The sequence below is a fragment of the Streptomyces sp. NPDC057445 genome (genome assembly GCF_042802855.1).
Classification (GTDB): Bacteria; Actinomycetota; Actinomycetes; order Streptomycetales; family Streptomycetaceae; genus Streptomyces.
The window spans coordinates 57,672-114,719 of record NZ_JBHVDH010000013.1 but is presented as its reverse complement, the minus strand read 5'-3'; the positions used below and the strand labels follow the sequence as shown (position 1 = coordinate 114,719).

Genomic DNA, 57,048 nt, shown 5'->3' with positions numbered 1-57,048 from the left:
TCACCTGAGCCGGCAACGGCACCGGTCCACTCCCCCACCGACCCCTCACAGGAGCATTCGATGCCCGGAGCACTTCAGCGCCCCGCCGTGGTCTCCCGCGTGTCCGACCTCATCGGCTACACCCCTCTGCTGGAACTCGCCGGCACCGAGACCGGCAGCCGTCTGCTGCTGAAACTGGAGATGTTCAATCCCACCGGCACGGCCAAGATCCGCATGGCCCGCCAGATGATCGTTGATGCCGAACAGCGGGGCGAGCTGCGGCCCGGCGGCCGCATCATCGAGTCCACGTCCGGCAACACCGGGCTCGGACTCGCCGTCATCGCCGCCGAACGGGGCTACACCTTCACCGCCGTCGTCGACAACCACGCCTGCAGCGACAAGCTGCGCGGGATGAAGGCTCTGGGGACCGAGCTCGTCCATGTCGTCGACGACGGCACGGACGAACTCGCCACGGCCGCCCGCGAAGAGCTCGCCGAGGCCATGGCCCGCGGCCAGGACAACACGATCTTCACCGAGCAGCACAACAACCCCAGCAACGGCGTGGGCTACTTCCCCGTCGCCCACGAACTCAACGAGGCGCTCGACGGCCGGATCGACGTCCTCATCGGCGCGGTCGGCACCGGCGGAGCCCTGTGCGGCACCGCACGCGAACTGCGTAAGCTCCTGTCGGGCTTCTCGACCATCGGGGTCGAGCCCAAGGGATCGATCGCGTTCGGCGGCCCCGCCCACGACTACTACCAGTCGGGTACCGGCACGCCCGAGGGAGCCGAGATCGGTGCGCTCGTCGACTTCGACCTCATCGACGAAGGGGTCAAGGTCGGCGACATCGAGGCGTTCGCGACCTGCCGCGCCGTCGCCCGCACCGGCCTGCTCATCGGCGGCTCCGCAGGCGGCGTCGTGCACGAGGCCCTGACCCGGCTGCCCACGCTTCCCCCCGGCACGACCATGGTCGCCCTCGTCAACGACGGCGGGGAGAAGTACATGGACACCGTCTTCGACGACGACTGGATGCGGGCCCGTGGCCTCCTCAGCCCCGAGGCCGAGCGGGAAATGGACGAACTCCTCGACAAGCTCCGCAGGAACGGATGACCCCATGCTCACCACCCTTCTCCGCGACAGCCGCGCACTGGCGGTACTCGCCGTCCCGCTCGTCCTCACCCAGCTGGCCCAGGTCGCCCTGACCACGACGGACACCGTGATGATGGGCATGCTCGGCACCCAGGAGCTGGCAGCCGGCGGGCTGGCCATCGTCATCTTCAACCAGCTGCGCACCATGGGCGTCGGCCTGGTCACCTCCGTGGGCAATCAGATCGCCGCAGCCGCGGCGCGCGCCGAGAAGGAGAAGGAGGACACGGGAGGGGAAGCGCACGACGAGGTCCGGGGAATCGTCCGCGCGAGCGTGGCCGTCGCCACGCTCGCCGGCGTCGCCGGAGGCGTCCTGATGATCCTCATCGGCCAGGCGCTGACCTGGTTCGGACAGGACGCCGCCGTCGTCGAACGCACCCGGCCCATGCTGCTCGCGCTGGCTCCCGGCCTGCTGCCGTGCCTCTGGTTCCAGGTCGTCCGCCAGTTCACCGTCGGCATGCGGCGTCCTCAGGCCCTGCTGCAGATCACCATCGCGTCCGTAGCCGTCAACGCGGGCCTGAACTGGGTCCTCATCCACGGCACGTGGGGACTGCCCCGCCTCGGCCTGACCGGCATCGGCGTCGCCACCTCCAGCGTCTACCTGCTGTCCTTCCTCGCCCTGTACCTCTCGGCGAAGAAGGACAGCGAACTGGCCCCGCTGCTCACCCTGAACCCCGCCAAGGCCGACCCGGCCACCGTCAGGCGGCTCGTCGGCCTCGGTGTGCCGATCGCGGCCACCTACGGCTCGGAAGCCGGGTTCTTCTCCCTCACCGCGCTGATGGCCGGGTCCTTCGGCCCTGCGGCCCTCGCCGCACACACGGCCGTCAACCAGCTCGTCTACATCGTCTTCCAGGTGGCGGTCGGGCTCTCCCACGCGGCGTCCATCAACGTCAGCCGCGAACTCGCCCTCGGCCGCACCGACGGCGCACGCCGCATCAGGAACACCGCACTCGCCTGCGCCGCTGCCGTCATGACCGTCGTCGGCATCACCTACCTCACGCTGCCCCGGCTGGTCCTGGCCCCGTTCCTGGACTCCGGCTCCGCCCAGGCCCTCGCCATCGCGACGCAGCTCCTCGTCGTCACCGCCTTCCTCCAGTTCTTCGACTGCGCGCAGAACATCGGCGTCGGACTCCTGCGCGGCCTCGACGACACCGGGAGCGGCTTCCGCATCACGCTCATCGGCTACTGGGCCGTGGGACTTCCCGCCTCCTGGCTCCTCGCCTACCCTCTGGGCCTCGACACCCTCGGCATCTGGCTCGGCCTGCTCACCGGCCTGGCCACCACCGCGGTACTCCTTCTTCGGCGCTACTCCGACTCCCTGGCCGTCCGAACGGACAGTCGGCAAGCCACGGCGTCGCCGGCCTAGTCCCTTTGGGAACTCGTCGTGGCCGCGGGACGAGGGCCCGGCACCGATGAGAGGACCGGTGGGGAACCGCCCGCCGACGAAAGCGCGTTCACGGGGCATGGCTGTCATTCACCACACCACGATGAAGCCCGGCAAGCTGGAGCTTCTCGCATCCTGGCTGCCCGCGCAGCCGTGGTACATCGGCTCGGGTCGCGAGCCGCAACTGTCCAAGGCCGGCGGGTTTCGGCTCGATGACCCGCAAGGCGAGGTGGGGATCGAGTTCATGGTCGTCACGGACGAGTCGGGCGATCGACCGGTCTCGTACCATGTGCCGCTCAGTTACCGCGGGGCACCGCTCGCCGGGGCCGATCACGCCCTTGTCGGCACGTCCGACCACGGGGTGCTGGGAAAGCGGTGGATCTACGACGGGACGCGCGACCCTGTTCTCGTCGCCCAGTTGCTCGCGCTGCTCCAGGGCCGCGCCGAGCCGCAGGCACAGAGCGTGACCGACAGGCCCGACCCCTCCGTCGTCACCTGCTTCGCCGGAGCCGGCTTCCCGGCCACGGCCAGGACGACGGCCGTCGACGACGGGCCGCGGGGCACCCGCCTCTTCGTGGAACCGGAGGCAGATGCCGCGCCGGACACCGAGTCGGCCGGGCGTCCGACCATCGAGGTCACGCGTGTCCTCCAACAGGGCCGACAGGTCCCCCGCACCGACACGACCGAGGCCCGGGGACACGTCACGGCCGGCTGGCGTATGCCGGACGGCGGCGAGAGCCGTGGCCTGTTCGTCGTCCTTCGCGACGCGACGCCCTGATCCGCGCCCCGGGCCCCGGTCGAAGCCGGCCCGGCCCCGGTCGAAGCCGGTGATGACCCCGGCGCTCGCCGGGACGGCGGTGCGCCGTCCCGGCGAGCGTCCCACCCGGGCCGGCTCCGGAGCGGGAGCCAGGTGGCCTCTGCGCCAACGGCGGGTCCCCAAAAGGCAGGCGGAGCAAGAAAACCGCCCGGTCGAAATCCGGCCATGCCCGTCAGGCCGATTGTGCACAATCGCGTGTCCCCGAAGCCGATTTCCCGCCTTCGATCTCAGGGCCAAGGCGGCACCGGCATTGCAGCTCCATCGCGATTCGGCCATATCGAGCCGCAACTCCCCGGGAGTTGCCGCATTCCGGGGTGACGCCTCCTCCACATCTCCATGACATCGCGCCGTCACGGAAGGCCCCCGAATCTTCGCCGTCACGCACAGCGACTCCTCGCCGACGACGAGTGGTGATCATCACAGGCTCGCAGCGTGAGACCCCAGGGACCGGTGCGATAACGTCATCGTGCAGCGCACCGATGTCCGGGATTCCATGACGCCGGACCATGTCCGGCCGACGGTGAAACCAGAATGTATCGATGGCTTCACCGCACGAGAACACGACGCGCATAGAGATTCTCTGACGTCTGTTCACCTTTCATCGCGACAGTGCGCCGCGTGAACGAGAAACCATCGGGAGAGGTTTGTGTACAACAGTCGCTTAGAGTCCATCGGGGCGTATCTGCCCTCGGCGGTCATGAGTACTCCGGAACTCCTCACTCGCATCGAGAAAGCGCCTGAGTTCGACCTCTTCAAAATTACGGGAATGGCCGAGCGACGTGTCGCGGACGACAGCGCCGACCTTCCGGAGGACTGCCTCACCATGGCCGTCACGGCGGCCCGTGACTGCCTCGGCCACTCGCGCTACACCGCCGACGAGATCGACATCGTGATCTCGTGTTCCATCAGTCGTACGACCGACGGCCGACGCCACCAGTTCGAGCCGTCGTTCGCCCATCGCATCGCCAAGGAACTCGGCGCGAGCAGCGCCGTTCACTTCGATGTGTCCAACGCCTGCGCGGGCATGATGACGGGTGTCTATCTGCTGGACCGGATGATCCGGTCGGGTGAGGTGCGCAACGGCCTGGTGCTCAGCGGGGAGCACATCACACCCATCGCCTTCACCGCCGCGCGCGAGATGGAGGACAGCCGGGGCCCCCAGTTCGCCTCCCTCTCCGTCGGTGACTCCGCCGTCGCCGTGATCGTCGACCGCGCCACCGACGACGCCGATGTCATTCACGACATCGAGCTGATGACCTGCTCGGAGTACTCGCATCTGTGCCTCGGCATGCCCAGTGACGAGACCGGCGATCTGGCCATGTACACCAACAACAAAGAGATGCACGCCGAGGACCGCCTCTCCTTGTGGCCGACCTTCCACCGCGACAAACTCGCCGACGACAGCCGCCGGTTCGCCGACGAAGGGTACGACTTCATCGTCCAGCACCAGGTCGGCAGCCGCTTCATCGACTTCATGAACCACGTGGGCGAGAGCATCTTCGGGACGCCGATGCCCCAGTCGCTCTCGGTCGTCGAGAAGTTCGCCAACACCGCGACCACATCCCACTACCTGGTCCTGCACCAGGCACTCATGGAACGCCGCATACCCAAGGGATCGAAGATCCTCCTGGTGCCCGCCGCCTCGGGCGTGGTGACCGGCTTCCTGTCCGCGACCGTCTCCTCCCTGGAGGTATGACATGGCCACCGTCATCACCTCCACCGCGCTCAGCCCGGCCGATGAGGCCGGCAGCGCGATCGGGTACGCGGCATCCGCCGGCAGTGCCTGTCTCCGACAGGCGGGCCTCACACCCTCGGACGTCGACGTTCTGATCAACGTCGGTGTCTACCGTGACTCCAACGTCTCCGAGCCGTCCGTCGCCGCACTCATCCAGAAGCGCATCGGCATCAACCTGGACTACCTTCATGCCACCGACAGGCATGCCGCGTTCTCCTTCGACCTGATGAACGGCGCCTGCGGCGTGCTCAACGCCGTCCAGGCCGGCGGTTCGCTGCTGGCAACCGGCAGCGCCCGCCGGGTGCTCGTGGTCTCGGCCGACACCCACCCCTCGATGGATCCGGCCAGGGCGGGCACCGCCGGGTTCCCGTACGCGAGCACGGGCGCGGCGCTGCTGCTGGAACGCAGCGACGACGCCCGGGGCTTCGGCCGGGTACACCACCGGTCGCTGCCCGGCGCCCACGGTGTCAACGGGTATCTGTCGTTGCACGAAGCCGGTTCAGAGGGCCGCAGCACCATCACCGTCGACCGCGACGGCGGCGTACTGGAGCGGATGCTCGATCTCGCCGTCGACTCGGTGCTCGCCGCCCTGACGGCCGAGTACGGCGCGGACGGCGCCGAGGCGCAGACGGCCCTGGAGCGCACGCTGCTGATCACCTCTCAGCCGTCCCCGGACTTCGCGTCCCGCCTCTCCAAGCGCCTGGGCCTGGCATCCGATGCGGCCGTCACCGTCGAAGGCCTCAAGGGCGACCCGCACACCTCGGCACTCACCTACGGCTTCCGGCAGGCCCAGGACTCGGGACGGCTCGCGGGCCATGACCGGATCCTCTTCCTCGCCGTCGGCGCGGGCCTGAGCTCGGCGGCCTCGCTCTACCGTCTGACCGGCGACACCGAGGGAGCTGCCCGCTGATGTCCGCCGCCACGACCGGACTGCGCCAGGACGCGTCCCTGGCCGAACTGCTCGCCAGGCACGCCGTCCGTACGCCCGACCAGGCAGCCGTCATCCATCCGGCCGACCGGTCGGCATCGGCGGGCGCTGGCGCCTACACCTCGGTCGGTTACGCCGAGTTCGCCGCCCGGGTCACTTCATGCGCCGCCGGTCTCAGGGCCCACGGCATCGACCGCGGGACTCGTACGGCCCTGCTGGTGACTCCCGGCGCCGAGCTGCTCACCCTGGTCTTCGCGCTGATGCACATCGGCGCGGTCCCGGTGGTGGTGGACCCCGGTATGGGGCTGGGCCGCATGCTGGACTGCATCCGCCGGGTGGGGGTCCACGCCTTCATCGGCGTGCCGTCCGCGCACATCCTGCGGCGCCTGCGTCCGCGTGCCTTCGCCGGGGTGAAGAGCCTGGTCAAGGTGCGTGGGAACGGCAACGGACTCGAGCAGCTGACGGCCCTCGGTGCGGACATGCCACAGCTGCCTCCGCTGAGGCTCGGGCCGGACGACCTCGCGCTGATCGGCTACACCACGGGCAGCACCGGCCCGGCCAAGCCGGTCGAGGTCACCGTGGGCATGCTGCGGGGAATGGCGTACGGCGTCGAAACAGGCCACTTCACGGCCGACATGACCAGCACCCTGGTCACCATGCCGCTGATGGGTGTGTTCGATCTCGCGGCGGGCCGCACGGTGGTGGTACCGAAGATGAACATGGGCCAGGTCGGCGCCGCCGATCCCGCGCTGCTCACCGACGCGATCCAACGCTTCGGTGTGAACGCCATGTTCGCCTCCCCGGCACTGCTGGGCCCGCTCTCGGCCCATCTGGCGGGGACCCGGGCCCAGGTGCCGTCACTGCGCATGATCGTCTCGGGCGGGGCTCCGGTGAGCCCTGACCTGATGAGCGCGCTGCGTGCCGTACTGCCGGGCGAGGCTCGTGTGTTCAGCACCTACGGGTCGACCGAGGCGCTGCCGATGGCGCTGGTCGAAAGCAGGGAGGCACTGGCCGGACCGGCCGAAGGCCCGGCCGAGGGCCTGGGCGTGTGCGTGGGGCGGCCCGCACCCGGCACATCGGTCCGTACCGTCGCGGTCGGCGACGGGCCGCTTCCCCTGTGGAAGCCCGAACTGCCGGTGGCCGACGGTGAGATCGGCGAGATCGTGGTCAGCGGTCCTGCGGTCAGTCCGCGCTACTTCCGGTCGCCTCGGGCCGACGCCGAGCACAAGATCCAGGACGGCGCGCGTCGATGGCACCGCACCGGCGATGTGGGATGGATCGACGGCGAGGGACGCATCTGGTTCTGCGGACGCAAGAGTCACCGCGTCCGCGCGACGGGCGGCGACCTGCACACCGTGCGCTGCGAAGGCGTCTTCAACACCCATCCGCGGGTGCGGCGCACAGCGCTTGTGGGCTTCGGTCCGCCCGGCGAGCAGCGGCCCGTGCTGTGCGTGGAGCTCGTACCGGGCACCGAAAGAGGCGACTGGCCGCGGATCGGGAGCGAGCTGCGCGCACTGGGCGCGGGCAACCCCGTGACCAAGGCGATCGAGGACTTCCTGCCGCACCCCGGGTTCCCCGTCGACGTCCGTCACAACGCCAAGATCCGCCGTGAGCTGCTGGCCGGCTGGGCCGAGGACCGGCTCACCGGCAGCCGGCGCCCCACCGCCACCGACCGGGCGCTGCGCGCCGTTCCGCTGCTCGGGTGGGCATATCTCGCGACTTGGCCACTGCTGCCCTGGGACCATACGGCGCTGACCGTCCTGTGGTGGGTGGACGCGTTCCTGAGCGTCGTCGTCCATGCGGCCCAGATTCCGTCCGCGCTGCGCGCGGAGCAGGAACTCGCCACCGGGCGCGGGCGCTGGGCGACGGCCGCGCTCACGATGCTGTTCGGCGCGACATGGTGGCGCCGGCGCAGCGGCAGGCCGAAGGAGGCCGCCGCGTGAAGGTGCTCGTGACGGGTGCGTCCGGATTCCTGGGAAGCCACATCGTCGATGCCTGTGTGCGCGCCGGGGACGAGGTGCGGGTCCTCGTCCGGGAGGAGAGCGATCTGAGCCATCTGCGCACCGTCCCGGGCGTCGAGTTCGCGTACGGAGATCTGCGTGACGCCACATCGCTGCGCCGGGCCATGGACGGCATCGATGTCGTGCACCACAGCGCGGCCCGGGTCACGGACAGGGGTACCCGGGCCCAGTTCCGGGACGAGAACGTCGCGGGCACCGACCGCCTCATGGGGGCGGCCCGGCAGGCCGGGGCGCGGCGCTTCGTGTTCATCAGCAGCCCCAGCGCGCTGATGGGCGTTCGCGGCGGCGACCAGCTCGACATCGACGAGAGCGAGCCGTTCCCCGAGCGCCATCTCAATCTCTACTCGGAGACCAAGGCCGCCGCGGAGCGCCTGGTCCTGGCCGCCGACGCCACGGACTTCACCACCGTGGCGCTGCGCCCGCGTGCCGTGTGGGGCCCGCGTGACCATTCCGGTTTCATGCCGAGGCTGATCGCCAAGATGATGACGGGAAGTCTGCCCGATCTCTCAGGCGGCAGGCCGGTGTACGCCTCGCTGTGCTACTGCGAGAACGCCGCCGATGCCTGTGTGCGGGCGGCGCGTGCCGACGGTGTCGGCGGCCGGGCGTACTTCATCGCCGACGAGAAGCCGGTGGAGATCTGGAGCATGCTCGCCCTCATCGCGGAACGGTTCGGCGGAAGGCCGCCGACCAGGCAGGTCTCCCACGGCCTGCTGCGGGCGCTCGCCTTCACCGCGGACATGGTCTGGAAACTGCCGCCGCTGGCCAGGCACTCCTCGCCACCGCTCTCCCGGTACACGCTGGCCCTGCTGACCCGTTCCGCGACGTACGACACATCGGCGGCGCGGCGGGACCTGACTCCGCCGACGGTCGACCACGACGCGGGGATGGCCCGGCTGGAGGCCTGGATCGACAGCATCGGCGGCGTCCACGAGTTCATCAGGAAGGTGCAGTAGTCATGACCGCGCAGCATGCCGCCACGGGAAGCGGTGCCGGGAGCGGTCCTCGTGCCGGGAGCGCCTTCCGCCGGCCCGTCTCCGCGACCGAGTGGTCCTATCTGGCCGCCACCCGGCTGGGTGAACTACTGGTGCTCCAGCTCGTGGTCGAGGGCACCGGCACCATCGACGCCGTGGCCCTCAGCCGTGCCGTGGCCGCGGCCTCTGCATCGTGCCCCGGCTCGCGGCTGGTGCGTCGCGGCAGGATGTGGGTCGACAGCGGGCGGCCGGCCCGGGTCGTGGTCGCCGAAGGAGGGGACCTCGACCGCAGGACGCTGACGGGGCCGACGGAGCTCACCGGCCCGCTGGCCGATGCGGAGGGCCGCCCGGGCTGCGAAGTGCTGCTGCTCACCGGCGGACCAGGCACCGTGGTCTTCCGGGCCTCCCACGCCGTGATGGACCTCAAGGGCATGTCGATGTGGGCCACCGACGTGTTCCGCGCGCTGCGCGGCGAACCGCTGCACGGCGCCCCGGACCCGTTGGCCGACTACGCGTTGCTGGACACGGTGGGCCGTAGCGGCCGGCGGCCCCGCCTCGGGCTCGACCAGCGCTCGCCGCTGGGCGGACGGCCGGGGAGCGGCTCGGTGTGGCGGCGGCGTACGGTCGCGGGCCGGCACTCGGCGCTGGCCGCGAAGGTGGCGGCCGCTGTTGCCGGAGCCGTACCGGGCGCGGAAGCCCGGGTCATGGTGCCGGTGGATCTGCGGCGTCACGCCCCCGGCGTGTCGTCGACGGCCAACCTGACGCTGCCGGTGTTCCTCGACATCCGGGCCGGGGAGCACGCGGACGCCGTCCACCGGCGGTTGCTCGGCGCGCTGGCCTCCCGGCATGAACTGGCGGCCGGCGCGGAAGCGGCCCTGGCCCGCCTCCCGTTGCCCGCGGCAGCGGCGCTGGTCGGCGCCTCACGAGCCGCCACGTCGGCACGGCACCGGTATCTGGCGTCAGCCATCGTGTCGAACGCCGGCCGACTGGCTCCGGCGGATTTCAGCGCCGGGGAGTTCACCGCGACGACCGTGTACGCGCTGCCGGTGCATGCGCCGCTGGTGCCGGTCAGCATCGCGCTGCTCGAACTGCCCGAGCACATCGAGCTCGTGGTCTCCGCCCGTGGGGCGGCGGACGTCGGCGAGCGCTGCGAGGCGCTGCTGGACCGCGTCGAGTCCGCTCTGGGTACAGCCGCGCAGGCTCCGTACGCGCGGCCCGCACCACCGCCGCGGGTGCCCGGCGCAGCCGAGTTGCTGCTCGCACCCGGTCCGGGCGGGCTCCCTTCGCTGGACACGACTGTGGTGCAGTTGTTCCGGGCGCAGGTCGCCCGCCGTCCGGACGCACCTGCCGTGATCGGCGACAACGTGCGGTGGTCGTACGCGGATCTGGACCGTCGCTCCGACGCGGTCGCGGCCGAACTGCTCGCGCGCGGTGTCGGGCCCGGTGAGGTCGTCGGTGTCCTGGCGGACCGTTCGGCACCGGGGCTGGCCGGAGTCTGGGGCGTCCTCAAAGCGGGGGCGGCCTTCCTGCCCGTCGACGTACGCAATCCGGCGCGCCGGGTCGGGGAGTTGCTGCACGACGCACAGGCCCGCTTCTGTCTCGCAGAGACCGCCTCTGCCGCCGCGGCGGAAGGCGGAGCCACGGCGATCCTCCTCGAGGACGTCGCGGGCGACGGCGCCACCATCGACGGACGGCGCCGGGCGGCCCTCACGGCAGCCGCTCCCCGCCCGGACGATCTCGCGTACGTCATCTACACGTCCGGTTCCACCGGCAAGCCCAAGGGCGTGCAGATCGAGCACCGGAGCCTGGTCAACGTCGTCGGATGGATATCCCCCTTCATGCGCTGCGACGAGGAGACCCGGGCCGCGTACTCCTTCTCCCCCGGCTTCGACCTCTCGGTCATGCAGATCTTCCCTCCGCTGCTGCACGGCGGTGCGGTCGTGCCGGTGCCCGGCGAGCTCGACCACGTCAAGCTGCGCGAGATGTTCTCCGGCCGGCAGGCCAACACCCTCGGGCTGACGCCGACCCACCTCGATCTCGCCGATCGCCTCGGCATACGCGCCACGGGCATCCGCGCTCTCCAGGTCGGCGGCGAGAACCTCACCACGACCAGCAGCAGCCGGGCGCGCGCCTCGTTCGGGTCCGACTGTCTGTTCGTGAATGTCTACGGGCCCACCGAGGCTACGGTCGCCTGCACCGTCGCCGTCGTCGACGAGGGCAACGAGCGATCGTCCACACCGATCGGAGTGCCGGTGCACCGCACGTCCGTGGCCGTACTGGACGAGCGAGGGCACGAGGTCCCGGACGGCGAGTCGGGCGAACTCCATGTGACCGGCGTCCAACTGGCCCGCGGCTACCTCGGTCGCCCGGACCTGACGGCCGACCGTTTCGTCTACCTCCCGGACGGCCGCCGCGCCTACCGCACGGGCGATCTGGTGCTCCGCCTGCCCGACGGACAGCTCGAGTACGCCGGCCGGATCGACTCCCAGGTGAAGATCCGCGGTCACCGGGTCGAGCCGGGCGAGGTCGAAGCGGCGCTCACCGCTCTGCCGCACATCGCGCAGGCAGCGGTGGTCGCCCGGCGCAGGCACGACACGGGGGCGCAGGCCCTGTGCGCCTTCGTGGTGCCTGCCGGGAGTGCGGCGTCACCCCTCGACGAGACAGCCGTACGCGCGGAACTCGCGCGAACGTTGCCGCCGCACCTGCTGCCCACGGTGGTGCGGGCGGTCGGCGCACTTCCGGAGACGGCCAGCGGCAAGACCGACCGCAACGCGCTGCCGAATCCGTTGGCCGAGGCAGCCGCTCGGCCGGAGCCGCCGGCCGTCCCGGAGACACCGACCGACTCAGGGCCGGCGGCCGTCCCGCAGACGCCCGCCGCAGGACCACGGTCCCCCGGGTCCGGGGACGATCCGGTCCCTGGTGTCGCGGAGGTGACGGCCGGGATCTGGGCGCGCATCCTGCGGTGCGAGGCCACGGACCTCGGTCCCTCGTCCGACTTCCACGCTCTGGGCGGCGACTCGCTCGCCGTCCTGGAGATGCTGTCCGCACTGGGCGACGAGCTGCTGGGGCGTAACGCGGAGCAGCAGTTCCTGACCCAACTCGGTTCCGTGAGCGGGAAACTGACGCTCGGCCGGGTCGTCGGGGCCGTCGAGGTGCTGCGGAGCACATCGTGATCTTCGTCGGGGAGGGGGCGCTCCTCTGGCGCGCCGTGCAGCACACGCTCGACAGCAACCTGCCGGTGGACCTGGTCTGCGGCCCTTCCCCCGGGGCGCAGACCCCGCGGCCCGATGTCCCCTTCCGTGCCGTCACGGACGTCAACTCCGTGGCCGCGGAGCTGGTTGCCGCCAGCACCGACGGCGTCGTCTGGTCGCTCAACAACCGGATGATATTCCGCGCGCCGGTGCTGACCAGCGGACTGCGCGTCCTGAACATCCACCACGGTCCGCTGCCCGCCTACCGGGGGCTGCCGGAGGTGGCTCTGGTCTACGCGATGCTGAACGGCGAGCGGGAGTTCGCCGCGACGCTCCACCAGGTGGACGAGGGAATCGACACCGGCCCCACTCTGGCCGCAGACCGCTATCCCATTGGCCCGGACGAGCCTTTTCATATGGTGCTGCGCCGCGGACTGGGAACCTGCCACCGGCTCTTCGAGCGCTGTGTGCCTCTCGTGGCAGCCGACCCCGCCTGGGCCGGGGAGCCCACCCGCCCCACCCCGGCCGGCCCCGGCGGCTACTTCGGCCTCAAGGCACTGGCCCGCCTGCCTCAGCATCGCGACCACCCGGACTTCGCCCGGGCCACGAGTCTGGGGTTCCTGGCGGACTACCTCCCGGAACTCGCCGCAGCCCTGCGATGAAACGGGCGGTCACCCGGCCCGCGCAGGAGCGGCTCGGGCGACCGCCCGGCGCCTGACCCGGACTGTCGGCCGTCAGGCGTTCGTCGCGATCCGATCACGCGCCTCATCGGCGCCGCACCCACGTAACGGGCAGCGATCCAGGTCGCCCGCCGCGTACATCGGAGCCGTCCACGCGCAGCCGCGCACGCCACCCGGCCCCGATCGCCTTCCGCCGCTCCACGCGCGGAGCGCCAGGACGCGGCGTGACCGGACTGCCGCGGAGCCTGCGACTCACGACTGAGCCTTGTCGTGCGACGTCGCCGCTCCATGCAACCTGCCCGCAACCTCCCGGGGAGTTGGCTGGGTCACCGCCCCCACGCCGGCGCACAGGAAGGGCGGGCCCATGTACCACCATGAGACCGGGAACTCGCTGGTGAGCTGCTCATCGCGGAAGGCCGGGGGCTTCTGATGCGCGGCACGCAGCCCCCGCTCGTCGAACTCACCCCCGCGGCCGCCGATCTGTTGCGGCGGTTGCACGAGGCGCACGGGCCGCTGATGTTCCACCAGTCGGGAGGCTGTTGCGACGGCAGCGCCCCGATGTGCTACCCGGAGGGTGAATTCCGGACCGGTGGTTCTGACGTACTCCTGGCGGAGTTGTCCGTCGACGGGGTGGCCGAGCCTGTGTCCTTCTGGATGTCGGCGAGCCAGTACGAGGCCTGGCGGCACACTCGTCTCGTCGTCGACGTCGTCGAGGGCCGCGGCAGCGGATTCTCGCTGGAGGCGCCTGAAGGGGTACGTTTCCTGATCCGTTCCCGGCTCGTCGGCACCTAGACTCCCACGTCTGGTCAACTCTTCGTCGGGTGCGAAGTGTTGGCCGGACGCATACCTGGGGGCGAAGTGACGGCACGTCGGATTCGTGGTCGTAGGCTGGTCGGTGCCGTGCTCGCCTGGAGCGCCATGGCCGTGACGGGGCTCGCGGCCGCCACCCCGGCGACCGCTGTTCCTGCCGCTCCGGCTGCTCCCGCTGCCGGCCAGGCGCCCGTATGGGTGAAGCTGGCACCAGGCGTGCGGTACCGGCAGTTCGGCATCGCGGCGTCGAAGGGGCCGGCGCGGGCCCATCTTCTCTCGGTGGATCTGCGCAACCCACGGGTGTCCCTGGGCCTGCTCCACCCCGGTGCCGTGGGCGCCCGTGCGTCCGTGTCCTCGCTCGCCGACGGAAGGGGCGCCGTCGGGGCGGTCAACGGCGACTTCTTCAACATCAGCGAGACCCAGCATCCCGGTGTCGAGGCGACGGGCGCCCCGGTCGGTCCCGTGATCGCGGATGGTGTGCAGCTGAAGGCGGCGGTGCCGAACGGTCAGCGGTTCGGTCCGGCGCTGCCGCCCGGCACCTCGACGCGCGACGTACTGGGAGTGGACGACGAAGGCCGTGCCCGTCTGGGGCGGTTGGCACTGGACGGCGCCGTGCTGACCCCCCAGGGGAAGCTTCCCCTGGGCGGGCTGAACCAGTACGCACTCCCGGTGGGCTCGGTGGGCACGTTCACCTCCGACTGGGGCGTCGTGTCCCGGCTGCGTGCGACATGCGGTACGGACACCGACCGCGCGGCCCCGTGCAGCACGGACACGTACGAAGTGACCGTGCGCGACGGCCGGGTGGTGGAAGTCGCCGCCGCACCGGGACGGGGCGCGATCGCGAGGGGCTCCGAGGTGCTGGTGGGCCGGGAGGCAGGGGCCGCCGCGCTGCGCAAGCTCTCCGTGGGCGACCGTGTGACGGTAAGGCACAGGCTGGTCGAGTCACGGTCCCGGGCCGCGTACCGCTTCGCGCTGGGCGGCTTTCCGGTGCTCCGCAGTGGCGCACCGCTGCCCGGTCTGGACGACGCAACCGCGGCGGTGCGCACAGCCGCCGGGATCGCGGACGGCGGCGCGAGGCTGCTGCTGCTCGTGCTGGACGGTGCGCCCGAGTTCCGCACCGGACTGACGGTCGCCGAGGTCGCGGAGGTGATGAGGGACGCGGGGGCGGTGGACGCGTTCGGCCTCGACGGCGGTGGCTCGTCGACTCTGGTCGCACGGGAACCGGGCGCGTCCGCGGTGACCGTACGTAACCATCCCAGCGGGGGGTCGGAGCGCCCGGTGCCCAACGGCATCGGCGTGTTCTCCCGGGTTCCCGAGGTCGCAGGGGGCTGATCCGCGGTGTCACCGCGCGCGACAGCCCTGCCCTGGCTAGCGTGGTGCCCGGGGCCGTCCGCCGGTCCGGCGGCCCGTCCACCGAGCCCGGCAGAAACACACCGGACCGCAGACAGCGAAGAGAGTCAGTCATGGCTGCAGAACCTGAAGGCAAGCCGATCTGGGCCGACGCGATGTTCTCCGACGTGGAGGGCGCGAAGAGCTTCTACGCCGAAGTCCTGGGCTGGACGTTCGGCGAGTCCTCGTCGGAGTACGGGAACTACACACAGGCGTACGCGAACGGCAAGGCCGTCGCGGCGGTCGTACCGCCCATGCCGGGCCAGGAGGGCCAGTCGCAGTGGTGTCTGTATCTGGCGTCGCCGGATGCCGCCGCGACGGCCGGGAAGATCCGCGAGAACGGCGGCACGGTGCTCATGGAGCCGATGCAGGTGGGCGAGTTCGGCACGATGTGCCTCGCCCAGGACCCGGGCGGTGCCACCTTCGGAGTCTGGCAGGGCGGCACCCACAAGGGTTTCGAGGTGACGGGTGAGCCGGGGGCCTACTCCTGGGCCGAGGTGTTCACGCGGGAGTCGGAGAAGGCCGACGCGTTCTTCCCCGCCGTCTTCGGCTACGACGTGAAGACGATGGAGGACGAGCAAATCGACTTCAAGGTCTTCGAGCTCGGGGAGGAGCCGGTCCTGGGCCGTATGAAGATGCGCACCGAGGACTTCCCGCCTGAAGTCCCATCGTACGTCCAGGTGTATTTCGCCGTCCCGGACTGCGACGCCGCGGTGGCCGCCGCCCAGAAGCTGGGCGGGAAGCCGGTGTTCGGACCGATGACCAGTCCCTTCGGCCGGTTTGCGGCGCTCGTCGACCCGCAGGGCGCCGCGTTCGCCGTCATCGACACCGCCACGACCGAGGGTGAGATGCCGAAACTGACCTGACGTGGAGGGCGGATGCCCGGGGGCCGCGCTCAGGCCGGCCCCGGGCATCCGTGTGTCCTGCCGTCGGTCAGTCCTCGCCGTCACGGACGGCCACGATGCCGTTGAAGACGCCCGCGTACGCCGTGCCGTCGGGTCCGATGGTGATCGGCGCCCAGTTGTTGTCGTACAACGCTCCCGTCCCGGTGAGCCTGCTCCAGCGGCGTTCTCCGGTGCGGAAGTCGACGGCGGTGAGGTACCAGGCGTCGACACCGAGCTTGTTGGGCACCTTCTCGTAGAAGTACAGCAGGCCGTTCGCGGTGGAGAGCTTCGGGACGGTGGAGGGCGAGCGGACGTCGCTCTCCCAGACGGTGTCGCAGCCGCTGCCGTCCTCGCGCACGTCGATGCGGGTGGCCCCGCCGACGACGCTGCGGCCGAAGGTGAGCGAAGTCGGGTTCTCGTAACCGTAGTTGTTCTCGACGACGAGGCTGTTGCCCCAGCTGATCAGGGAGTTGTCGGTGGTGGAGGCACCGGGGCCGAACACGGGGACCTTGCAGACGAGTCTCCTGTCCGCCGGGACGTCCGTGCCGCGCCGGTAGACCAGGACGTTCATCCGGTCGTCCGCGTTGTCGGTGATCGCGACATAGCCGCCGCCCTCGCCGAACAGATCCGGGGTGGTGCCGGAACCCTGGTTGACGGAGCCGGGCTTGGTGCCGGTGCCTCGGTCGTACTTCTGGCGCCACTGTACCTTCGGGGCGCCGTCGGCATCGGCGCGGAAGCTGTACAGGGCGTGGTCCGACACGATCGAGACGCCGTCCTCGGCGACCGTGAAGGAGTTCTGTATCTCCTCTCCGTCGAGCCGTACGGAACGGACGGCGGAGGTCTCCGGGTCGACGGTGCCGACGCGGCCGAGCCTGGTCACCCACCAGATGCGGCCCTGCCAGTCGGGCATCACGGAGGTGACGGGGTCGCAGGTGCCGCTCGGGAAGAGATTGGTCCAGCTGATGCAGTCGTGCGGAACGTACGGCGTCAGGTCCCAGTCGTCCTCGGCCACGAAACGCCAGGTGCCGTCCGCCGCCTGCTCATGGGCGATGCGAAGGACGTGCTGGCGCGAGTCGGCGAGGACGACCCGGTCCTGGTCGTCGAGGTAGAAGTAGGCGCCGCCCGAGGTGTCCTTGAAGATCTTGGAGAAGTCGAGTCGGGTGATGGCCTCGACGGTGGAGGATCGCTGCGGCAGCCGGTACTCGGCCAGGGTGTCGAGCGTGCGCGGGTCGAGGAGCTTCAGCAGGAATCCGGAGAAGGTGCCGCAGACGGTGATGAGCCGGCCCGCCGCGTCGAAGGTTGCGGTGGCGCACTCACCACCCAGCGGGGCGATCCGCTCGCTCGTGACGGACGGATTGCGGCCCAGCGGCCCCGAGTAGGGATGTGTTCCGCTGCCCGCCGCGTCCGCGTGCATCCCGCTGCGGCCGTTGGGGGCGAGATACGGGTGCTGGGGCGCGGGTGTGCCCGGAACGGGGTTGGCGGTGGTCGGCGCGCCCTCGTAGGCGCTCACCAGGCGGTGTCCTGGGGCCCGGGGAATGCCGTCCGCGTACGCGCGGGCCGGCGCCGCGACCGTGCACGCGGTCAGGGTGAGTGCCAGGACAAGTGCGGGTGCGGGGGCGAGCGCTCCTCGGGACAATGCGGCTCCTCGTCGGGACGAAGGTGGTCGCGCCGCCGCCCGACGCTAGAGCCGCTCCCGTGAACTGTCCATGCGGATGAAGGGGGTTTCATGTGCCCGTCATGATCGCGCAACACCGCACGGCTGGTCCGGACCGGCCTCGCTCAACACCCCGTCGACAAAGGGTCATTCACGGGTGAAGGTGCCGAGGCCGTTCTCGTCGAGGTACTCGACGCGGAACTTCCCGGCCTTGCCGTTCTTGCCGACGGTGAACGTCACTCCGGTCGGTCCCACCGCGTTCTCGCCGGTCGTCCGGCAGCTGAAGGTGTCGCCGTCGTAGTGGGTGAGGGTGAACCTCATGGGCTTCGGCCCGAGTTCGAGGACGAGTCCGTCCCGGTCGGTGGTGACGACGGCCTTTCCGTAATAGGCGCTGTCGTACGTTCCCGTGTACGCGCTGTCGACGCGAGCCGGCTTCGGGTGCGGCGGAGGAACGGCGTAGTCGGTGGGCGACACGCCTGCGTCCGCCTCCTGTTCGTAGAGCGCGGCGACCAGAGGCAGCCAGTCCCTCGTGGGCTTGCCGTACTGAGCGGTGTCGAAGAAGTCGAGGGCGACGGAATCGGCCATGCCGACCGGCTCGCCGTTGGTGAGGACGACGATGCCGAGCTGCTCGCCCGGCAGCATGGTCACATTGGTGTTGGCGCCGAGGGCGAAGGCCCCCGAGTGGCTGAGGCGCAGTCTGCCCTGGTCGTCGTATCCGACGTTCCAGCCGAGGCCGTAGAACCCGGCGCGCGCTGCCGGAGCCGTGGGCGGCTGGGAGACGATCTCGGGGACGTGGGTGTGTTCGAGGGCTTCGGCATCGATGATCTGCTTGCCGTCGAGCTTCCCCTCGGCGAGCTGGAGGCGCAGCCAGCGGGTCATGTCCTCGGCGGAGGAGCTGACCCCGCCCGCCGGTGCCTGTGCGTCCGCGTCGCGCACGAATCTGGCCTGCCAGGTGCCGAGGGGGGTCTTCACATGAGTGACGGCCTTGTCGGCGGCCTTCTCGTAGTCGGCGAAGGAGGAGCTCGTGGCGTGCATGCCGGCCGGCTTGTAGAGCGTGTCCTCACTGAGTTTCTCCCAGCTCACGCCCTTGGCCTCGGCCACGGCCTCGGCGGCCGCGGTGTACCCGAAGTTGGTGTACGCGTAGCTCGCGCGGAACGGTGCGAGCGGCTCGTACCGCATATGGCTGAGGATGTACGCACGGTCGTAGCCGAGGTCCTCCAGCAGGTCGCCCGCGTGGTCGGGCAGGCCACTGCGGTGCGACATGAGGTCCGCGACGGTGACATGGCCGGTCACCCATGGGTCCTTCAGCGTGAAGCCCGGGAGGTGCGGGGCCACCGGTTCGTCCCAGCGGACGACCTTGTCGCCGACAGCTCCGGCGACGACGGTCGAGCCGACCGGCTTCGAGAGCGAGGCCAGCTGGAAGACGGTGCCGGGCCCGACCTTTCCGGACTCGCCGGCCTTGCGTTCCCCGAATCCCTTGATGTGGACCACCCGGTCCTTGTGAACGACGCCCACCGCGGCTCCGGGCACTCCGGTGCGCTTCATCATGTCCTCGACGACACCGTCGAGCTTGGCGACCGCGGCGTCCACGTCGGCCCGGGTGAGCTGCGGAGGGGGCTGCGCCGGGGGCGGCTTCGGAGCGGGCTCCGAAGGGACCGGGGTGGGCGACGGGCGGGGCTCGACGGCTCCCGAGGCCAGGGCCGCCGTACCGGCGAGCACAGCGGCCAGGCCGGATACGGCAAGCGTGCGGCTTTTGCGGAGCCGCACACCCTTCACGGCGTTCATGCATATATTCAACGCCCAACAGCGGGGGTTGTCGCCCTGGTCACAGAACCGGGCGTCGCGGGGAACCACTGCGCCGGCCCCTCGCCCTCGCCCTCGCACCCGGCTGCAGCCGTCGCATCATCGCCGGGTGGGCGCCTACGCCGTCCCTCAGGGCTTGAGTCTGCTCACCACGTCCGCGGTTGCGGACACCCCGTTGTGGATGCTGGGCGCCATGCTCGTGCCCGCCAGGAAGAACCCGAGCAGGGCGCACACCAGTGCGTGCGAGACTTTCAGGCCGCCGTTGCGCAGATAGATCACCGCGAGCACGAGCAGCAGCAGTACGACCGAGACGGACACAGCCATCCCCCAACCTCCTTCGCCGCCGCAGCGGAATTGCGGCATTCGGCGGCCAGTTTGGCGGAGTGGAGGCGCCGTATGGCCGACTGGCGTGTCCGCCGATCGGGTGGTCGTTGACAAGGGGATTGACCTGCCCCGTCACCCGCCGTGGGCGCGGAGGAAACGTTCCAGGCCCGCGAGGTCGTCGGTGTTGACGTGGTCGACGCCGGCGGCGAGCAGTTCGGACCATACCGCGTCGCGCGCGGCGCCCGGCGCGTCGGGAGTCGCCCAGAAGCGGACACGCTGGCCCCGGCGGTGAGCCGTCGAGACGATGCTCCGCAGCCGCTCCCTTTCCGCGGCCGGGAACGGACCGCTGCCCTGCCAGCTGAAGCTCTGCGTCCCGTTGCTGGAGATCAGCGGAATGAAGGTGGCGGGGGCGGGCACGGGCGCCGCAAGGTCGTCGAGGCGGCCGTCGTAGAAGGCGTGACGCACCCGCTGGGCTTCCATCGGGCCCCGCGCCGCCCGGTCACCGGAGATGACGGGCGTGACGGCGCCGGCACGCACGGAGCCGTGGGCGTACGTGGTCAGGATGCGGCGGTAGTCGTGGAGCTGACGGTGCAGTTCGAAATAGGTGTTCACGCCGTCGTTCTTGATGTCCACCAGCAGCTGCACGGGCCGCCGGTAACCGCGGTACACCGAACCGTGGTTGGCCCTCACCCGGGCCAGCAGGGGATCCAGGTAGAGGGAGCGCAGGGTACGCGTGGGATCGAGCTCGGCGGGCTCGTGGGCCACGAGGAGCTCCCCGTCGACCAGGAAGACGTCCGCCTCCACGCTGGTGAAGCCGTGGTCGAGGGCGTCGTGGAGCGGCCGCGTGTGCAGATAGTCGTTGTGCGCGTGTGCGCGGCGCAACGGGCGGTTCCTGTGGGGGCGTTCGGCTGCCACGGCCTGTGCGGCAGGGGTGACGGCGGCTCCGGCGAGCACGGCCGCGATCGTGGTGACGGCTGCGCGACGGGTGGTGCGGTCCATGGTGCCTCCGGGCTCTGCGAGACGGTGGGGAGGTGCGGGACACGGCGAGTATCCGTGCCGCGCCTCCCCACCCGGCAGGCCGGGGACAAGAGTTCGGCCATCGGTCACCTGGCGCTCAACCGGCGTGGTGCGGGAGACGCCCCCGGTACAGCGCGTGGACACCGACGGTGCGCCCCGACGCGCGCCCGGCCACTCGCCGGTGCCGCCTCCGATCGCTTCGCGGAGCAGCTAGGCGTGGCCGTTGTGGTGCGCGTACTCCTCGATCACATGAGTGAAGACGTGCCGGAGGTCCGGAACCAGGAGCGCTCGGCCTCCGCGGCATGCCGTACGAGGCCGAGCAGCGTCAGCCCGGGCGTGGGGCCCCCTTCCGCTTCAGCTGCTCCCCGGTCGGGCCCGCGCACTTCATGGCGAGGTCGCGCGCTGGTGGCGGTGGAAGTGGTCAGCGAAGTGCGCTCAGGTCCGGACTGCCCCGTCCGCGGTGCGGACGGGGCAGTCCGTCGCGGCTCACGGGGCCGGCAGATCCACGAGCTCCGCGACGGTCGTGCGGTGCGCCCCGGGCGTGCCCAGCGCGGTCTCGTCCGCCTTGGCGCGCTTGAGATACAGATGCGCGGGGTGTTCCCAGGTCATGCCGATCCCCGCGTGCAGCTGGACACACTCCTCGGCCGCGTGCACCGCGACGCGTGAGCAGTACGCCTGCGCGACGGCGGCGGCGAGCGGGGCCTCCGCGCTGCCCGTGGCGAGCGCGTCCGCCGCATTCCGGGCGGCGGCACGGGCGTTCACCACCTCGAGCCACAGCTGAGCCATGCGGTGCTTGAGCGCCTGGAAGGAACCGACGGGCCGGTTGAACTGGTGGCGCTCGCGCGTGTAGCGCACGGTCTCCTCCAGACACCATTCGGCGATGCCCAGTTGCTCCGACGCCAGCAGCCCGGCCCCGGCGAGCAGACCGCGGTGCACCGCGGCCCGGGCGCTCGCGGCGTCCGCCACGCGCGTGCCCGCCGCATCCTCGGCGGAGACACGGGCGAGCGGGCGGGTGAGGTCGAGAGCGGTCTGCGGTACGACCGTGGCCGATCCTCGCTCCACCGCGTACAGTCCGTCGGCCCTCACCACCAGCAGGACGTCGGCGATCGTGGCGTCCGCGACCGCGTTCACGGCGGTGTCCCCGGGGAGGTCCGCGCCCGGGGCGGTGGACAGCGGGAGTGCGAGAACCGCCACGGTGCGGCCGGTCGCCATGCCCTTGAGCAGCCCGCTGATCGCGTCGTTCTCGCTGTCGAGGGCAAGCAGGGTCTCGGTCGCGACGACGGCACTGCTGAGATACGGCGCGGGGGTCACCGCCCGTCCCAGCTCCTCCAGCACCACCGCGGCCTCCCGGTGGGTGGCGCCCTGGCCGCCCAGGCTCTCGGGTACGAGGAGCCCCGCGGCGCCCATGCCGGCGGCGAGGGACCGCCACAGCGCGGGGTCGTACGGGCTCCCGGTCTCGATGCGCCCGAGCAGCCCCGCGGTGTCCGCGCGGCCGGTGAGCAGCGAGCGCACGGCGGAGCGCAGGTCGTCCTCGGCCTCGGTGTAGAGCAGGTCCGGCTGAGTGCTCCGGGTGGGCCTTGTGCTCATCGGGTCAGGTCCTTCCAGGCGACGTCCTTGTCGTTGCGCGGCTCGGTGGGCAGTCCGAGTACGCGTTCGGCGACGATGTTGAGGAGCACTTCGCTCGTGCCGCCCTCGATGGAATTGCCCTTGGAGCGCAGATAGCGGTAGCCCGCGTCGCGGCCGGTGAAGTCGACGAGCTCGGGGCGGCGCATGGTCCACTCGTCGTAGAGCAGGCCTTCCTCGCCGCGGAGTTCGACCTCGAGGCCGCTGATCTCCTGGTTGAGGCGGGCGAACGCGAGTTTCATGCCGGAGCCCTCGGGCCCGGGCTGTCCCGCGACGAGTTGCTGGCGCAGCCGTTCGCCCGTGAGCCGGGCGACTTCGGCCTCCACCCACAGGGTGAGCAGACGCTGGCGCAGATCGTGGGTGCGCAGCTCGGGCCGTTCACGCCAGGTGCGGGCGACGGGGCCGATCATCCCGCCCTCGCGCGGCAGCCGCATGCCTCCGATCGACACCCGCTCGTTCATGAGAGTGGTCTGGGCGACCTTCCAGCCGTCCCCGACAGCACCGAGGCGGTGTGCGTCGGGGATGCGGACTCCGGTGAGGAAGACCTCGTTGAACTCCGCTTCGCCGGTGATCTGGCGCAGCGGCCTGACCTCGACCCCGGGGTCCGTCATGTCGCAGATGAAGTAGGTGATGCCGCGGTGCTTGGGCGCGTCAGGATCGGTGCGGGCGATGAGGATGGCCCAGCGGGCGAGGTGTGCGCTGGACGTCCACACCTTCTGGCCGTCGACCACCCAGTCGCCGTCATCACCGTCGCGTACGGCACGCGTGCCGAGGGCGGCCAGGTCGGACCCGGCGCCGGGCTCGCTGAACAGCTGGCACCACACCTCCTCGCCCACCCACAGAGGCCGCAGGAAGCGACGCTTCTGCTCCTCCGTCCCGAAGGCGAGGATCGTGGGCGCGGCCATGCCGAGGCCGATGCCGATCCGGCGGGGGTCGTTGTCGGGCGCGCCGGCGGCCTCGAGTTCCGTGTCGACCACGGCCTGGAGGGAGCGTGGCGCGTCGAGCCCGCCGAGACCTGCCGGGTAGTGGACCCAGGCGAGACCGGCGTCGAACCGGGCCTGGAGGAAGTCGGTGCGGTCGGTGGTGGCGGGCGGATGCGCGGCCAGCAACTCGCGTGTGCGCTCACGCAGTTCGGCGGCATCGGTCATGACTCGGCTCCTTCCGGGATGACGACGAGCCGGCCGGTCGTGGTGCCGTCGGCGACGCGCTGCACGGCGTCGGCGGCGTCCTTGAAGGCCACACGCTCGCTGATGAGGGGCTTGATCAGGCCCTCGGCCGCGTATTCGGTGAGGGTCTCGTGGCAGCGGAGGATCGACCGCGGATCCTTGTGGTTGTACAGACCCCAGTGCAGGCCCATGATCGAGTAGTTCTTGACCAGGGCGTGGTTGAGCGCGGGGCTGGGGATGGTGCCGCTCGCGAAGCCGACGACGACGATGCGGCCCTCGAAGGCCACGCACTTGGCGGATTTGGCATAGGCGTCGCCGCCGACGGGGTCGTAGATGACATCCGCGCCACGTCCGCCGGTCGACTCCTTGACGGCGGCGACGATGTCGTCGGTGTGGCGGTCGATGACGACGTCGCAGCCCAGCTCGTGCGCGACGGCGGCCTTCCCGGGTCCGCCGACGACGCCGATGACCTTGGCGCCGGCGGCCTTTCCGAGCTGTACGGCCGCACTGCCGACGCCGCCCGCGGCGGCATGCACGAGCAGGGTCTCGCCTTCTTGGAGATGCGCCCGGCGGTGCAGGCCGAACCAGCCCGTCTGGTAGCCGATGTGGAGGGCCGCGGCCTCCGCGTCGTCGAGCGCCGCGGGGGCGGGCAGCACGGCGGCGGCCTCGACGACAGCGTGGTCGGCGAGTCCGCCGTGCGGCAGGGCGGCGGTGCCGATGACGCGCCGGCCGTCCTCGGTCTCCCCGCAGACCTCCACGCCCGGGGTGAACGGCAGCGGCGGGGTGATCTGGTACTGGCCGCGGCAGAGCAGCGCGTCGGGGAAGTTGATGTTCGCGGCGCGGACCTTGAGCAGGAGCTGTCCCTCGCCCGGCTCCGGGCGCACGGTCTCCTCGAGGCGCATCACCTCGCTCGGCTCGCCGTTCCGGTGCACTCGCCATGCCTGCATTCGGGGCCTCCGCGTTGTCGGGCGTCCACTGCTCGATTCGCATACTAAGCGGTCGCTTGCCCGTCTGGGAACAGCCTTCTCAGCGGGTCTTGCGCGAGCCCGACCCGCTCGGCCGTGCCCGCACGTGCATCCGCTCACCCTGCGGGCCGAACAGGCTCAGGAACTCGACCGGCCCGTCGTCCGTGGGCCCGAACCAGTGCGGCACCCGGGTGTCGAACTCCGCCGCCTCCCCCGCGCCCAGCACCACGTCGTGATCGCCGAGAACGAGACGCAACCGGCCGGAGAGCACATACAGCCATTCGTAGCCCTCGTGGACCCGCGGGTCGGGCTTCAGGTTCCCCGGCTTCTGCATCACCTTGTAGGCCTGAAGCCCTCCCGGGCGCCGGGTCAGCGGGTACATGGTCCTGCCGTGCCGGACGATCGGCTTGGCACGGACACGGGGGTCGCCCACGGGCGGGGCGCCGACCAGTTCGTCCAGCGGCACCTTGTGGGCCCTGGCGATCGGCAGCAGCAGCTCGAGGCTGGGCCTGCGACCACCGGATTCCAGTCGCGAAAGGGTGCTCACGGAGATTCCGGTGGCCTCGGAGAGATCCTTGAGGGTGGCCCCCCGTTCGCTGCGGATGCGGCGGAGCCGCGGGCCCACCTCGCTGAGTACGGCTGCGAGCGCTGCGTCGTCGTCGGTGTCCGGTTCCATGAGCCAATTGCAGGATCGGCAACGCCGCTTGTCAATCACGCCACGTGTCATTCCGGCCGGGCCCGTTCACCAGAGGGCGCCGTGCCGGTGGCGGGCCGGCGGAACGTCGAGGTCGGTGTCCGCGCCGGCGCGGTGGGCACGCCGGATGGCGTCGCAGCGCATGCGCGCGGCCCGGCGGGCAGCGCGCTCGGCCCGGTTGGCGGCGAACCCGGTGCCGGCACTGCGGTAGGCGCGGTCGTTGAAGTACATCGCGAAGACGGTCCGCATGAGCTGAGGTACGGCGCGCCGGCCCTCGGACGCGGCGAGTACCTCCTCGCGGCGGTCGTACCGCAGGGAGTGCAGAGTGAGTGCGCGGATGCGGAACGCCGAAGAGCGGTGGCGCTCCTCCCAGGTGCGACCGAGATCGTCGTAGCGGCTGGGAATGTGATGGGCGGTGCGGGACACGTGTGCCTCCGTGGACGCCCCAGGGCGGTCCTGGGGTACCTAACGGAAGGCGAAGGGGCCGGCGGCCCGGGCTCGGTTCACGCGTCGACCCTACCCACCCGCCTCGCGACGGGGCCGTCTCATGCGCAGGCAGGGCGATTTCGGCCGCGGTTGCTGCCGAGCGGTACGGCCGGTAGGTGACGGCGACGGTCCGAGACGTACGAGGGGAATCGCGTCCGCGAGGAGCGGGAACCGTCGCCGGGCCGGGGCCTCATCCGCCGGTCAGCTTCACGCATTCGGCGACCACGTCCCGCAGGTTCCCCGTCCGCTCCAGAAGCTCCCGCTGGACGCGGGCTCCGTTTCCGGTTCTCAGCAGCCTCCCCAGGGCCTCCTGGACGGGCCCTGTGTCGCCGCTGTCGTCCAGGGCATCGCGTACATGATCGAAGAGGGCGCGTACCACCGCTTCCGCCGGCGCGGGTCGCATCGTCAGAGGATGGATCAGCTGCTCCTGCAGGCCGTACCGGCCGGCGCTCCACCCGGCGAGCCGCAGCAGACCCACCCCGTGCCGGGCGGGGGGCTCCCCCGCCTGCCACTGCCGGGAGGCCGTCTCGACCAGGCCGCGGGTCAGCGTGGCGAGCAGCACCGTCGAGACCGGATCCAGACAGACATCCGCGACCCTGACCTCGACGGTGGGGTAGCGGTGCGAGAGCCGGGCGTCGAAGTAGATCATTCCTTCGTCCCGCAGTACGCCGGTGCCGATCATGTCCCGTACCTGTTCGTGATACCGGTCGGCGGAGCCGAAGGTCTCGGCCGGGCCCGCCGAGGGCCACCGGCCCCAGACCTGGCTTCGATAGCTGCTGTACTTGCTGTCCTGCCCCTGCCAGAAGGGGGAATTCGCGCTCAGGGCGAGCAGCACGGCAAGCCAGGGCCGGATCCGGTCCAGGACCGCGACGCCCTCTTCGTCGGATTCCACCGAGACATGGACGTGGCAGCCGCAGGTGAGTTGTTCATGGACGGTCAGCCCGAAGTGCTCGGCCATCCACCGGTACCGCTCGCCGAAGCCCACGGAAGGGCTGACCGGGAGCGGGGATGTGGCGAGAGCCGCGACGGACACGCCGAGTTCGTTCGCGTGCCGCGCGGCTTCCGCCCGGCACCGCTCGATCTCGTTCGCGAGGTCACCCATGCCGGTCTGCGGCCGGGTGGCGAACTCCAGCTGCTGGCGTTGCAGCTCCGCCTCGAAGACCTGGTCGTTGCCGTCGTCCTCCCGGGAAGCCACGGCCAGCACAGCCGCGGACACCGCCCGAGGCTCACCCGACTCCGCGTCCACCAGGAGGAGCTCCTCCTCCACACCGACACTGCGCACGTCCCCACCCTTCTGCGGTCCGTTCATGAATGCGGATACCCCGAATGGTGCTCTGTATCAGCACGGTCGAGGGATCCCCTGGCGGCGGCCCCGTTCCGGACGAGTGCGCCACCGCGCCCTGGGTACCCGCAGTGCGTGCACCGCGGCGAAGCTCCGATTGCGGGTGCCCCGCCGGCGCAGCAGGGTGGAACGGGATGCACGGCAACCCGTGCGGGAACAAAGACAGCAAGGAGTCGTCATGCCTCGTGGTTCGAGCCCGAAGAGGGAGCGTCAGTACGAGCACATCAAGGAGAGCGCCGAGGAGCGTGGCGAGAGCACCAAGCGGGCGAAGGAGATCGCGGCCCGCACCGTGAACAAGGAGCGGGCTCGTTCGGGCGAGTCGCGCACGGCCGGCAAGTCCTCGACGCAGGACATGTCGTCGTCGAAGCGCGGCGGCCTGCGCTCGCACAGCGGCGCCGCAGGACCCACGTACGACCAGCTGTACGCGGAGGCTCAGCGCCGCAATGTTCACGGCCGCTCCTCCATGAACAAGGACGAGCTGAAGAAGTCGCTGGGCCGCTGAGGGCCCGGCGGAGGGCGGCCGGCGCGGCACGCTCCCGCCGCCGGGGCGGGTCCTCGCGAAACCGGACGCCGGGCAGGACCTCGGCGGCCCGACGCCGGGCGTCGTGCCCGCGGGCCGACGCCCTCGGACCTCGCGTCACGTTTCTGGGAGGCAGGCATGACCATGCCCGGAAAGCCGGCCGGCTCCCTGTGGACGGAGTACGACCCGGGCCCCGATTATCCGGATCTGCGCAGCGACATCCGGGTGGACGTCGCCGTGGTCGGCGGCGGGATGGCCGGAATCTGCACCGCCTGGGAGCTGGTCCGCACGGGCCGCAGGGTCGCCCTCGTGGAGTCCGACCGGATCGCACACGGCGTCACCGGCCACACCACGGCGAAGCTGTCGGCCTTGCAGGGCACGGCGTACAGCCGTATCCGCAAGGCGCGCGGAGCCGAGGGCGCCAGGCAGTACGCCGCATCGCAGCAGGACGCCGTGGCGCATGTGCGGCGGCTGAGCGAGGAGCTCGGCATCGACTGCGACCTGGAGGAAACCGCCGCGTACACGTACGTCACCGACCCCGCACGGGCCGAGGACATGCGCCGTGAAGCGGACGCCGCAAGGGCCGCGGGCCTGGACGTCACCTGGGTGGAGGAGGCGCCGCTGCCGTTCGCCGTCGCCGCCGCGGTACGGCTGGACGGTCAGGCGCAGTTCCACCCCCGCAAATTCCTGCTCGGCCTCGCGGTGGACCTGGTGCGCCGGGGAGGCAGGATCTTCGAGCGCAGCCGGGTCACCGGCCTGAAGGAAGGCGCCCCCTGCCGCCTGACCACGAGCGCCGGTCACACGGTCGAGGCGACGGATGTCGTGGTGGCCACGCACTACCCGGTCTTCGACCGGTCGCTGCTCTTCACAAGGCTGGAGCCGAAGAGGGAAGTTGTCGTCGCGGGGCCGCTGCCTGCGGAGGGCGTCGTACCGAACGGGATGTTCCTCACCGAGGAGGAGAACACGCGGTCGTTCCGTACCGCACCCCATGACGGGTACGGCCGGATGCTGATCGTCACGGGCGAGAAGTTCACCCCGGGCGATCCGAAGGACCAGGGCGCCGCCGCGCACTTCCAGGTCCTCACCAGGTGGGCCGGCAAGCACTTCGAGAACTTCACCGTCACCCACCGGTGGGCCACCCAGGACAACTTCTCCACCGATCATGTGCCGTACGTCGGCCGGCTCCGTCCGGGAGCACATCACACCTACGTGGCGACCGGTTTCGGCGGCTGGGGGCTGAGCGGCGGCGTGATGGCGGGGCAGCTGCTCACCGGGCTGATCGCGGGAACCCCGTCGCCCTGGGCGGAGCTCTACGATCCCGTGCGACTGCACCCGTTGACCGAGGGGCCCGGCATACTGCGGCTGGGCGCGAAGACCGCACGCCACTGGGTCGGCGACCGTCTGCCGGGCGGGCACGCCGACTCCGTCGACGACATCGGCCCCGGCGAGGGCGCGGTGCTGCGCGGCCGTGGAGCGGGACCGGAGGCGGTGCACCGGGACACGAACGGCGCCCTGCACCGTCTCTCCGCCCGCTGCACGCACCTGGGCTGCATCGTCCACTTCGACGAGGCCGAGCGTGCCTGGGAGTGCCCGTGTCACGGCTCCCGCTTCGGCGTGGACGGCTCCGTCCTCCAGGGTCCGGCGGTGCACCCGCTGGAACCCCGGGACCCCGACGACGGCGCCTGAGAACCCTCTGGGTGTCAGTGGCTCACGTTGGTGGCGAGCCAGGGGCTCAGCACGGGCAGCACGTTCGCGGGCACCAGGCCGACGACGCCTTCACGGTGGGGCCGGCGGTCCTGCTGGACGGGATCGAGGCAACCGGGCAACAGGACGCCGTCCCCCTCGCCGTAGCACGCAAACGCCGAGGCCCGCGAAACCCCGAAGTAGGGTGCGAACACCGCCGTGCCCGGCGCCGGGCCGTATCCGCTCCTCGTTCCGTCGGCGATCCGCAGGCCCGAATCCGCCGCTCCCCCCAGGTTCTGTGGATGCGTCAGAAACGTTCTCAGCCGAACACCTCGAAGGTCACCGCGGGCCGCCCGCCGAACCGGGGCGCCGCAGCCCGGGCGGAACCCGTCAGGAACTCCCGGCAGTAGGACTCGGCGTCCTTGTCCGTCAGTGCCTCGACGTAGGTGCGGTGCTGGAGCAGGGACTGTACGGAACGGTCGAGTCCCGCGGTCGCGTCGACCGCATGTGTCGGCGTGGCCGAACCCGCGACGGCCACCCAGCGGACGCCGCTCCACGGCTGAAGGCCCTGCTCGGTGAGGAGTTCGGGGAAGATCCAGCGGTTGCCGGCGTCGGCCGCGGCGTCGAGGGTCGCCCGTCCGACGGCCCGGTGGTCCGGGGTGTTCCAGGATCCGCCTGCGCCGTGACCCCAGGTGTCCCGGTGGTTGAGCGTGATGACCAGTTCGGGACGATGGCGGCGGATCGCGGCGGCGATGTCCCGGCGCAGCGCGGTGCCGTACTCGATGACGCCGTCCTTGTGGCCGAGGAACTCGACCGTGGACACCCCGACGACCGCCGCGCTCGCCCGCTGCTCCCGCTCGCGCAGCGGACCGCAGACGGCGGGCTCGATCCCGTCGATGCCGGCCTCACCACGGCTCGCCAGCAGATAGACGACGTCCTTGCCCGCATCGGTCCAGGCGGCGACGGCCGCCGCGCAGCCGTACTCGAGGTCGTCGGGGTGGGCCACTACCGCGAGGGCACGCTCCCAGTCGTCGGGCATCGATGCGAGCTGGGGTTCGGTCATACCGGGAGCGTATCCCCGGGGTTCCGGCCGCGCCGCGTGGTGCCGCGTCTCGCGGCGCCACAACTCGTTGTGCCACGGCTCGGGGTGCTACACCTCGTCGCGGACCAGGGCGAGCAGCCGGTCCAGGACGCGGGCTCCGGAAGCGCGGACGCCGTCGTGCTCGTACTCGTCGGTGACCCAGGTGCGCAGTCCACGGATGCCTCGGGCCGTCGCGAGGGAGTGAGCCGTGTCGACGTACATGTCGTCGTGGTAGACGGCGGCGGCGACCGGCACCTCGTTGGCCGCGAGACGCTCGGCGTCGTAGAGCGGAGGCCAGTCGGTGCGGGAGGCGAGCAGTCCGGCGGCATCGCGCAGGGGCCGCAGGGCGGGGTCGCACTCGAAGTGCCAGGGGTGCACCGACTCGCCGGTGAAGAGCAGCGGTCCGTCCCCGGCCAGTGTCTTCGCCGCGTCGAACTGCGGGAACTCGGCGCGAACCCGCTCCGCCGCCCATGCTGTGGGCGCCTGCCCCTGGGCGTAGATGGCCTCGTGGAGCACGGCGTACAGAGGATGCGCGGCGTACGACAGTGCGGCGAGCACGCCTTCCTGGAAGGCGTCCGAGAGTTCGTCCCCGCCCGTCCCCTCGACGAACGCGTCCTCCAGCAGATAGTGCAGCTGATGGCTGCCGTCCCCGGTGCCGAGCTGGACACCCAGCGACTGGAACGCCTCTGGCGTCAGTACATAGCCGCCCGGCAGTACGGGCCGGTTCTCGGCGAGATGCCCGGCGATGCGCCGGGCACGCTCGACGTCCTGCGGATAGCGGGCGTAGTGGGCCTCCGCCTTGCGCTGGACCCGGGGGTAGGCAGCCCGGTACACGTCCTCGGCCCGGGCGTCCAGCGAGGGCAGCCCGCCCGTGATCAGTACGGTCCGCAGGCCCTCCGGTGCGGTCGACAGATAGTGCGTGGCGCAGAAGCCGCCGAAGCTCTGGCCGAGGACGGTCCACCTGGCACCGCCGGTGAGCTGGCGACGGACGGCTTCGCAGTCACGGACGATGCTGTCGGCACGGAAGTGCCCGAGGTAGTCCGCCTGCGCCTCGGGGCCGCCCCGCAGCGGCAGGGTCTGCCGGTTGGCGGGCGTGGAGAGTCCGGTGCCCCGCTGGTCGAGCAGCAGGACGCGGAACTCCTGGACGGCACGGCCGAGCCATGCCTGCTTGCCCGGGAAGCGGCGTGCGCCGAAGCCCGGGCCGCCCTCCAGGTACACCAGCCACGGCAGCTCGGCCCCTGCCCTGGCGCTCGACACGACCTCGCGGCCGTACAGCCGGATCTGCTCACCTGCCGGGTCGGCATGGTCGAGAGGAACCGTGAAGTGGCGGTCCGTGAGGACGAGGCCCGGCTGCCGGTAGCTGGTCAACGGTGCTCCTGCTCTGTGTGCCCTGGTGGTGCTCCCCCCGCATGCCCAGTGCACCACACGGTCGGGCGGGGGTCGTGCGGAGCGGAGTCGGACGGCCGGAAAGCGCTCCGCGGTCCGGGTGCGACCGGGGAAGCGGACCTCCGCGGCTTCGGCGGCCCGCCGACGGCCGGGGCCGCCGACTCCGGCACCGGCCACGGCCGGGCGCGGGCCCGTGTGCGCGCCGCGCCCTTCACACCTAGCGTGGACCCATGATCCGGTTCGAACAGGTCAGCAAGGTCTACCCCGACGGTACGACCGCTGTCGACGGCCTGAGCTTCGAGGTCTCGGAAGGCGAACTGGTCACCCTTGTGGGCCCGTCGGGTTGCGGAAAGACGACCACGATGATGATGGTGAACCGGCTGATCGAGCCCACGTCCGGACGCATCCTTGTCGACGGGGAGGACATCTCCGCCGTCGATCCGGTCAAGCTGCGCCGCCGCATCGGCTACGTCATCCAGCAGGTCGGGCTCTTCCCGCACCGTACGGTCCTCGACAACACCGCGACCGTCCCGTCCCTCATCGGCTGGAAGAAGGCGAAGGCCAGAGCCCGCGCCGCCGAGCTCCTCGACCTGGTCGGACTCGATCCCGGCACATACGGCCCCCGCTACCCGGCACAGCTGTCGGGCGGCCAGCGCCAGCGCGTGGGCGTGGCCCGCGCCCTGGCGGCGGACCCGCCGGTGCTGCTGATGGACGAGCCGTTCGGCGCGGTGGACCCGGTGGTCAGGGAGCGGCTGCAGAACGAGTTCCTGAACCTGCAGGCGACGGTCCGCAAGACGGTGCTGCTGGTCACCCATGACATCGAGGAGGCCGTCAGAATGGGGGACCGTATCGCTGTCTACGGGCAGGGGCGCATCGAGCAGTTCGACACCCCGGGGGCCGTGCTCGGCGCGCCGGCGACCGACTATGTGGCGCAGTTCGTCGGCGCCGACCGCGGGCTGAAGCGGCTCTCCGTCACCCGGATCGAGGCGGCCGACCTGGAGCAGCCACCGGTCGCGCGCCTCGACGAGCCGGCCGGGGAGGCGACCGCCCGGCTGCGGGCCGGTAACGCCGGCTGGGCGGTGGTGCTCGGTGCTGCGGGAGATCTGCACGGCTGGGTCTCGGCGGACGCGCTGTCCACCGCCGGGGAACAGGGCACGGTGGGCGAGCTCGCGCGCCGGATGGAGGCCTGGGTACCGCTCGGCGCACCGCTGAAGCAGGCGTTCAGCGAGATGCTGCAGCACGACGCCGGATGGGTCGCGGTGGTGGACGGGTCCCGATTCGCGGGAGTGCTGACCCCGGCGAAACTTCATGAGGCGCTACGCCGTTCGGTGGACGCGGACGCGCGGGGCGTGGGGCGTGACGAGGTGGACTTCGACTCGGTGGCGGACGCCTGAGGACGCAGTCCTCCGGGTGGGCGTGCCCAGGAGCCGCCGCGCGGCGCGCGGGGCCTGTTCCGGAGAGCCGGCCGGGGCGAGCCCGCTCCCCTACCTCTGTTCCGGGCCCTGTGTCGCAGGAAGCAGTCCCTTGGACTCCAGATACTCCCTGGCGACGTCCTCTGGCAGTCGGCGCCAGCTGTCGACCTCTTTGTTCAGCCGGGCCAGGTCCGCCGTGGTCAGCACGGAGTTGAGCTTGTCGAGGGCCTCGGTGGCGCCGGCACCGCCCGCCCGTGCGCGGTTGACGACGGGGACGACGTGGTCGGCGTTCTGCAGATGCTTGTCGTCGTCGAGCAGCACGAGGCCGAAGTCGTCCAGCGTCGCGTCGGTGGTCGTGGTCAGGACCATCTGGTCCTGACCCGACTGGACGGCCTGTTTGGCCTGGGTGGTACCGACGCCCTTGGGGTCGATTCCGGCGATGTCGATGCCGTAGGTCTTCTTCAGGCCAGGGGCGCAGTAGGGACGCTGGACGCATTCGTCGCCCGCGGCGAGACGTACGGGCAGCCCGGAGCGTCCCAGATCGCTGAGGGTCCGGAGGTGGTGCCGGTCGGCGAAGGCCCTGGTGACGGCGAAGGCGTTCTGGTCGACGGCCCGGCCCGGGGCGAGCACGGTGAGGCCCCGCGGCTCGGCCAGGGACCGCAGTGCGGTCATGGTGGAGTCGAGGTCGGGCGAGCCGACCGCCGGTGCCTTCGGCCCGTTCACCTTGGCGTTGAGCCAGTCCGCGAACGTCGCCGCGTACTCGGGTACGACATCGATCTGGCCGCTCTCCAGGGCGGGTTCGTAGATCTCGCGGTTGGTCACCGAAATGATCTCCGTGTGGTAGCCGGCGTGCTCGAGGAGCAGGGAGTACATCCGGGCGAGCAGATCGCTCTCGGTGAATCCGGCCGAACCGATGGTCAGGTGCTTGCTGTCCCCTGGTGATGCGGTCACCCGGCCCTGGTTCTCCAGGGAGGGTCCTGTGGTGCAGCCGGCCGCGGCGAGCAGCAGGGCGGCCGCAAGGGCACGCATGCGCCGCCTCATCCGGCCCTCCCCCGCACCTGCTCGGGCGACAGTCGCTCCACGATCTCGAAGACCGCTTCCACGAGCAGGGCGAAGAGGGCGACGAGGACGGCGCCCGCGACGACCTGCGGGGTGGAGGCGAGGTTGAAGCCCGCCGTGATGATCCGGCCCAGTCCACCGCCGCCCGCGAGCGCGGCGATCGTCGCGGTGGCGACGAGTTGGACGGCGGCGATCCGTACGCCCGTGAGGATCAACGGCGTCGCCAGCGGGACCTCCACCCGCAGCAGCATCTGAGTGCCGGTCATGCCCATGCCCCGGGCGGCCCTTACGACGTCCTGGTCGACCCCCCGCATCCCGACGTATGCGTTGGTGAGCAGCGGCGGCACGGCGAACAGCACCAGTGCGACGATCGTCGGCCAGTCCCCCCACGTGCCGATGGGGCTGAGCAGCAGCAGGACCAGGACGGCGAAAGTGGGCACCGCCCGGCCGACGTTGGAGATGTTGACGGCGAGCGCGCCGCCCCTGCCGAGGTGGCCGAGGACAAGGGCGACGGGCAGTGCGACGACACAGCTGATCAGCAGACAGACCGATGTGAGGTAGAGGTGCTGGCCGAGGCGGGTCCAGACGCCGTTCTCGCCGTACCAGTTGGCTGAGCTGGTGAGCCAGTCCCATGTCTGGGCGAGCGTGTTCATGCCGCTGACCGCCTGCTCCGTCCCATCCACGGGGTCAGCACCCGCTGCACTCCGAGAAGGGCGAGGTCGGCGACGACCGCGATGACGACGCAGAGCACGGACGCGGTGAGCACCTGGGCCTTGAAGTAGGTGTTCATCCCCGAGTAGATGAGGTTGCCGAGGCCGCCGAAGCCCACGATCGCGCCGATGGTGACGAGGGAGACGGCGGAGACCGTGGCGATCCGCAGCCCGGCCATCGCCGCCGGCAGGGCGAGGGGCAGTTCCACGGTGAGGAGCAGCCGTACGGGCCCGTACCCCATGCCGCGCGCGGCCTGCCGGGTCTCCTCGGGCACCGCGCGCAGGCCGGCGAGGATGTTCCGTACCAGCAGGGTGAGCGAGTAGAGGACGAGTCCGGCGATCACGAGCGACGCGGACAGTCCGTACAACGGCAGCAGCAGGGAGAACATCGCGAGCGACGGGACGGTGTAGAGGATCGTCGTCACTCCGAGGACGGGGCCGGCGGCCCAGCGCCAGCGCCGGGCCGCCACGGCGAGAGGTACGGCGAGCAGCAGCCCCAGGGCGACGGAGATCAGGGTCAGCTGGAGATGTTGCAGGACGGCGTCCCAGAGGATCTCGCGGCGGGTGGACAGATACTCGCCGCAGATCCAGTCGTTGCGCGCGAGGCAGTCGTGGGGAGCCTGCGCGGTCACCCGTGGAGCGGTCACCCGTTCATTGCAGCCCGGAGCACGGCTGCCGCGCGCGTTGTACTGGCCTGTCCGGACGCACCCCCGGACCCCCGCGGCATCCCGGGCCGGGCCCGGAGGCCGCGGCCGGACGGGCATCGGGCCGCGGGACCACGGTTTCCGGCGCGGCGCCACAGGGCGGCGTACTGCCCGGCGAACTCCTCGGGGCAGGGGGTGGCGCAGAGGGTGCCGGCGGCCACGACAGCCCGTCGCCCCGCGCACGCGCCTGCTCCGCTGCTCTCGGGCGCGATGGACGAGGCGGCCCTGTGGCCGCCTCCTCGGGAGATCCCGGGGAGGCGGCCGGCAGGAGGGCCGCCCTCTCACGGATTCGGAGCGCGGCGCGCCTGAGGGCGGGCGGGCTCGGTGGCCGATGTCTCATCGCATGCGGCGCGTCACGGTGCAGGAGTCCGCTCGCCCGGCCGGTGTCGCCCCGCACCGCCCCGGCGCGCCACGTCCCGGTTCAGGGTGACCTGTCGACGCGGCCGGACCAGGAACTGCTCGCTCAGCTCAGGAGCTTCTCCTTGGCCTTCTGGAACTCGTCCTCCGTCAGCTCTCCCTTGGTCTTCAGTTCGGAGAGCCGGGCCAGCTCGTCCGCGGTGCCGGAGCCGTCGGCCTTCGCGGTCTGCCGTATGTAGGTGTTGAAGGCCTCCTGCTGTTCCTGGGCGTGCTGGATCTCGCGCTTGCCCATCTCGTTGCCCCGCACCACCACATAGACCAGCACACCGAGGAACGGGATGATCAGTACGAAGAGCAGCCAGGCCGCCTTGACCCATCCGTTCAACTCGTGGTCGCGGAAGATGTCCAGGATGACCCGGAACAGCAGCACCAGCCACATGACCCAGAGGAAGATCCACATCACGGTCCAGAACGCGCCCAGCACCGGATAGTCGTACGCGAGGTAGACAGTTCCGTCCATCGCCGTCCTCCTGCCGTTCCCGCCGGACGTCGTAGGTCGCCGTCCGTTCGCGGTCAGTGTGGGCCGGGCACGGTGGTCGCGCCCTCACCCGGCGGGGGTGAATCGGCGCGCGGGGCACGGGAGCCCGTGCGGGGCCGGGCGCGCCGCACCCGTGTCGGTGCCGCGCGCGCCCGTCGGCGTCGATCACGATGAGCGGGCCGTGATGCCTTGTGGACTGGTGGGTGACGTATGGCGGAAGCGACGGCGTGCCGTCCCGTGCGCGGTCTCCTGACGGGTTCGAGCACCGCGGAGACGGCATGAGCGGCGGGGCTGCCTGGACCGGGGTCGCGGTCGCGGCGGTCACCGCGGGCTATGCCCTGGTGTCGAAGCGGCTGGCGGTCAGCGCGGTCACCGCGGCGATGGTGTTCACCGGCTGCGGAGTGCTCATCGGACCGGCCGGACTCGACATCCTCGATCTGCAGCGCGACGCGGGCCCGATCCTCGTCCTGGTGGAGGCGGCACTCACCCTGGTCCTGTTCACCGACGCGATCGAGCTGCGCGGCCGGGACCTGCAGCGAGGCCGCATTCTGGCCGCCCGGCTGGTGACGATCGGTCTGCTGCTGACCATCGCGGGCGGGTGGCTGCTGGCCTGGCTGCTGCTGCCGTCGCTGACCCTGTGGGAGGCGGCGCTCGTCGCGGCGATCCTCGCACCGACCGAAATCGCCGTGTGCAGGGCGGCCGTGGCGAACCGCCGGGTCCCCGCGCTCGTACGGCACGGGCTCACGGTCGAGACCGGGATCAATGACGGGCTGGTCCTGCCGTTCTTCCTCCTCTTCCTCGCCGCGGTGCACGGTACGACATCGTCGGAGCAGGGGCTGGTGGGCATCTTCTGGCGTGCACTGGTCCTCAGCGCGGCGCTCGGGCTCGCCGTCGGCGGGGGCTGTGGATGGCTGTTGCACCGGGCACGCACGGCCGACTGGGTCGGCCGGGAGTGGAGCCAGGCCATGGTCCTGGCGGTCGCCCTGGCCTCGTACGCGCTCGCTGCCGCAATCGGCGGGAGCGGGTTCGTATCGGCCTGGGCAGCCGGTTTCGCCTTCGCGGCGATGCTGCGGCGCGGGCGTGGGAAACCGCTCGGCGGCGTGTCGGAGGGCAGCCACGGTGCCGGCGTGCCCGTCGGGTTCGCCGAGAGCATCGCTTCTCTGCTCGCCGCGATCAGCTTCCTGGTGTTCGGCGCCGTCATGCTGGGGCCCGCGCTCCAGCACCTCGACTGGCAGGTTGCGGTGTACGCGATGCTGAGCGTCGCGGTGGTCCGTCCGGTGTCCGCCGCCCTCGCCCTCATGGGCAGCGGACTGCGCCTGCCCACGGTGGCGTACACCGCCTGGTTCGGCCCGCGGGGACTGCCCTCGCTGGTCCTCGGCCTGCTGGCCGCGGAGGAGCACGTCCCCGGGGCGCGCACCCTGCTGCAGGTCGTGGCCGTCACCGTGGCGCTGAGTGTGCTGCTGCACGGCGTGTCGGCCGTACGCCTGAGCGAGCTGTACGCGGCGTGGCACGAGAAGGCGGCGAAGCGCGATCCTAGGCTGCGCGAGGGGCCGGTCCATGGTTCCTCGGCGACGGGGGACGGGTGAGGGACGGGCGCTAGTCCGGCAGCCGGCGCATTTCGACGACGTGCAGGCCCAGGTCCTGGAAGCGCGCGAGCAGTCCGTACAGATGGGCTTCGTCCGTGACCGGTCCGTACAGGACGGTCTCCTCGGGCACCGTCGCCTCTTTCAGCTCGGGAAAGGCGCCGGCGACGGCCGTGGACAGATGACCGGAGACGCGGAACTCGTATCGCATGCGGCACTTCCCCGTGGACCAGGATCTCTACTTGCCTCAGGGGCCTCTTCGAGCATGCTGCGTGTGTGGAGGGTCTCGGCGCATCACCCGGACAAGGTGAGCTGCCGGAGAGCATCACAGCAGATCGGCCTCGCGGGCACGCCGGACCGCCTCGCTGCGGCGGGACACGGACAGCTTCCGGTAGATGCTCTTGAGGTGGGTCTTGACCGTGTTGACGGACAGGAACATCTCCGCGGCGATCTCCTGGGTCGACATCATCTGCGCCACGTATCGGAGGACTTCGCGCTCCCGCTCGCTGAGGTGCTCGACGAGCACGGGGCAGCCGTCTCCGTCCACCGGACGTTCCGTGAGCCATGCGTGCTCGGCGGTGAGTTCGGGCGTGCGCGCGAGCAGATGCCGCAGCCAGGGGCCGGTGTCGGTGAACGGGGCGCGCAGCAGCTGCGGGCGGGCGGTGTGGAGGGCTTGGCCCAGGAGGACCACCGCCTGCGCGGTGTCGTCCTCCCGTGCCGCGGCCTGGGCCCGCAGGAGCTGGGTACGGACCCGGTCGCCAGGGCCGGGGGACGCGCCGTCGCCGAGCGGGGCGAGCAGCCGTCGCGCGCGGTCGCTGTCCCCGGCCGCCAGATGGGCGGCTGCCGACGCCATGGCGTACGCGGACCCGTCCCGGGGCGTGTCGCGCAGTACGGCGAGCGCGGCCGACGGATCTCCGCGTGCGACGTGGACGGCACAGCGGGCCACCGCGACCCGGCGGGCGGCCTCGGTGCCGGCACGGGGCGCGCCGTTGTGGGAGCCGCCGTGGCGGGAACCGTTGAGGGCGTCCGTGCGGGATGCAGACACCTGCACGGCGTCGAGCTCGCTCAGCGCCGCCGCCATCCGGCCGTGCGCAAGCTCGAGGCGGGAGCGCAGGACGGCTGCCTCTGCGGCGGCCAGTGGGTCCAGGCCGGGAGCAGCGGAGTCCGCGGCGGCATCGAGGTGGCGCCGGGCGCCCTGGAGGTCGCCCCGGTCGGATGCGACGGAGGCCAGCGCCAGTTGGCACGTCCCGGTGCGCCGGTCGACCGGAATGCCATGCTCCTCAGCGGTCCTCAGGCCTTCCCTCGCATGGGCCTCCGCCTCGTGCAGCAGGCCGTCGACCGCCTCGGTCAGGGCAAGAGCGCCCAGGCTGTGGTAGCGGACCGTCCGGGTCTGTTCGTCCGTGGCGGCGGCGAGGGTCGCGGTGAACGCCTCTCGCGCCCCGGACCGGTGGCCCGCCGCGAGGAGTGCGTGAGCACGCCCGTAGCGGCACAGGGCCTCGATCTCGGGGTGCCGCTCCAGCCGGTCGGGCGGCATCTGCGCCATGAGCGCGCGTACATCGGCGTCGACGCCCTTGTCCGGATCCTCGTCCGTGCCCGGGGCTGTGCCCGGGGCTGTGCCGGTGTCCGCCTCCGCGAGGAGACGGAGCAGCGCGTGGGTGAGCCTCAGCTCGGGAACGGCACGGTGCAGGCCGGGCCCGTCCACGCGGTGGAGCTGTCTGCGGCTCTCCGGGCTGTCACCGCGGGCCAGAGCACAGGCCGCAGCGACGAGTGCCGCGCCTTCGCCGGGCAGGTCGACGGGCATGGCCCTGAACAGGCGCTCGAGACCGTGGCTGTCCGGTCCGGTGAGGAGCCGGCCGATCGCGAGCCGTTCGACCAGGAGGGTGGCTGCGTACTCCCATTCCTCGGCCGCGACGGCATGTTCGACCGCGTCGGTCAGCCGGCCGTCGTCCGCGAGCCAGTGGGCCGCCCGGCGGTGCAGGTCCGCGCCGAGTTCGGGGGCGCGGCTGCGCAGATGGGCACGCAGCACCTCGGCGAACAGCGGGTGGCTGCGGTACCAGGCGGTGTCGCCGATCGGCTCGACGAAGGCGTTCTCGCGGGCGAGCCGTCCGAGCACCGCCGTGCCGTCGTCGCGTCCCGTGAGTGCGTCGGCGAGCAGCGGGTGGACGTGGGAGAGGATGCTGGTGCGGATGAGCAGGTCCTGGGTGGCCGCCGGCTGGGCGTCGAGGACCTCCGCCATCAGATAGTCGGCCACGGCGTTCTGCGACGCGGCGAAGGAGTGGGCGAATTCCTCGGCGTCCTCGGCCCGCTGCATGGCGAGGGCGCACAGCCGCAGTCCGGCGGCCCAGCCCTCTGTGCGGTCGGTGAGGGCGCCGATGCTCTCCGGGGAGGGCGTCAGTCCGTGGCTTCGGAGCAGTTGCCCTGCCTCGCGTGGTGTGAACGCGAGCTCCGACCGGCGGATCTCGCAGATCCGGGCCTCTGCACGGTAGCGGTGCAGCGGAAGCGGCGGGTCCAGGCGGCCGGTGAGCACGAGCCGCAGGGACGGGCCGGCATGGGCCAGAACGAACTCGAGATCCGCAGCCACGTCCGGGGCGGCGCCCCGCTCGAGTCCGTCGAGGACGAGGACGACCGGCCGGGACAGCTGGGCCAGCGCGGACGCGAGCCGGACGATGAGCGAATGGTCGACGCTGCCGGCCCTGGAGGGGCTGCCGACGCCGTCGGGCAGCGGGACATGGTGGTAGCGGAACGCTCCGAGGACGTACGACCAGAACACACCCGGGGCGTTGTCGTCGCTCTCGACCGTGAGCCAGACGACGGGGCCGGGCGCCGACTCGGACCGCTGCCATGCGGCGGCGAGGGTGGTCTTGCCGGCACCGGCCGGACCGGTGATGACGGTCAGCGGTCCCCGGGTGCCTTCGGTGAGCCGGTCGAGGAGGCGCTTTCTGGCCACGAAGGTGGGCGGCGCGGCGGGTACCGCGAACTTCGCGGCCAGCAACGGGTCCCCGCCCGGGTTCAGCTGGTCGTCATCACCCATGGCTTTCCACCGTCGTACGGTCCCGTCGTCCGGTCCACTGACGGGACCATGATCCCCCCGCCCCGGCATGATCGCCATCGACGCCGCTGCAACGGACAGGCGCGGATGGGCCTGGACGGGAGGCGGCGCGCTGCGCGGGGTAGTGCAATGGCCGTAGGGCGGACAGCCGACCGGAGGTGCCATGGACGTGGACGGCCGCGGGCGGTTCCGTACCCGGGTGTGGGCCGCGCGGCTGGCGATCGTGGCCGCGACCGCCGCGGTGGCGCTGCTCGTCCTGGTCGCCGGGCTCAGAGGCATCGGGCTCGTCCTGGTCGCAGTGGCCGGGACCGCCGTGACGGCCGCGGCGCTGTGGTGGGCGCTCACGCGGCGGGGTGTGCTGAGGGCCTGCGCCGTCGTGCTCGCCGTGGCGGTGCCGGTGGCGGTGCTCTGGCTGCAGGTCGCATCAGGGTTGTTGTGGCTGCTGGTGTGCTGTCTTGCGCTCGGGGCACTCGCGGCCGGTGCGGGCTGGGAGGCGCTCGATGCGGAGTCCGGGCCGAGGAGACAGCCCGTGACCGCGACGCCGCCGCCGGAGCGACCGTTCCTGATCATGAATCCCCGTTCGGGTGGCGGCAAGGTGGAACGGTTCGGGTTGAAGGAGAAGGCCGAGAGCGCCGGGGCCCGGGTCGCACTGCTGGACCCGGACCGGCCGACCGATGTGGACGCACTCGCGCGCCAGGCCGTCGCCGAGGGGGCAGATCTGCTCGGAGTGGCAGGCGGTGACGGCACCCAGGCGACGGTCGCCGCCGTTGCCGCGGAGCACGGGATTCCCTTCCTGGTGGTCCCCGCCGGGACCCGGAACCACTTCGCCATGGATCTCGGGCTCGACAGGGACGACCCGTCCAAGGCCCTGGACGCCCTGAGGGACGGAGTGGAGCTCCGGGTCGACCTCGGCCTCATCGGCGAGCGGGTGTTCGTCAACAACGCGTCGTTCGGCGCGTATGCGGCGGTGGTGCAGAGCGATGCGTACCGCAACGACAAGGTGCGCACCACGCTCGAGCTGTTCCCGGACGTGCTGACGCACCGGACCGGGCCGCGGCTGACCGTGCGGGCCTCCGGCATCTCGGCCGACGCCCCGCAGGCGGTGCTCGTCAGCAACAACCCCTACCGGGTGGGCGACTGGGCGGCGCTCGGACGCCGTGACCGGCTGGACTCCGGAGCACTCGGTCTGCTGATCATCAAGATCGACAGCGCGGCGCAGGCCGCGGAGCTGCTGCGCGGCGACCGGGCCCCCGGTCTTACGGTGCTCACGGCCAGGGAAGTCGTCGTGGACGCCGAGACGTCCGAGGTGAACGTCGGCGTGGACGGCGAGGCGCTCACTCTGCCCACGCCCGTGCGGTGCGCCATCATGCCTCGTGCGCTACGGGTACGGGTACCCCGCAACCGGCCCGGTGTGCCCCGCGCCCGGCCGAGGCTGAACTGGCGCCGACTGGGCCTGCTGGCGCTGGCGCGCTGACGGACCCGCGCTCCGGGCCCGGGCAACGGCCGGCAGCGGTTGGCGGGTGTGCCGGTCCGCGGGACGCGCAGGCCCCGATCCGGTCCGGACCCGGGGTCCGCCGGGGTCCGCCGGGGTCCGCCGGGGTCCGCCGGGGTCCGCCGGGGTCCGCCTACGCCGTGGCTCTGCGGTCGGCGGCGTCGAAGTGCGCGAGGGTGAGCGCCGCGGCGCGCAGTGTCCCCTCCAGTGCCCGGCGAATGTCGTCCTCCAGGCCCCCGAGCGCGTCGGCGGCCTCGTCCACCGCGTCCCGGGCGATCTCGGCAGCGACCGATTCCGGCGGCGTCCGTGGTCCCAGCTTGCTGACGGCGGACGCGGCCCGTGCCGGTGTGAGAAGCGCCGTCACCTGTCCGACGAGCCAGCCGGGTACACCGGCCGCGCCCTCTGCCGGCGGCCGGTAGGGCCGCGATCCGTCGAAGCGCTCGTCCTCGGCGAACGCCGGCTGCTTGAACTTGACCACCGGGCGGGCGGGGGGAGGGCCGCCGGCCCCGTCGGTGACCCACCACTCCCCTGCGGGTTTGAGGACCAGCCCCTCGGCGAGGTTGCCAGGCAGGTCGGGCAGACCCAGCAGGGCGGACACCCTGGTGGGAAACACCTGCGACTCCTCCTGGACCCGGGCCAGCGTTCCTTGTGCGAGAAGCGGCGCGCAGTTCAGACCTGCTGTGCCGGCCGCCTCCCGCAGTGCCCGGTCGGAGACCCAGCACCTGCCCTCCGCGGTTTCGACAGTGGCGTCGAACAGCAGCCAGAGCAGTCCCGGTGCATACCAGACGCCGGTCTGCACGGGCTCCGCCCCGGGCGAGGGTGCGACGTCGCGGTGCGGGTAGCGGCCTCCGGCCAGTTCGCCGTAGACCGTCACCGTCGATGAGGCATCGGCGCCGTAGCGGCGGCGCAGGGCTTCGGCGCAGCGGTTCGCCGAGACGGCCAGAGCGGGCCAGATCCGGCCCACGCCGAAGAATTCGTCCAGTCCGCTCTCCCCCAGCAGCTCGCGGCGTTTGGCCGCGCGGACACCGGAACGGTCGCAGATGACGGCGAAGTTCGCCCCGTGGACCTTCTCCAGCGCCACCCAGTTCCGCACCCGTGCGTCGCCGGGACGGGCCTTGGCAGGGATCTTCGGGTACGGAGACCAGTGGACCTCAGTCATGGGAACCGCCGTGCTGGTGCTGCTCGGGCAGCCGGCTCTCCGGGTGCGCCCACACCACGACGTTGTCGTGCCGATCGTTCCGGAAGAACTCAAGGACGTCCTGGTCCGAGTGGCGCAGGCTGAAGTGCGTGAGGACGAAGAGGGTCTCCGGGTGCGCTTCGACCACCGGCCGCAGCCGGCTCCAGACGGTGTGCCCGACCCGGTCCGCCCGGTCGAGTTCGGCGTCGTCGAGGTAGGTGCACTCGGTGATGACGACCGGGTACTCGAAGAGCCACGGGTTGCGCTCGAAGACGCTGACATGCGTGTCACCGAGGAAAGCGAACAGAGGTCGGCGGACCTCCCGTTCCACCTCTTCCCCCGCCGCCCGCCGCTGCGCCACCATCCGCCCGAACTCCGCGCCCCGGCCTTCCTGGACGAGGGAGCGCCTCAGCTCCTCGTACTCGGGAAGCAGCGCCTTGCGGCGCTCGGAGAAGGCGTAACCCACACAGGGCACCTTGTGGTCGCACTCGACCACCCGCACATGGTGTCCGCGGCGTCCGAAGGTGAACTCGTCGCCGTCGCGCACGCCGTGCAGCCGGCCGTTCGCGGCGAGGGCCGGGTCGAATGCCGCGCCGTGGTTCAGTTCCGCGGACGCACGCAGATAGGACTCGACGTAAGGCACCGCGGCCGCGGGCAGATGAATGTCCGCCCCGGCCGGCCTGGACGCGAGGTGGTCGAGGTCCTTGGAGTGGTCGTGATGGGTGTGGGTGAGGAAGACGGTTTCCACCTGGCGGCCTTCGCACAGGCCCGCGTCGAGGCTGCACCGCAGCTCCGGGATGTGGAAGAAGGTCTTGTCGTTCGCGCGGGAGTAACCGGTGAGGGTCAGCTCGGTGCCGGGTATCCGCCACGTCTTCCATTGGCGGAAGGGGTGTCCGCGTTCCAGGCGATCCGGGTGGGCGGCCTGGCGGGCCGGGGCCTGCGTCATCGGTGCCTCCGTCGACAACCGTTGGGGCAGCGGTTGTCAGACCGCCGTGATCAGGTGAGGAGCCCGATCGTAGCGGCCACTCCGCACGCGGGGCGCGGGCATTTCCCGCGGCACCGTGTCCGCCCGGCCTGCGACCGGAGCACGAGCGCCGCCAACTCCCGCTTGCAGGACGGGCTTTCACCGCGGAGGCGGGCCGTGGTGCGACCGGTGACCGCAGGGCCTGTGCCGGTACGGTCCGCAGGGAATCGCCACCCGCTCGCGACGCCATGCCCACGAGAGCGGTCGCCGCCCGCGTCCCCGCTCCGTTCGTCGACGAAGCGGACCCGGTGATGTCGCCGACCCCCGCACAGGTTCGGCCGGCCCTCTGGACATGGCAGGCCGGCCCCGTACAGCGGCGCAGTCCGGCCGACGCGCAGACGGCCCGCTGTCTGCGGCGGCCGCACGGCACAAAGGGCCTGACCTTCTTTCAGCCCGGATCCGATCCCGGGCCCGCCCTGGGCGGAAAGGCCGCCGGTCGTCCCGGAGCAACCACGGTCAGGTCGGCATCTGTCGGCCCGTCAGCCCTTTTCGCCGACACGGCGGAAGACGCGCGACACGGCCACCCGTTCGCCACATTAATCTGATATTCCGCCTTTAGGACTATTACGACCCGTGCGACCAGTGCGAATGACGTGAGCGCACTCCCCTACGCAACCGCAGGCCCGCTCCGGACAGGCCGTCAGGCCGCCGTGAGCTGCTTGTCTTGAGCTCACGAGCGCGGCGTCCTCGCCGGGACCAGCAGGTCCTGCCCCGCGCTCCCCGGAAGTGGTGACATGAGCACTGCACGTGTTCTCGCCTGTGGCGCCCTCGTCGTGATCGCCTCCGCTCTCTCCGCCTCCGCGGCGGGAGCCGACGAGTCCGATGTCCGCGTCAGTCCCCATGTGGCTTCCCCGGGCTCGACCGTCACGGTCAGCACGGAGGAGTGCGGGCCGGACGTGGCGTACGCCAAGGGCCAGGCGGAGGAGGGCGGCCAGATCAATCTGACCGAGGGTCACCGTGACGGGGAGCTCTCGGGCGACTTCACCGTCCCGAACTCGACCGAGGACGGCACCTACTCGATCACGGTCAAATGCCCCCCTGGAATCCGCTTGGAGACGAGCTTCGAGGTCGCCGACCATCCGAACGGTCCCGTCCGCGGTGGATTCGGCGGCGCCGACGGGCTGAACGGCACCGAGATCGTGGTGGGCTCCGCGCTGGTCCTCTGCGCAACGGCCGGCGGCGTGATCATGATGCGTCGTCGCACCAACGGCGGCACCGCCTGACCGGTCGGCCGGAGCCGACCGGAACCGCCGACAGCGCACATCCGGACCGAAACGCGGAACGCCATGGCACGCTCAACCGTCCCCGTCAGAACGACCAGGACTCTCGCCGTCATCCTGCTGATCGGCATCTACCTGCTCATCCAGGGGCTGCGCGGCGAGACGGCTCCCCAGCCGTCCGCCGCCCAGGCCCACGTCCCGCCCGGGGCCGCGCGAGCGGGGCCGGTCCGGCCGACCGCCCACCACCCGCCGACGGTGCGCGGGATGACCGGCTCGCGGTCCCAGTCGGTCCCGGTCAGACTGCGCATCCCCGCGATCAAGGTCAATGCGCCGATGGCGAAGGCCGGGCTGGACAAGACCGGCGCGCTCAAGCTGCCACCTGCCGGAAAGGCCGGCGTCGCGGGCTGGTACGCGAAGGGACCCGCTCCCGGCGACTCCGGCACGGCCGTGGTGGCGGGCCACGTCGACACCCCCACCGGTCGCGCCGTCTTCTTCTCCCTCGGCTCACTGACCAAGGGGAGCAGGATCGAGATCACCCGCAAGGACAGGCGCACCGCGGTGTTCACCGTGGACGCGGTCGAGGTGTACTCCAAGAAGAAGTTCCCCACCAGGAAGGTCTATCGCAGCACCGCTGCTCCGCAACTGCGGATCATCACGTGCGGTGGCGGCTACAACAGGACCTCGGGATACCTCGGCAACACGGTGGTCTACGCGTCCCTGACCCGGACGCGATAAGGCTCATGGTTCGCGAGGAGGCAACGGGCCCATCCACGGGTGCGACGGACGCGCGACGACAGCGATGGGTGCTCACGGCCTCGAGCATCGCCCTGGGCATGACGTTCGCGGACGAGACGGTCGTCGGGGTGGCGCTCCCCACCATCAGGGACGACCTCGGGATGAGCATCGCGCTGTCCCATTGGGTCCCCAACGCCTACATCCTCGCCTTCGCCGCTCTCGCGGCGGCGGGCGGCCGGTTCGGGGATCTCTTCGGTGCCCGGCGGATGTTCATGCTCGGAACCGTGTGCTTCGCCGTGACATCGCTTCTGTGCGGGCTGTCCGGGAACGGCGGCGCACTGGTGGCGGCGCGCGCGGTCCAGGGCGCGGCCGCCGCCGCCATGGTGCCCCAGACCATGGCGCTCATCACGGACGCCTTTCCGCCGGACCGGCTGGGCAGGGCGATCGGCACCTACGTCGGCGGCGCCTCGGTCGCCCTCGCCGCGGCTCCATTGGTGGGCGGACTGCTGACGGAGAGCCTCGGATGGCGCTCGGTCTTCTTCGTGAACCTTCTGCCCGCGGCGGCCGTCCTCCTGATCATGTGCGTGAGGGTCGGGCGGCAACCGGTGCGCACCGTGCCGGGCGGCTTCGACAGCTGGGGCCTGGTCACCTCGGTCGCCGGTCTCGGGATGGTGGTGACCGCCCTCATGCAGTCAGGTGGTCAGGGACTTCCCGTCGGTGCCTTCTTCGCGCTGCTGGGCGGCGGGCTGGCGCTGTTGGGCGCCTTCGTACGCATCGAGACGCGGCGCAGGGTGCCCCTGGTGGACGTGGGGCTCCTGGCCGACCGCAGATTCCTGGGCTCGGCGGTCATGGTCTTCTGTGCGCAGTTCAGCTTCATGACAGCGGTGATCTACGGGGCCGTCTACGTGCAGGACGCGCTCGGTCTGAGCCCCTCGGCAGCCGGTCTCGCCATGCTCCCCGCCATGGTGCCCACCGTGATCCTCGCGCCGATGACCGGAACACTGGCCCGGCGCTTCGGTCCCCGGAAACTGACGGTGGCGGGCGCGGCCGGCGGAGCGCTCGGGTTCGCGTTGATGGGCGCCGCCGCCGACAGCCATAGCTATTGGCCGTTCGGCGCGGCCCTGCTGATCTGGGGTGCGTCGATCCCGTTCGTCTACAACCCGGCGATGTCGGTCGCGATGGCGGCTCCGGCTCCGAACCGTCGCGGCGGTGCGTCCGGGCTGCTGGAGATGTGCCTGCAGGTCGGCGGGACGCTCGGCACGGCGCTCGTGGGTGCCGCGCTCCTTCACGCCCACTCCGGTGCGGCTCCCCTGCCCGGCGGAGCGTTCACCTCCGGTTTCTACCTCACGGCCGGGGTTCTGGCGGCTGCCGCGCTCACTCAGACAATGCTGATCCCGTCCCGACGCGAGGCGGGCGACACCAGGACACGCTGACGGTGCGGCGAGGTCCTGGCACCGCTGCCGACAAGGACGTCGGCTTCCCTGCGCTCGACGGCCCGGCAGGAGATGGCGAGTTTGTCGGTTCGCACCACCCGTCCAGGTGACCCGGCCCGCCCGCATGACCCTGGGAAGCCGTGGCGGTACGGGTCGGCGCCCCGTCTTTTTGCGCTGTTCACCTGCGCTTTCCCGGGCCCGGACGCCCGGTCAACCAGTGTGGCGTTTCTCTTGACCGATCGCCTGCGAACCGGCGACAGTTCATCACCCTCATCACTCTCCGCGAATCTCTACCCAAAGGAACTGCCGTGGAAGAACTCACCCTCGCGCCTGCGCCGCCTGCCGGACTCGTGGTCCGGCGAGCGGTCGGCGCCGGGGAGCTCGTCGCCTTCGCCGAGCTGTACCGTCACGTCTTCGACGACGCCGCGCACGGGATCAGCCCGCGCCTGCTGTCCGCGATGAACACGCACAGCGGCGTGGTCATCGGAGCGTGGGAAGGCGAACGGCCGGTCGGATTCACCTACGGCTTCCTGGCCCAGGAGCCACAGACCGGTCGGCTGTATCTGTACTCGCAGGCCGCCGGGGTGGTCGCCGACCGCCGCAACAGCGGCGTGGGACGGGCGCTCAAGCGGGCACAGGCGGAAGCCGCGCTCTCCGCAGGGGTGACCCTCATGCGTTGGTCCTACGACCCGCTGAAGTCCCGCAACGCCCACTTCAACCTGGATGTGCTCGGCGGCAGGGCCCGGGTGTTCATACCGGACTTCTACGGCGAGGAGCCGCATGGCCTGGCCACGGACCGGCTGATCGTCGACTGGGAACTGGCGGTGCCGGCCGGCTCCCGGTACGAGCAGTGGCGCGGGCTGCCTCCCGCTCCCACGGAACCGGGTCATGTGGTCCGCAGCGGCGACGGCCGCGCACTGCTGACCGTCCCCGAGGACTGGCCCGACCACGACCGCTTCACACTGCGTGAGGCGAGGACGCTGCAGGGCGCCGTGGCCGCGGAGCTGACCGGTCTGCTCGCCGACGGCTACGCGGCCGTGTCCTGCCGCCGGGTGCGGCCGGGCCGGTCCGCGTATCTGCTGGTACGCGATTACTGACGCGCTCCGCCCGCGCCGCTTCCGGGGGACGACGCCGCCGCGTTGCCCGAAGCGGTCCGTGCCGCCGGAGCGGGCAGGTCCCGGGGAAGCCGCGAAAGGCGCTCCCCGGGACCCGCTGCCCACGTGCGACTAGAAGGTCAGGTTCCAGGCGTCGATCTTTCCGGTGTCCTGGGAGGCCAGGTCACGGACGCGCAGCTTCCAGGTGCCTGCCGCCACCTCGGAGGACGCGTTCACCGTGTACGTCTTGGCGACGTTGTCGGTGCCGTCGTTGTTCGGGAAGTCCTCGAGCGTGTAGACCGTGCCGTCGGGGGCCACGAGTGAGACCACGAGGTCGCCGCGGTAGGTGTGCTTGATGTCCACACCGACCTTGAGGGTCGCCGGGGCGTTGCCGCTGACACCGGACACGGTGATCGGGGACTCCACGGTGGCGTTGTCGGCGATGGCGACATCGGCGACGTTCTCGAAGTACGCGCCGGGCGGCGGCGTCCCGCCGACCGCCTTGAGCGCGTCGACCTGGCCCTCCCCGAAGAACGCGTTGTTGGCGGTCGTGCCCGTGCACCGGCTGTCGGAGGGGCAGGCGGTGTCGTTGGCCTGTCCGGCCAGCTTGGCCCGCAGATCCGCCGGTGTGGCCGTGGGGTTGGTGCTCGCCAGCAGCGCGGCCACACCCGCGACGTGCGGGGACGCCATCGACGTGCCGTTCATGTTGCCGTACTTGCCGCCCGGCAGCGTCGAGTAGACACCCGACGCGCCGTCGCCGCCCGGGGCCGCGACATCGATGATGTTCCGGCCGAAGTTGGAGTACGAGGCCTTGACGTTGCCGTTGCCCATGGCCGCGACGGTCACCACGCCGGGCAGCTCGGTCGGGATGTCGATGCAGGCGTTGGTGATGGTGCGGGTGACCGGGGTCGAGTCGTTCGGGCTCTCGGTGTCGGTGCGCTTGTTCGCCAGGTCGTAGTTGGAGTTGCCCGCCGCGGCGACCTGCAGCGAGCCCTTGTTCTCGGCGTACTCCTGGGCGCGCCTGACGCCCTCGATGATGGCCGCCTGGTCCACGTTGTCCGGGCAGTTGAACTGCCACGGATCGGTGTAGTAGCTGTTGTTGGTGACCTTGAAGCCGTGGTCACCGGCCCACATGAAGCCGCAGATGGTGTTCTCGGCGAAGAACAGCGTGCTGTTCGGCTCGGCGATCCGGACGGAGGAGATCTTCACGCCGGGGGCGACGCCGATGACGCCCTTGCCGTTCTTGGCAGCCGCGATCGTTCCCGCCACATGCGTGCCGTGCTCGTCCACATCGCGCCATGCGCCGGTCCGGGTGTCCGCCTTGCCGTAGGCACAGGAGACGGAGTCGGCCGCGTTGAAGTTGGGCGCGATGTCCTGGTGCAGGTCGTCGACACCGGTGTCGAGCACACCGACCTTGACGGCGGAGGAGCCTGTGGTCACGGCCCACGCCTTGTCGGCCTTGATCTGGGTCATGTCCCAGCGGTTGGACTCGGTGAGTGTGGTCGTGGACTGCGTGGGCGTGGCGGGCAGCGTGGGGTTGTACGCGTCGGCCGGAACGTCCGAGGTACGGGTCGCGCCGACCTGCTGAACCCCGCTGACACCGCGCATGGTGCCCGCGAAGGCCGTGGACGCCGAGTGCGCCACGATCACTCCGATCGCGTCGTAGTACGCGAACACCGTGCCGCCGTTGTTCGTGACCGCGGTCCGCACGGCCGAGGTGTCCCCCGGCGCGGTGACGACCAGATAGGCCCGGGTACCAGCGGCCGACGAGGCCGTGGGGGCCGAAGGCGCGCTCGGGGCGGCGTGGGCCGACCCGACGGGGGTCACGAACGCCGCAGCCGCGACCAGAGCGGCAGTGGCCACGACCGAGCGTCTGAGCCGGCTGGATATGAGGGTGAGCAAGACGTCCTCCAGAAGCCCGTGGCGTTGGTGGTGCCGAACGGGCCGAGTGTGGGAAGTGGTGGACGCAAGATGTCAGACTCCGACCTGGATTGGGAAGAGTTCGATCACACAAGTGAGCTTCACCCAGAGGTGGTTGGGCATGAACCGGCCTGCTCGCGGCAGCCGATGAGCGCCCACAACTGGCTCCGTCCCAGCTCCTGACGTGGTGGCCACAACAACCCCTGACCGTGCCGAGGAGTGCACATGACGCACCCCGACCTCGGCCGAGTGGCAACGGAACCCACGAGTACGGGAGAGGCCGGTCACCAGGCCTCGGCTCTCGCGAACAGTGCCGATCCGACCGAGCAGTTGATGTGGCGGCGTCTCACCGCAGAGTGGGAGGGCCGACGCCGGGCGTCCATCTCGTTGCCGCGCACCGGGGTGGCCTTCGCGTGCTCGGGGATTCACTCGCCCGAGTGCCGTCGCTCAAGCTCTTCGGGCCGGCAGGACACGCTCCCTCGCGGCGTCGCGGACCACGCCGGAAGGCATGCATGGGGCCCCAACTCGCCGTCAGTCAGCCGTGGCACGTTGCCGGGCGCGAGTCCGCCGTCGCATCCGGACCAGGCGCCGCCTTCGTCGCAGGCAGCTCCGCCGGCCTGCACCAACAGACGGCAAAGAGCGGACGCGAGCTGCCAGGCTGGGCGGATGAGTGAACTCAGCACCCCGGTGAGGGCTCCATGGTGGCCGGCCACCGTGCACACTCCCCGGCTCTGTATGCGCCCCGTCACCGCACAGGATCTGGACGCTGTCGAGCGTCTCTGGAGAGACGAGCGCGTACGGCAGTATCTGGGCGGGCCGGTGACGGAGGAGAAGATCAGGATCCGGCGGTCCAGGATCCCCGGCATGCCCGGTGTGTTCGCCGTCACCGACCTTCGGACGAGGACCGTGCTGGGGACGGTCACCGTCGAACCCCACTCCTCACGCGGCGCGACAGAGGTGTCGTACACCCTGCTCCCCGAGCACTGGGGCAGGGGAGTCGGCCGGGAAGCCGTCGGAGCAGCCGTCGAATGGGCGCTGCGCAGCGTCCCGGGGACGGAGCAGATCGTCGCCGTGACACAGGCCGCGAACACCGCATCACGCATCCTGCTCGAGTCGCTCGGGATGCGCTGCACCGGTGAACTCGTCGAGTACGGAGCGCGCCAGGCCGTGTACCGCGGTGGCACCCCAACAGGTTCCGACGACTGAGGCGACGGCACGGGCGGGCGGACGGACGGACGGACAACCGGAACCCGACACCGCGCCCGTGCCACCGCACACCCGCCCTCCCCCGTACGCCGACCGGCGCCGGCGCCGGCGCCGGCAGCATTCAGTCGAAGGAGCCCATGAAACTCAGCATCCGGCTGTTGACCTCCTCTGCGTGGTCGATCTGCGGTCCGTGGCCGGTACGGGGCACGATCTCGGCGCGGGCACCCGGTATCAACCGCGGGACGCGTTCCGCCTGCCGCGTCGGGTGTACGAGGAGGCTCCGCTTGCCGAGTACCAGATACAGCGGGGTACGAATGGTGCTCAGTTCGTCCTCGGACAAGGGAAGCGGAACCGGCCGGCGTATCCGGTAGGCGCGGACGCCGGCCCTGATCATCGCGCGCAGCTCCGGGACGACGAGGACCGGCTGCTCCAGCCGGGCTGCCAGACGTGGGCGCATCGCCTTGGGCGCGAAGGTCGCGAAAAGGCTGACGAAGATCCAGACGAAGAAGCGGAGACCGACCTTCTCCAGGCCGCCCGGGTCGAGCAGAGTGACAGAGGCAAGACGTCCGGGCCTTCGGTGTGCCTGGTTGAGCGCAAGCCATCCGCCGTAGGAGGAACCGACGAGATGGACGCGTTCGAGGCCGAGGCCGGCCAGCGTCTCCTCCAGCCACTGCGCGGCACGTTCGGGCTGGTGGATGGGAGAGTGCTGCACGCTGCGCCCCGGATCGCCCGGGGTGTCGACCGCATAGACGGGGCGATCGGCGCTGAGCGCGGGGGTGTTCGGGTACCACATGGCCGAGCAGCTGCCCGCCCCGTGCACCAGGACGACGGGCGTGCGGGACTCGGCAGCCGGGTCCGCCGGGCCGTACCGGTAGACGTGCGTGGTACCGAAGCCCGTCTCCACATCAGTCTCGGCGCGAACGGTTGCCCCCAGCGCGTGGACCGCGTCGCAGGCCGCGAAGTAGCGGTCCCGCAAGGCTTCGTTCACATAGCGGCCGACATCGGCCTGGGTGCGGGTCGTTGTCTCGGGCACGGTCGGCCACCTCCGGCAGTATCCATTTTCGTGATACGACCGTACCACGTTGGTGGTACAGATGTATCATCAAGTAGGCCCGGAAAGGGCCGGACCGGTGGAACCGAGGAGCGGAGACGCGGCCGATGCCCAAGCGCGTGGACCACGAAGAACGGCGTGCCGAGATCGCCGAGGCACTCCTCCGGGTCGCGGGGCGGCGCGGACTGCACGCCGTGGGGATGCGCGATGTCGCGGCGGAGGCGGGCGTGTCACTGCGGCTGGTGCAGTACTACTTCGAGACCAAGGAGAAGCTGCTGCTCCACGGGCTGCGGCACCTGGCCGAGGGGTTCGGCGAACGGGTGGCCGCCCGGGTCCGGGCCGCCGGGGACAGCCCGGGACCGCGCGCGATGGTCGAGGCGCTGCTGACGGCGTCGTTGCCCACCGACGAAGAGAGCCGCACGCTCCACCTCGTCTTCACCTCGTACGCCGCTCTGGCCATGACCGACGAGGCGCTCGCCGCCCAGCCCTTCATCAAGCAGCCCGATGCCGCAGAGGACGCACTGACCGAACTGCTCAGGCAGGCGCAGGAGGCGCAACTCACCCGGCCCGGCATGGACCCGCGACTCGAGGCGATCAGCCTGCTCACCATGTCCGCGGGGCTCGGCACGAGCACTCTGGTGGGCCAGCGGAGCCCGGAATCCGCCGTCGCTGTCCTGAACTACCGTCTGGACGGAATCTTCCAGGACGGCGGGCGCAGCGGCTGATCACCTCGCGGACGGGCTCGCGGACCTGTGTCGGTGCCGACCGTGCCGGATGTGCCGCCTGCGGCCACTGGGTCACGTCCGACGACCCACCCGCCTGATGGGGCGCGGCACGCTTCGGTGCCGGCCTGTGAGGATGGGCACCGGGCCACATCGAGGGAGTCGTCAGGGTGCCGCACGAAGCAAAGGGTCCGGCAGAGCGGATGGAAGATCACCAGGTCGTGATCTACCTCGCCGCGATGGCCGCCGGAGCCGCGATCGGAGGTGCCGCCCCGGCGGCCGGGCCCGCTCTGGAGCACGCCATCAACCCGGTCCTCGGTGCCCTGCTGTTCGTCACGTTCCTCCAGGTCCCCGCCGGGGAGCTGCTCCGCTCGTTGAAGGACGGCCGTTTCCTCTCTGCGACGCTGGCCGTGAACTTCGTGGTCGTACCGCTGGTCGTCGCCGCGATGTTCGCCTTCCTACCGGCCGACCAGGCGGTGCGGTTGGGCGTACTGCTCGTCCTGCTGTGTCCGTGTGTGGACTACGTGATCGTCTTCAGCGGACTGGCCGGCGGGGCCGCCCGCCGGCTGCTGGCCGCGACCCCGCTGCTCCTGGTGGTGCAGATGCTGCTGCTCCCGCTCTTCCTGTTCGCGTTCATGGGGCCGGAACTGGCCGACATCGTCGACGCCGGACCGTTCGTGGAGGCCTTCCTCGTCCTGATCGTCGTCCCCCTCACCCTGGCGTGGGGCCTCCAGGCCTGGGGCGGACGGCACCCGGCCGGGCGGAAGGCGTCCGACGCGGCGACCACCGCGACGGTGCCGCTGATGGCCGCGACCCTGCTGGTCGTCGTCGCCTCCCAGGTGCCCCGGCTCGGGGGAAACCTCACCGACGTGGCCGCGGTCGTCCCGTTCTACGCCGCCTTCCTGCTCGTCATGGCCTTCGCCGGAAAGGAGATCGCCCGGCTCTTCCGCCTCGACACCGGAGCAGCCCGGGCCGTGATCTTCACCGGTGCGACCCGTAACTCCCTCGTCGTGCTTCCGCTCGCCCTGGCCCTTCCCGACGACCTCGCCGTCGCAGCGGTCGTCGTGGTCACACAGACCCTCGTCGAGGTCGTCGGCATGGTGGTCTACGTCCGCCTCGTCCCCCGTCTCGTCCCTGCCGACGACGAGGTCGCCGAACGCACGTGAGCCTGCCCGGGCCGAAGAAGGGCGGACCGGCAGCCGGCCGGTCCCGACCGCGTGCGTCCCGAGAAATGCGTGGGCGGGGTCCGCTGCCGGACCGTAGACTCGCGCCCATGAGACGACGACATTGATCCTCTGCCACAGGTCCTGGAACGGACTGCCGCGGGCCGCCGCCCGGGTGAGCACCCCGGTGTCCCCGCCCGTTCTGCAGAAGGACCAGTGTTCATGCTCGCCTCTTCGTCGTGCCCGCTCGCGCCCGGTGTGCGCCGGCTCGAGCGGACTCTCTACACCTATGCGGGACTTGAGGATTTCGTCCTGCTCTACCCGTTCTACGCGCTGCTCTTCGCCGAGCACGGCCTGAGCACCGCCGAGATCTCCTCGCTGTTCGCCCTCTGGTCCCTGACCGGACTTCTGGTGGAAGTCCCGTCGGGCGTATGGGCCGATGTCGTGTCCCGGCGCCTGATGATGGTCGTCGGACCCCTGTTGGCGGCGGCCGGTTTCGCGCTGTGGGTGATCGTCCCGTCCTACGGGGGCTTCGCCGCGGGATTCGTGCTGTGGGCCGTCGGCGGATCCCTGCGTTCCGGCGCTATGGAGGCGCTGGTGCACGACGAACTCGAGCGGCTCGGTGCGACGGGGCGCTACGCCGGCGTCATGGGGCGGACCTCGGCCGTGAGCACGGTCGCGACGGCAGCCGCCACGGCAGCCGCGGGTCCCGTTTTCGCATGGGGCAGCCACAGAGTTCTGGGTGCGGCCAGCATCGGCGCGTGCCTGCTCTGCTCGGTGGCCGGATTGATGATGCCCGAGAACCGTACTGCCGTCCGGCCGGCCCCTACCGGATCGCGGTCGTCCGGGTCCCGGCCGGCCGAGCCCCGATCCTCCGAGCCCCGATCGTCCGATTCTCGGTCGCCCGAGTCCCGGAAGTCCGAGTCCCGGAAGTCCGCGGGCTTCTTCGGGGTGCTGCGTGCCGGTCTCAGGGAGGCGGGAGGCAGCCGACCGGTACGCAATGCCCTCATCCTGTCCGTGGCGCTGACCTCCCTCTGGGGCGCCCTCGACGAGTACGTACCGCTGTTGGCCGCCTCCACCGGAGTGGCCACGACGACCGTCCCCTGGCTGGTCCTGATCGTCTGGGGCGGCGTGACGCTCGGTTCGCTGCTCGTGGGGCCCGGCGAGCGTCTCTCGTCACGGGCTCTGGGCGTGGCGGTCGCGACCGCGGCGGGCGCGCTCGCGGGCGGGGCGATACTGGGAAGTCCCACCGGGTTCGTTCTGGTCGGCGCCGGCTTCCTCGTGTTCCAGTTGGCGGACGTACTGGTCGATGCCCGCCTCCAGGAGGCCATCACCGGTCCGAACCGCGCGACGGTGACGTCCCTCGCCGGTCTCGGCTCAGGCCTTGGCACGCTGCTGGTGTACGGAACCTACGCCGCACTGTCCACCCGCGTATCGCACGGCACCACCTTCGCGCTCCTTGCCCTGCCGTATGCGGCCGTCGCCCTTGTCCTGAGCAGGCCGCGTTTTCTACGCCCCGGTGGCCGGGGTGACGAATACGCGGACGTGCGCGGTCCGGAGGGCAGTACTGACGGCCGGTAGGCCCGGCAGTCCCTGCTGACCCGGAAGGCTACGCGGTGCGGCACCAGTTGGCGGGGAGGGCCGGGCCGCGGCGGCCAGGGGCGTCCGCCTGAACGGATACCTCGTTCGGGCGGACATGGGACCGTCACGTGCGCGCAAC

At 71.2% G+C, this 57,048-nt stretch carries 49 protein-coding genes and 1 pseudogene (1 of these 50 cut by a window edge); 26 read left to right on the top strand and 24 right to left on the bottom strand.

Features of this window, described 5'->3' with window-relative positions; all coding sequences use genetic code 11:
- From ACFU5O_RS25075 to ACFU5O_RS25015, 13 genes are all read left to right on the top strand, one after another.
- Positions 1–8, top strand: partial view of a Y4yA family PLP-dependent enzyme gene (locus tag ACFU5O_RS25075; RefSeq protein WP_384244026.1) — the 3' portion only. 1,366 nt of this gene lie to the left of the window's left edge; 8 of the gene's 1,374 nt are visible here — the last part of the coding sequence; its start codon lies off the left edge, out of view; its stop codon occupies positions 6–8.
- A 52-nt stretch (positions 9–60) separates the two neighbouring features.
- A complete protein-coding gene (locus ACFU5O_RS25070; protein ID WP_384244025.1) occupies positions 61–1,089 on the top strand; it encodes a cysteine synthase family protein in 1,029 nt (342 codons plus the stop codon).
- A 4-nt stretch (positions 1,090–1,093) separates the two neighbouring features.
- Complete coding sequence (locus ACFU5O_RS25065) at positions 1,094–2,491, top strand: MATE family efflux transporter (RefSeq protein WP_384244024.1); 1,398 nt, start codon at positions 1,094–1,096, stop codon at positions 2,489–2,491.
- Between the two features lie 97 nt (positions 2,492–2,588).
- Positions 2,589–3,287 (top strand): 1,4-alpha-glucan branching protein, encoded by a 699-nt coding sequence (locus ACFU5O_RS25060; protein WP_384244022.1) that lies wholly within the window; start codon positions 2,589–2,591, stop codon positions 3,285–3,287.
- A 736-nt stretch (positions 3,288–4,023) separates the two neighbouring features.
- Entirely contained in the window at positions 4,024–5,022 is a 999-nt protein-coding gene (locus ACFU5O_RS25055) for a 3-oxoacyl-ACP synthase III family protein (RefSeq protein ID WP_384244021.1), read from the top strand.
- 1 nt (position 5,023) lies between these two features.
- A complete protein-coding gene (locus ACFU5O_RS25050; RefSeq protein ID WP_384244020.1) occupies positions 5,024–5,971 on the top strand; it encodes a hypothetical protein in 948 nt (315 codons plus the stop codon).
- Entirely contained in the window at positions 5,971–7,932 is a 1,962-nt protein-coding gene (locus tag ACFU5O_RS25045; RefSeq protein WP_384244019.1) for a fatty acid CoA ligase family protein, read from the top strand. Before ACFU5O_RS25050 ends, ACFU5O_RS25045 begins: the two co-directional genes overlap by 1 nt.
- Positions 7,929–8,963, top strand: a complete 1,035-nt coding sequence (locus ACFU5O_RS25040; RefSeq protein WP_384244018.1) for an NAD-dependent epimerase/dehydratase family protein — start codon at positions 7,929–7,931, stop codon at positions 8,961–8,963. The genes ACFU5O_RS25045 and ACFU5O_RS25040 overlap by 4 nt, the downstream gene beginning before the upstream one ends.
- 2 nt (positions 8,964–8,965) lie before the next feature.
- A complete protein-coding gene (locus ACFU5O_RS25035) occupies positions 8,966–12,154 on the top strand; it encodes an amino acid adenylation domain-containing protein (protein WP_384244017.1) in 3,189 nt (1,062 codons plus the stop codon).
- Positions 12,151–12,834, top strand: coding sequence for a formyltransferase family protein (locus ACFU5O_RS25030; RefSeq protein WP_384244016.1), 684 nt, complete (start codon positions 12,151–12,153; stop codon positions 12,832–12,834). Before ACFU5O_RS25035 ends, ACFU5O_RS25030 begins: the two co-directional genes overlap by 4 nt.
- A gap of 447 nt (positions 12,835–13,281) precedes the next feature.
- Complete coding sequence (locus tag ACFU5O_RS25025; protein ID WP_384244015.1) at positions 13,282–13,644, top strand: DUF779 domain-containing protein; 363 nt, start codon at positions 13,282–13,284, stop codon at positions 13,642–13,644.
- 126 nt (positions 13,645–13,770) lie between these two features.
- Complete coding sequence (locus ACFU5O_RS25020) at positions 13,771–14,994, top strand: phosphodiester glycosidase family protein (RefSeq protein ID WP_384244092.1); 1,224 nt, start codon at positions 13,771–13,773, stop codon at positions 14,992–14,994.
- A 131-nt stretch (positions 14,995–15,125) separates the two neighbouring features.
- On the top strand, positions 15,126–15,917 hold the full coding sequence (locus ACFU5O_RS25015) for a VOC family protein (RefSeq protein ID WP_384244014.1): 792 nt from the start codon (positions 15,126–15,128) through the stop codon (positions 15,915–15,917).
- Between the two features lie 67 nt (positions 15,918–15,984).
- Here ACFU5O_RS25015 and ACFU5O_RS25010 read toward each other — a convergent pair whose 3' ends face one another.
- From ACFU5O_RS25010 to ACFU5O_RS24960, 11 genes and pseudogenes are all read right to left on the bottom strand, one after another.
- Positions 15,985–17,571: a hypothetical protein gene (locus tag ACFU5O_RS25010; protein WP_384244013.1), complete on the bottom strand. Its 1,587-nt coding sequence runs from the start codon at positions 17,569–17,571 to the stop codon at positions 15,985–15,987.
- Between the two features lie 165 nt (positions 17,572–17,736).
- Positions 17,737–19,374 carry a serine hydrolase gene (locus ACFU5O_RS25005; RefSeq protein ID WP_384244011.1) on the bottom strand — a complete coding sequence of 546 codons (1,638 nt, stop codon included), beginning with the start codon at positions 19,372–19,374 and terminating at the stop codon, positions 17,737–17,739.
- 147 nt (positions 19,375–19,521) lie between these two features.
- Positions 19,522–19,716, bottom strand: coding sequence for a hypothetical protein (locus tag ACFU5O_RS25000; protein ID WP_384244010.1), 195 nt, complete (start codon positions 19,714–19,716; stop codon positions 19,522–19,524).
- 132 nt (positions 19,717–19,848) lie between these two features.
- Positions 19,849–20,715 carry a phosphatidylinositol-specific phospholipase C/glycerophosphodiester phosphodiesterase family protein gene (locus ACFU5O_RS24995; RefSeq protein WP_384244009.1) on the bottom strand — a complete coding sequence of 289 codons (867 nt, stop codon included), beginning with the start codon at positions 20,713–20,715 and terminating at the stop codon, positions 19,849–19,851.
- Between the two features lie 228 nt (positions 20,716–20,943).
- Positions 20,944–21,042 (bottom strand): annotated as a pseudogene (locus ACFU5O_RS24990) (DUF664 domain-containing protein); the annotation flags it as partial.
- A gap of 177 nt (positions 21,043–21,219) precedes the next feature.
- Complete coding sequence (locus ACFU5O_RS24985; RefSeq protein WP_384244008.1) at positions 21,220–22,320, bottom strand: acyl-CoA dehydrogenase family protein; 1,101 nt, start codon at positions 22,318–22,320, stop codon at positions 21,220–21,222.
- Entirely contained in the window at positions 22,317–23,504 is a 1,188-nt protein-coding gene (locus ACFU5O_RS24980; RefSeq protein WP_384244007.1) for an acyl-CoA dehydrogenase family protein, read from the bottom strand. The genes ACFU5O_RS24985 and ACFU5O_RS24980 overlap by 4 nt, the downstream gene beginning before the upstream one ends.
- A complete protein-coding gene (locus ACFU5O_RS24975; RefSeq protein ID WP_384244006.1) occupies positions 23,501–24,469 on the bottom strand; it encodes an NADPH:quinone oxidoreductase family protein in 969 nt (322 codons plus the stop codon). Before ACFU5O_RS24975 ends, ACFU5O_RS24980 begins: the two co-directional genes overlap by 4 nt.
- A gap of 79 nt (positions 24,470–24,548) precedes the next feature.
- A complete protein-coding gene (locus ACFU5O_RS24970; protein ID WP_384244004.1) occupies positions 24,549–25,163 on the bottom strand; it encodes a helix-turn-helix domain-containing protein in 615 nt (204 codons plus the stop codon).
- Between the two features lie 66 nt (positions 25,164–25,229).
- Positions 25,230–25,607 carry a hypothetical protein gene (locus tag ACFU5O_RS24965; protein WP_384244003.1) on the bottom strand — a complete coding sequence of 126 codons (378 nt, stop codon included), beginning with the start codon at positions 25,605–25,607 and terminating at the stop codon, positions 25,230–25,232.
- Between the two features lie 250 nt (positions 25,608–25,857).
- Positions 25,858–26,976: a glutamate--cysteine ligase gene (locus ACFU5O_RS24960; protein ID WP_384244002.1), complete on the bottom strand. Its 1,119-nt coding sequence runs from the start codon at positions 26,974–26,976 to the stop codon at positions 25,858–25,860.
- Positions 26,977–27,187: 211 nt separating this feature from the next.
- Here ACFU5O_RS24960 and ACFU5O_RS24955 point away from each other — a divergent pair, with 211 nt between their 5' ends.
- Entirely contained in the window at positions 27,188–27,511 is a 324-nt protein-coding gene (locus tag ACFU5O_RS24955; RefSeq protein WP_384244000.1) for a plasmid stabilization protein, read from the top strand.
- Positions 27,512–27,667: 156 nt separating this feature from the next.
- Complete coding sequence (locus ACFU5O_RS24950) at positions 27,668–29,215, top strand: FAD-dependent oxidoreductase (RefSeq protein ID WP_384243999.1); 1,548 nt, start codon at positions 27,668–27,670, stop codon at positions 29,213–29,215.
- Between the two features lie 14 nt (positions 29,216–29,229).
- Here the strand turns inward: ACFU5O_RS24950 and ACFU5O_RS24945 are convergent, their stop codons facing one another.
- From ACFU5O_RS24945 to ACFU5O_RS24935, 3 genes are all read right to left on the bottom strand, one after another.
- Complete coding sequence (locus ACFU5O_RS24945) at positions 29,230–29,427, bottom strand: hypothetical protein (RefSeq protein WP_384243998.1); 198 nt, start codon at positions 29,425–29,427, stop codon at positions 29,230–29,232.
- A 104-nt stretch (positions 29,428–29,531) separates the two neighbouring features.
- The gene (locus ACFU5O_RS24940; RefSeq protein WP_384243996.1) at positions 29,532–30,275 is read right to left on the bottom strand and encodes a PIG-L deacetylase family protein; all 744 of its coding nucleotides are present in this window, start codon (positions 30,273–30,275) and stop codon (positions 29,532–29,534) included.
- A gap of 87 nt (positions 30,276–30,362) precedes the next feature.
- Entirely contained in the window at positions 30,363–31,661 is a 1,299-nt protein-coding gene (locus ACFU5O_RS24935; protein ID WP_384243995.1) for an alpha/beta fold hydrolase, read from the bottom strand.
- A 248-nt stretch (positions 31,662–31,909) separates the two neighbouring features.
- Between ACFU5O_RS24935 and ACFU5O_RS24930 the strand changes: the two genes are divergently transcribed.
- Positions 31,910–33,073: a betaine/proline/choline family ABC transporter ATP-binding protein gene (locus ACFU5O_RS24930; RefSeq protein WP_384243994.1), complete on the top strand. Its 1,164-nt coding sequence runs from the start codon at positions 31,910–31,912 to the stop codon at positions 33,071–33,073.
- A 90-nt stretch (positions 33,074–33,163) separates the two neighbouring features.
- On the opposite strand, the gene ACFU5O_RS24925 is transcribed toward ACFU5O_RS24930, so the two are convergent.
- The 4 genes from ACFU5O_RS24925 to ACFU5O_RS24910 all read right to left on the bottom strand — a co-directional run bounded on the left by ACFU5O_RS24925 (position 33,164) and on the right by ACFU5O_RS24910 (position 36,441).
- Complete coding sequence (locus ACFU5O_RS24925; protein WP_384243993.1) at positions 33,164–34,132, bottom strand: ABC transporter substrate-binding protein; 969 nt, start codon at positions 34,130–34,132, stop codon at positions 33,164–33,166.
- Positions 34,129–34,803: an ABC transporter permease gene (locus ACFU5O_RS24920; protein WP_384244091.1), complete on the bottom strand. Its 675-nt coding sequence runs from the start codon at positions 34,801–34,803 to the stop codon at positions 34,129–34,131. Before ACFU5O_RS24920 ends, ACFU5O_RS24925 begins: the two co-directional genes overlap by 4 nt.
- Complete coding sequence (locus ACFU5O_RS24915) at positions 34,800–35,507, bottom strand: ABC transporter permease (RefSeq protein WP_384243992.1); 708 nt, start codon at positions 35,505–35,507, stop codon at positions 34,800–34,802. Before ACFU5O_RS24915 ends, ACFU5O_RS24920 begins: the two co-directional genes overlap by 4 nt.
- A 520-nt stretch (positions 35,508–36,027) precedes the next feature.
- Positions 36,028–36,441 carry an SHOCT domain-containing protein gene (locus ACFU5O_RS24910; protein ID WP_384243990.1) on the bottom strand — a complete coding sequence of 138 codons (414 nt, stop codon included), beginning with the start codon at positions 36,439–36,441 and terminating at the stop codon, positions 36,028–36,030.
- A 296-nt stretch (positions 36,442–36,737) separates the two neighbouring features.
- Here ACFU5O_RS24910 and ACFU5O_RS24905 point away from each other — a divergent pair, with 296 nt between their 5' ends.
- Positions 36,738–38,045: a cation:proton antiporter gene (locus tag ACFU5O_RS24905; RefSeq protein WP_384243989.1), complete on the top strand. Its 1,308-nt coding sequence runs from the start codon at positions 36,738–36,740 to the stop codon at positions 38,043–38,045.
- Positions 38,046–38,055: 10 nt separating this feature from the next.
- Here the strand turns inward: ACFU5O_RS24905 and ACFU5O_RS24900 are convergent, their stop codons facing one another.
- Together ACFU5O_RS24900 and ACFU5O_RS24895 are read right to left on the bottom strand one after the other, a co-directional pair.
- Positions 38,056–38,253 (bottom strand): hypothetical protein, encoded by a 198-nt coding sequence (locus ACFU5O_RS24900; protein WP_384243988.1) that lies wholly within the window; start codon positions 38,251–38,253, stop codon positions 38,056–38,058.
- Between the two features lie 114 nt (positions 38,254–38,367).
- Positions 38,368–41,073, bottom strand: a complete 2,706-nt coding sequence (locus ACFU5O_RS24895) for a LuxR C-terminal-related transcriptional regulator (RefSeq protein ID WP_384243986.1) — start codon at positions 41,071–41,073, stop codon at positions 38,368–38,370.
- A gap of 181 nt (positions 41,074–41,254) precedes the next feature.
- Here ACFU5O_RS24895 and ACFU5O_RS24890 point away from each other — a divergent pair, with 181 nt between their 5' ends.
- The gene (locus ACFU5O_RS24890) at positions 41,255–42,565 is read left to right on the top strand and encodes a diacylglycerol/lipid kinase family protein (RefSeq protein ID WP_384243985.1); all 1,311 of its coding nucleotides are present in this window, start codon (positions 41,255–41,257) and stop codon (positions 42,563–42,565) included.
- Between the two features lie 151 nt (positions 42,566–42,716).
- Here the strand turns inward: ACFU5O_RS24890 and ACFU5O_RS24885 are convergent, their stop codons facing one another.
- Together ACFU5O_RS24885 and ACFU5O_RS24880 are read right to left on the bottom strand one after the other, a co-directional pair.
- On the bottom strand, positions 42,717–43,742 hold the full coding sequence (locus tag ACFU5O_RS24885) for an RNA ligase family protein (protein ID WP_384243984.1): 1,026 nt from the start codon (positions 43,740–43,742) through the stop codon (positions 42,717–42,719).
- Positions 43,735–44,706, bottom strand: a complete 972-nt coding sequence (locus tag ACFU5O_RS24880) for an MBL fold metallo-hydrolase (RefSeq protein WP_384243983.1) — start codon at positions 44,704–44,706, stop codon at positions 43,735–43,737. Before ACFU5O_RS24880 ends, ACFU5O_RS24885 begins: the two co-directional genes overlap by 8 nt.
- 812 nt (positions 44,707–45,518) lie before the next feature.
- On the opposite strand from ACFU5O_RS24880, the gene ACFU5O_RS24875 reads away from it, so the two are divergent.
- The 4 genes from ACFU5O_RS24875 to ACFU5O_RS24860 all read left to right on the top strand — a co-directional run bounded on the left by ACFU5O_RS24875 (position 45,519) and on the right by ACFU5O_RS24860 (position 49,269).
- On the top strand, positions 45,519–46,007 hold the full coding sequence (locus ACFU5O_RS24875) for a hypothetical protein (protein ID WP_384243981.1): 489 nt from the start codon (positions 45,519–45,521) through the stop codon (positions 46,005–46,007).
- Positions 46,008–46,070: 63 nt separating this feature from the next.
- Positions 46,071–46,739, top strand: coding sequence for a class F sortase (locus ACFU5O_RS24870; protein ID WP_384243980.1), 669 nt, complete (start codon positions 46,071–46,073; stop codon positions 46,737–46,739).
- A gap of 98 nt (positions 46,740–46,837) precedes the next feature.
- Entirely contained in the window at positions 46,838–48,172 is a 1,335-nt protein-coding gene (locus ACFU5O_RS24865) for an MFS transporter (protein WP_384243979.1), read from the top strand.
- A gap of 308 nt (positions 48,173–48,480) precedes the next feature.
- Positions 48,481–49,269 (top strand): hypothetical protein, encoded by a 789-nt coding sequence (locus ACFU5O_RS24860; RefSeq protein WP_384243977.1) that lies wholly within the window; start codon positions 48,481–48,483, stop codon positions 49,267–49,269.
- 129 nt (positions 49,270–49,398) lie between these two features.
- On the opposite strand, the gene ACFU5O_RS24855 is transcribed toward ACFU5O_RS24860, so the two are convergent.
- Positions 49,399–51,129: a S8 family serine peptidase gene (locus ACFU5O_RS24855; protein ID WP_384244090.1), complete on the bottom strand. Its 1,731-nt coding sequence runs from the start codon at positions 51,127–51,129 to the stop codon at positions 49,399–49,401.
- Positions 51,130–51,852: 723 nt separating this feature from the next.
- Between ACFU5O_RS24855 and ACFU5O_RS24850 the strand changes: the two genes are divergently transcribed.
- Complete coding sequence (locus tag ACFU5O_RS24850) at positions 51,853–52,392, top strand: GNAT family N-acetyltransferase (protein ID WP_384243976.1); 540 nt, start codon at positions 51,853–51,855, stop codon at positions 52,390–52,392.
- A 121-nt stretch (positions 52,393–52,513) separates the two neighbouring features.
- Here ACFU5O_RS24850 and ACFU5O_RS24845 read toward each other — a convergent pair whose 3' ends face one another.
- Positions 52,514–53,425: an alpha/beta fold hydrolase gene (locus ACFU5O_RS24845; protein ID WP_384243975.1), complete on the bottom strand. Its 912-nt coding sequence runs from the start codon at positions 53,423–53,425 to the stop codon at positions 52,514–52,516.
- Positions 53,426–53,550: 125 nt separating this feature from the next.
- On the opposite strand from ACFU5O_RS24845, the gene ACFU5O_RS24840 reads away from it, so the two are divergent.
- From ACFU5O_RS24840 to ACFU5O_RS24830, 3 genes are all read left to right on the top strand, one after another.
- Positions 53,551–54,168 (top strand): TetR/AcrR family transcriptional regulator, encoded by a 618-nt coding sequence (locus ACFU5O_RS24840; protein WP_384243973.1) that lies wholly within the window; start codon positions 53,551–53,553, stop codon positions 54,166–54,168.
- Positions 54,169–54,368: 200 nt separating this feature from the next.
- Complete coding sequence (locus tag ACFU5O_RS24835) at positions 54,369–55,331, top strand: bile acid:sodium symporter (protein ID WP_384244089.1); 963 nt, start codon at positions 54,369–54,371, stop codon at positions 55,329–55,331.
- A 219-nt stretch (positions 55,332–55,550) separates the two neighbouring features.
- On the top strand, positions 55,551–56,909 hold the full coding sequence (locus ACFU5O_RS24830; RefSeq protein ID WP_384243972.1) for an MFS transporter: 1,359 nt from the start codon (positions 55,551–55,553) through the stop codon (positions 56,907–56,909).
- Positions 56,910–57,048 lie beyond the last annotated feature (139 nt).

Coding starts and splice junctions, on each gene's coding strand:
- ACFU5O_RS25070 (WP_384244025.1), top strand. CDS start 61: ATGCCCGGAGCACTTCAGCGCCCCGCCGTGGTCTCCCGCGTGTCCGAC.
- ACFU5O_RS25065 (WP_384244024.1), top strand. CDS start 1,094: ATGCTCACCACCCTTCTCCGCGACAGCCGCGCACTGGCGGTACTCGCC.
- ACFU5O_RS25060 (WP_384244022.1), top strand. CDS start 2,589: ATGGCTGTCATTCACCACACCACGATGAAGCCCGGCAAGCTGGAGCTT.
- ACFU5O_RS25055 (WP_384244021.1), top strand. CDS start 4,024: ATGAGTACTCCGGAACTCCTCACTCGCATCGAGAAAGCGCCTGAGTTC.
- ACFU5O_RS25050 (WP_384244020.1), top strand. CDS start 5,024: ATGGCCACCGTCATCACCTCCACCGCGCTCAGCCCGGCCGATGAGGCC.
- ACFU5O_RS25045 (WP_384244019.1), top strand. CDS start 5,971: ATGTCCGCCGCCACGACCGGACTGCGCCAGGACGCGTCCCTGGCCGAA.
- ACFU5O_RS25035 (WP_384244017.1), top strand. CDS start 8,966: ATGACCGCGCAGCATGCCGCCACGGGAAGCGGTGCCGGGAGCGGTCCT.
- ACFU5O_RS25025 (WP_384244015.1), top strand. CDS start 13,282: ATGCGCGGCACGCAGCCCCCGCTCGTCGAACTCACCCCCGCGGCCGCC.
- ACFU5O_RS25020 (WP_384244092.1), top strand. CDS start 13,771: ATGGCCGTGACGGGGCTCGCGGCCGCCACCCCGGCGACCGCTGTTCCT.
- ACFU5O_RS25015 (WP_384244014.1), top strand. CDS start 15,126: ATGGCTGCAGAACCTGAAGGCAAGCCGATCTGGGCCGACGCGATGTTC.
- ACFU5O_RS25005 (WP_384244011.1), bottom strand. CDS start 19,374: ATGAACGCCGTGAAGGGTGTGCGGCTCCGCAAAAGCCGCACGCTTGCC.
- ACFU5O_RS25000 (WP_384244010.1), bottom strand. CDS start 19,716: ATGGCTGTGTCCGTCTCGGTCGTACTGCTGCTGCTCGTGCTCGCGGTG.
- ACFU5O_RS24995 (WP_384244009.1), bottom strand. CDS start 20,715: ATGGACCGCACCACCCGTCGCGCAGCCGTCACCACGATCGCGGCCGTG.
- ACFU5O_RS24985 (WP_384244008.1), bottom strand. CDS start 22,320: ATGAGCACAAGGCCCACCCGGAGCACTCAGCCGGACCTGCTCTACACC.
- ACFU5O_RS24980 (WP_384244007.1), bottom strand. CDS start 23,504: ATGACCGATGCCGCCGAACTGCGTGAGCGCACACGCGAGTTGCTGGCC.
- ACFU5O_RS24975 (WP_384244006.1), bottom strand. CDS start 24,469: ATGCAGGCATGGCGAGTGCACCGGAACGGCGAGCCGAGCGAGGTGATG.
- ACFU5O_RS24970 (WP_384244004.1), bottom strand. CDS start 25,163: ATGGAACCGGACACCGACGACGACGCAGCGCTCGCAGCCGTACTCAGC.
- ACFU5O_RS24960 (WP_384244002.1), bottom strand. CDS start 26,976: ATGAACGGACCGCAGAAGGGTGGGGACGTGCGCAGTGTCGGTGTGGAG.
- ACFU5O_RS24955 (WP_384244000.1), top strand. CDS start 27,188: ATGCCTCGTGGTTCGAGCCCGAAGAGGGAGCGTCAGTACGAGCACATC.
- ACFU5O_RS24950 (WP_384243999.1), top strand. CDS start 27,668: ATGACCATGCCCGGAAAGCCGGCCGGCTCCCTGTGGACGGAGTACGAC.
- ACFU5O_RS24940 (WP_384243996.1), bottom strand. CDS start 30,275: ATGACCGAACCCCAGCTCGCATCGATGCCCGACGACTGGGAGCGTGCC.
- ACFU5O_RS24930 (WP_384243994.1), top strand. CDS start 31,910: ATGATCCGGTTCGAACAGGTCAGCAAGGTCTACCCCGACGGTACGACC.
- ACFU5O_RS24925 (WP_384243993.1), bottom strand. CDS start 34,132: ATGAGGCGGCGCATGCGTGCCCTTGCGGCCGCCCTGCTGCTCGCCGCG.
- ACFU5O_RS24920 (WP_384244091.1), bottom strand. CDS start 34,803: ATGAACACGCTCGCCCAGACATGGGACTGGCTCACCAGCTCAGCCAAC.
- ACFU5O_RS24910 (WP_384243990.1), bottom strand. CDS start 36,441: ATGGACGGAACTGTCTACCTCGCGTACGACTATCCGGTGCTGGGCGCG.
- ACFU5O_RS24905 (WP_384243989.1), top strand. CDS start 36,738: ATGAGCGGCGGGGCTGCCTGGACCGGGGTCGCGGTCGCGGCGGTCACC.
- ACFU5O_RS24900 (WP_384243988.1), bottom strand. CDS start 38,253: ATGCGATACGAGTTCCGCGTCTCCGGTCATCTGTCCACGGCCGTCGCC.
- ACFU5O_RS24895 (WP_384243986.1), bottom strand. CDS start 41,073: ATGGGTGATGACGACCAGCTGAACCCGGGCGGGGACCCGTTGCTGGCC.
- ACFU5O_RS24890 (WP_384243985.1), top strand. CDS start 41,255: ATGGACGTGGACGGCCGCGGGCGGTTCCGTACCCGGGTGTGGGCCGCG.
- ACFU5O_RS24885 (WP_384243984.1), bottom strand. CDS start 43,742: ATGACTGAGGTCCACTGGTCTCCGTACCCGAAGATCCCTGCCAAGGCC.
- ACFU5O_RS24880 (WP_384243983.1), bottom strand. CDS start 44,706: ATGACGCAGGCCCCGGCCCGCCAGGCCGCCCACCCGGATCGCCTGGAA.
- ACFU5O_RS24875 (WP_384243981.1), top strand. CDS start 45,519: ATGAGCACTGCACGTGTTCTCGCCTGTGGCGCCCTCGTCGTGATCGCC.
- ACFU5O_RS24870 (WP_384243980.1), top strand. CDS start 46,071: ATGGCACGCTCAACCGTCCCCGTCAGAACGACCAGGACTCTCGCCGTC.
- ACFU5O_RS24865 (WP_384243979.1), top strand. CDS start 46,838: ATGACGTTCGCGGACGAGACGGTCGTCGGGGTGGCGCTCCCCACCATC.
- ACFU5O_RS24850 (WP_384243976.1), top strand. CDS start 51,853: ATGAGTGAACTCAGCACCCCGGTGAGGGCTCCATGGTGGCCGGCCACC.
- ACFU5O_RS24840 (WP_384243973.1), top strand. CDS start 53,551: ATGCCCAAGCGCGTGGACCACGAAGAACGGCGTGCCGAGATCGCCGAG.
- ACFU5O_RS24835 (WP_384244089.1), top strand. CDS start 54,369: ATGGAAGATCACCAGGTCGTGATCTACCTCGCCGCGATGGCCGCCGGA.
- ACFU5O_RS24830 (WP_384243972.1), top strand. CDS start 55,551: ATGCTCGCCTCTTCGTCGTGCCCGCTCGCGCCCGGTGTGCGCCGGCTC.